This window comes from Paraburkholderia xenovorans LB400 (assembly GCF_000013645.1).
In the GTDB taxonomy this organism is placed as follows: Bacteria; Pseudomonadota; Gammaproteobacteria; order Burkholderiales; family Burkholderiaceae; genus Paraburkholderia; species Paraburkholderia xenovorans.
The window spans coordinates 1,662,288-1,719,958 of sequence record NC_007951.1; the positions used below are offsets into that span (position 1 = coordinate 1,662,288).

Sequence of the window (57,671 nt, forward strand, 5' to 3'; positions counted from 1 at the left end):
CGGGCTTGAGGAACAGCTCGATCGCCATCACGGCGAGTCCCATTGCGGCCGCTGACAGCGTCAACGTGCCGTATTCGTCGTAGCGTGCATCGTAGAGACACGCCACGACGAAAAGTATCGCCAGCAGATTGGTTAGCCAATCGAAATTCAGCGCGTAAATCATCGATCAAATCCGGGCTCATGCGCGACTCGGACTGTCGAATCGCGCGATCAGGTGAGCGCGATTCTATCGAGTTGAGCTTACGGATTCGCAACGGCTGCGCTTACATGGATTACGCCCTTCCGGTGCCCCCGGGCGCCCGGAAGAGGCTCTCTCGGGGCCGCCCCGAAGCGCGGCCCTTCGTTCACGCTTCGGATGACGCCCCCTTCGGCGACATCATCTCGTGCTCGATCCAGTCGATCACCGAGGTACGCTTCGGTTGCCAGCCGAGCAGCTTGCGGGCGCGCTCGCCGCGCACGCGGCTGTTCGAGCCGAGGCCATACGAAGCCATTTCGTAGCCCCATTCCTTTTGCGCTTCTTCGAGCGGCCAGTCTTGCGGTTCGCCGAGCTTCATCGCGCGCGCAATCGCGGCGCTCATGTCGCGGAACGACGCCTCGCCGCTTTCGACGAAATAGAACGTGCCCGCCGGCGTTTTCTCGAGTGCGAGGCGATAGAGCTCGGCCACGTCGTCGATATGCACGTTCGACCAGATGTTGCCGCCGCTGCCCACGTGACGCACCACGCCGCTCTTCTGCGCCTGACGCACGAGGCGCGGCAATTGCACGCTCGCGCTGCCGGACACCGCGCCGTGGCCGTAAATCAGCGTGTTGCACAGTACGGCCGAGCGGATGTTCTGCTGCGCGGCGTCGAGCACGAGTTGATCGATCGCCACGCGCGCGGCTTTGTCGGCGGTCGGCGTGGGCAACGCGTCTTCGTGATAGATGCGCGCCTGACCCGCTTCGCCGCCCGATGCATCGCCGACGATGCTCGAACCGCTCGTGTGCAGGAACGTCTTGCCGGACCCGGCGAGTCCTTCGATCAGCGCTTTCACCGCGCCTTCATGGTCGCTGCTCGCGGCATTGATGACGGCATCGGCGGCTTTCGCTTCGGCGATCAGCAACGCGCGGTCGTCGAGCGTGCCGATCACGGGTTCGATACCGAGCCGCTTCAGTTCGGCGCCATGTTCGGGGTTGCGGATCAGACCGCGAACGGTGTGGCCGGCGCGCGCGAGATGCGCTGCAATGGATCCCCCGATGAAACCGCTTGCGCCCGTGATGAAAATCTTCAATTCGTTCTCCTTGGTGAGAAACACGATGACATGCACACAGTATCCGCCTTCCTGATTCTCGCAAAAAGCGTGTTAGTCTCAAATCAAACTTGATTTGAAATCAACAATGAAAACTTCGACCGACGAGTTGCTGGTGTTCGTCACGGTGATCGACAGCGGCTCGATCACCGCGGCCGCCGAGAAATTGGGCCAAACCGTTTCCGGGGTGAGCCGCGCGCTCGCGCGCCTCGAAAAGAAACTCGATACCGCGCTGGTGCGGCGCACGACACGCCGTCTGCAACTCACCGAAGAAGGCGAGACCTTCCTGCAACACGCCCGCGCGATTCTGCACGCAATGGAAGAGGCCGAAGAGTCCGTCACGCGAGGACGCGAGCGGCCTTCGGGACGCTTGCGTGTCGATGCCGCGTCGCCCTTCATGCTGCATTGCGTGGCGCCGCATATGACGGCGTTTTCGGCGCTGTATCCGGAGATCCGGCTGGAGTTGACGAGCAACGAACGGATCGTCGATCTGCTGGAGCAGAAGGTGGACATCGCGATTCGCATCGGCGAGTTGCAGGATTCGACCTTGCATGCGCGTGCGTTGGGCACCAGCAAGCTGCGCGTGCTCGCGAGCCCGGCGTATCTGGCTGAATATGGCGAACCCAGATCGGTGGAGGCGTTGCGCGAGCATCGGCTGATCGGCTTCACGGCGCCCGAGCACCTGAACCGCTGGCCGTTGCGGGAAGGGCGCAAGGGCGGGGCCGAAGCGCTGAAGATCGAACCGGCGATCACCGCATCGAGCGGCGAGACATTGCGGCAACTGGCGTTGTCGGGCTGGGGCATCGCGTGTCTGGCCGACTTCATGAGCGCCGCCGACGTGCGCGAAAAGCGCCTCGTGCCGATTCTCGGCAACGTGCTGGTGGATGAACGGCAGCGGGTGAGCGCGGTGTATTACCAGAGCGCGTCGCTGGCGGGGCGCGTGCAGTGTTTTCTGGATTTCATCGCGGCGCGCGTGAAGCTCTAGCGACGTTGTGCGATTCATTCGCCTGAAACGAAGCCCGCGGCTTGCCTGAGTTCGCGGGCTTTTTTGCGCCGTCGGCAGCCTCGCCTATAACGCTCTCATGGGCATGGAGCGGCGGCCCGGCCGGAGGCGGAATCTTTTTGTCCGCGTGGCGCCTGCCATTTTTAAGGTGTATATACAAGTTAAGTCCGCCAGACGGGAAATGCGGTACGCAGCGGGCGGCCGCTGAAGCTGTCGCCATTGGCAAGATCCACGCCAAGCATGCATTACGCCCTAATGGAAACTCCCAGGCCGAATCCTTGAAAAACAAGTTGTATATACAAGAAGGCGCCGCTAAACTTCTCTCGAATTGTATAGACAGGACGACAACCATGATGAATCTGAAGCCCGGCCACCTGACTCTCCCGCAACTGCGCCAGATCGCGCGCGAACATGTCGCATTGCAACTCGATCCCGCCAGCCATGCCGCGATCGACGCCTGCGCGCAAGCCGTCGCCGATATCGCCGCGAAGGGCGAGCCGGCCTACGGCATCAACACGGGCTTTGGGCGCCTCGCCAGCACGCATATTCCGCACGACCAACTCGAACTGTTGCAGCGCAATCTGGTGCTCTCTCACGCGGTCGGCGTGGGTGAGCCGATGTCGCGTCCGGTCGTGCGTCTGCTGATCGCGCTGAAACTCTCGAGCCTCGGCCGCGGCCATTCGGGCATTCGCCGTGAAGTGATGGACGCGCTGATCACGCTGTACAACGCCGACGTGCTGCCGGTGATTCCGGTCAAGGGTTCGGTCGGTGCATCGGGCGACCTCGCGCCGCTCGCGCATATGTCGGCGGCGCTGCTCGGCGTCGGCGAAGTGTTCGCGAAGGGCGAGCGCATGCCGGCCACCGAGGGTCTCGCGCTCGTCGGCCTCAAGCCGCTCACGCTGCAAGCCAAAGAGGGGCTGGCGCTCCTGAACGGCACGCAGGCTTCGACGGCGCTCGCGCTGTACAACATGTTCGCCATCGAAGACCTGTACCGCACCGCGCTGGTGTCGGGCGCATTGTCGGTAGATGCCGCAATGGGCTCGGTCAAGCCGTTCGACGCGCGCATTCACGAGTTGCGCGGCCATCAAGGTCAGATCGACGCGGCGGCGGCATACCGCTCGCTGCTGGAAGGTTCGGCAATCAACGTTTCGCACGCCGATTGCGACAAGGTGCAGGACCCGTACAGCCTGCGCTGCCAGCCGCAAGTCATGGGCGCGTGTCTGGATCAGATGCGCCACGCGGCCAACGTGCTGCTGCTCGAAGCGAACGCGGTCTCCGACAATCCGCTGATTTTCCCCGACACCGGCGAAGTGCTGTCGGGCGGTAACTTCCACGCAGAGCCGGTCGCCTTCGCGGCCGATAACCTCGCGCTCGCCGCCGCCGAAATCGGCGCGCTGGCCGAACGCCGCATCGCGCTGCTGATCGACGCGACGCTGTCGGGCCTGCCGCCGTTCCTCGTGCGCGATGGCGGCGTGAATTCGGGCTTCATGATCGCGCACGTCACGGCTGCGGCGCTCGCCTCGGAAAACAAGACGCTCGCGCATCCGGCTTCGGTCGATTCGCTGCCCACTTCGGCAAACCAGGAAGACCACGTGTCGATGGCGACGTTCGCCGCGCGCAAGCTCGGCGACATTGCTGAAAACACCGCGAACATTCTGTCGATCGAACTGCTCGCCGCCGCGCAAGGCGTCGATCTGCGCGCGCCGCACAAGACCAGCCCGAGCCTGCAGAAAGCGATGGACACAGTGCGCAAGGACGTCGCGCATTACGAGCTCGACCATTATTTCGCACCGGATATCGCGGCTGTCACGCGCCTCGTGCAGAACGGCACGATCGCGAAGCTGAGCCCGTTCTCCTTCGCGTCCGAACAGTAAGTTTCAAGCACGCATATCAAGCCAATGAACGCACCGGCCTATCAGGGCATCAAGGACTTCATCCTCGCGCGCATCCATGCGGGCGAATGGGGTGAAGGCGACCAGGTGCCCTCCGAAAACGAGCTCGCGCGCGAATTCAACGTGGCGCGCATGACGGTCAACCGCGCGTTGCGCGAGCTGACCTCGGAGCAGGTGCTCACGCGTGTGCAAGGTTCGGGCACGTTCGTGGCCCGTCCCAAGTACGAATCGACGCTGGTGGCGATCCGCAGCATCTCCGACGAAATCGTCGCGCGCGGTCATCGTTATCAGGCGAAGGTGCTGCATATCGGCGCGAGCATCGCCGACGAAGCGCTCGCCGGGGAAATGCAGGTGAGCGCGGGCAGCCCGGTGTTTCATTCGCGCGTGCTGCATTTCGAAAACGACGAGCCGGTGCAGCTCGAAGAGCGTTGGGTCAATCCGGCGGTCGCGCCCGAGTACGCGCGGCAGGACTTCACCAACACCACGCCGAACCAGTATCTCGTGCGCGTCGCGCCGTTGCAGCGGGTCGAGTACCGCATCGAGGCGCTGGCCGCCGACGCCGATACGCGCGAACTGTTGACGATGGACGAACTGGAGCCCTGCCTCGTGCTGCATCGGCGCACGTGGTCGCAAAGCCAGGTCGCATCGATCGCCAATCTCTGGCATCCCGGCAGCCGCTATCGCTTCACCGGACATTTCTGACTACGCCGTCTTTTCCGAACCCGAATCTTTTTCGACCATCTTCAAGCATTCCGAGGGCCATCATGAACAACCCGAAACACATCGACCCGCGTCTCGATCCGACCCGCACGATCCGCGCACCGCGCGGCGCGGAAAAGACCTGCAAGACCTGGATCGCGGAAGCCGCGTACCGGATGATCCAGAACAATCTGGACCCGGAAGTCGCCGAGCATCCGCATGCGCTGGTCGTGTACGGTGGCATTGGCCGTGCGGCGCGCAACTGGGACTGCTTCGATCAGATTCTCAAGTCGCTGAAGGATCTCGAGGAAAACGAAACGCTGTTGATTCAATCCGGCAAGCCGGTCGGCGTGTTCCACACGCATGCCGACGCGCCGCGCGTGCTGCTGGCGAATTCGAATCTGGTGCCGCATTGGGCGACGTGGGAACACTTCCACGAACTCGACCGCAAGGGCCTGATGATGTACGGCCAGATGACGGCGGGCAGCTGGATTTACATCGGCAGCCAGGGCATCGTGCAGGGCACCTACGAGACGTTCTTCTCGGTGGCGAACCAGCATTTCAACGGCGAGCCGAAGGGCCGCTGGATCCTGACCGGCGGCCTCGGCGGCATGGGCGGCGCGCAGCCGCTCGCGGCCACGATGGCCGGTTTCTCGATGATCGCGGTGGAATGCGACGAGACGCGCATCGACTTCCGCCTGAAGACGCGCTACGTCGACAGGAAAGCGCAGACGCTCGATGAGGCGCTCGCCATGCTCGACGAAGCGAAGCTGGCCGGCAAGCCGGTTTCGATCGGCCTGCTGGGCAATGCCGCCGACGTGTTCGCCGAGTGCGTGACGCGTGGCATCACGCCGGATTGCGTGACCGATCAGACCAGCGCGCACGATCCGATTCACGGCTACCTCCCGCAAGGCTGGAATGTCGAAGACTGGCGTGAGCGTATGAAGACCGCGCCGGATTCGATCATCACGCCGGCCAAACAGTCGATGGCCAACCAGGTGCAAGCCATGCTGACGCTGCAGGAACGCGGCGCGGCCACGCTCGACTACGGCAACAACATCCGTCAGATGGCGCTGGAAATGGGCGTGAAAAACGCGTTCGATTTCCCGGGTTTCGTGCCGGCGTATATCCGCCCGCTGTTCTGCGAAGGCAAGGGCCCGTTCCGCTGGGTCGCGCTGTCGGGCGATCCTGAGGATATCTACAAGACCGATGCGAAGGTCAAGGAACTGATCCCCGACGATCCGCATCTGCACAACTGGCTCGACATGGCGCGCGAACGCATCGCGTTCCAGGGCTTGCCCGCGCGGATCTGCTGGGTCGGCGTGAAGGACCGCTATCGTCTGGGCCAGGCGTTCAACGAAATGGTCAGGAACGGCGAACTGAAGGCGCCGATCGTGATCGGCCGCGATCACCTCGACACCGGTTCGGTGGCGAGCCCGAATCGCGAAACCGAATCGATGAAGGACGGCTCGGACGCGGTCAGCGACTGGCCGCTGCTCAACGCGCTGCTGAATACGGCGGGCGGCGCCTCGTGGGTGTCGCTGCATCACGGCGGCGGAGTCGGCATGGGCTTTAGCCAGCACGCGGGCGTCGTGATCGTCGCCGATGGCACGGATGCCGCAAAAGAGCGCCTCGGCCGCGTACTGTTCAACGATCCGGCTACCGGCGTGATGCGTCACGCGGATGCGGGCTATGAACTCGCGCAGCAAACCGCGCGCGAGGCTGGTCTCAATCTGCCGATGCTGGGCCGCTGATCGTGGCGCTTCACGGCACGCTCGTGGTCAGCGGGGCAACCGTCACGCTGATTCGCGGCGCCGAACTCGTGGCGGCGCCCTGGAAGAACGGCGGCGGCGTCACGCGCGAGGTGGCGGCGTTCCCCGAAGGCGCGGGGCTCGATGCTTTCGTGTGGCGGGTGAGCGTGGCCGATGTCGCGCAAGCCGGGCCGTTCTCGCGCTTTGCCGGCATTGATCGCACGCTCGTGTTGTTGTCCGGCGCGGGCATGTTGCTCGACGAAGCCGGCGACGGGCGCGGTGCGCACGGCGTGAAGACATACGCGTTGACGCAAGCGCTCGACATGGCGCATTTCACCGGCGAGGCGCGCATCGACGCGCGCCTCGTCGATGGCGCCACGCGCGACTTCAACCTGATGGTGCGTCGCGACGCGGCGCAGGGCGAAGTGGAAGTGTGGCGGGGCGCCACGCAGCGCACGCTGTCCACGGACGCGGTGCTCCTGTACTGCGCGCAGGGCTTGGTGTCGGTCACGCCCGGCGACGCGCAGCCGCTGCCGCTCGAAACCGGCGACACGCTGCGCATCGATACGCCGCACGCGCTGTCATGCGCGGTGAAAGGCGAGGGCGCCTTGCTCGCGATCAACATCCGCTACGCAAAAAGATGACGACGAGTCGCGTGCACGCTCGCCAATGTCAGGGAGCGCGCACGCGAACCACCACGGACACGCAACAAGCTGCAAAGAGCACGCGATGAAGCAAACCGTCTGGCATCACCTGAAACTTTGCCCGCAGGGCGATCCCCAACATACGCTGGCCGATGCCGCGATCGCCGTTGAAAACGGCACGATCGTGTGGCTCGGCGCGGCCTGCGCATTGCCGGTCGAATACGCCGCATGGCCGCGCGAAGATCTGCACGGCGCGTGGGTCACGCCGGGTCTCGTCGATTGCCATACGCATCTGGTGTACGGCGGGCAGCGCGCGGACGAATTCGCGCAGCGCCTCGCGGGCGTCAGTTATGAAGAAATCGCACGGCAGGGCGGCGGTATCGTGTCCACGGTGCGCGCCACGCGTGCCGCCGACGAAGCCTCGCTACTGCGTCAGTCCGCTGCGCGGCTCGAACCCTTGCTCGCCGAAGGCGTGACGACCGTCGAGATCAAATCCGGCTACGGCCTCGATCTCGCCAGTGAGCGCAAGATGCTGCGCGTAGCGCGCCAATTGGGCGAGCGTTATCCCGTGACCGTCTACACGACGTTTCTCGGCGCGCATGCGTTGCCGCCCGAATTTACCGGGCGTGCCGACGCGTATATCGACGAAGTCTGCAACACCATGCTGCCCGCGCTCGCGGACGAAGGTCTCGTCGACGCGGTCGATGTGTTCTGCGAGCGTATCGGCTTTTCGCTGGAACAGAGCGAGCGCGTCTTCAAGGCGGCGGAGCGTTACCAACTGCCGGTGAAAATGCATGCCGAGCAGTTGTCGAACGGCGGCGGCACGGCGCTCGCGGCGCGTCATCATGCGCTGTCCGCCGACCACCTCGAATTTCTCGACGAAGCCGGCGTCGCCGCAATGAAGGAAGCCGGCACGGTGGCCGTGTTGCTGCCGGGCGCGTATTACTTCATCCGCGAGACGCAGTTGCCGCCGCTGGAATTGCTGCGGCGCTATCAGGTGCCGATTGCAATTTCGACCGACAGCAACCCCGGCACGTCGCCCGCCACTTCGCTGCTGCTGATGATGAATATGGCGACCACGCTGTTTCGCATGACCGTGCCCGAAGTGCTGCAAGGGGTGACGTCGCACGCCGCGCGCGCGCTCGGCAAGGCGGATCGGCACGGCTCGCTGGAAGCAGGGCGCGCGGCCGATTTCGCGGTGTGGTCGGTCGACTCGCTGGCCGAGCTGGCTTACTGGATTGGACGCCCGTTATGCGCGCGAGTGGTGCGCGCGGGCGAGACCGTTTATACGCGGCGTGAATTGAGCCAGGGCCTGAGATGACGCAACCGCAGACGCAACCCCAACCCATGAGTCAATCGACACAATCGCTATTCGCCGCGCACGCGTACCTGCCGGACGGCTGGCACCGCAACGTGCTGCTCGAGTGGGACGCAAACGGCACGCTGACGGCCGTCACGCCTGATACGTCCACGGTGGCCGACGGCGTGCAAAAAGCCGCAGGTCCGCTATTGCCTGGCATGCCGAACCTTCATTCGCATGCGTTTCAGCGCGCAATGGCCGGCCTCACCGAATATCGCGCCGCGTCTGGCGCGGGCGCCACGGACAACTTCTGGAGCTGGCGTGAACTGATGTATCGCTTCGCCGCGCGCATCACGCCGGAAGGTCTGGCGAGCGTCGCACAGTGGCTGTACATCGAGATGCTGAAGGCGGGCTATACGTCGGTGTGCGAGTTTCACTACGTGCATCACATGCCGGGGGGCGAGCGCTATGCGAATCAGGCGGAACTCGCGCAGCGTGTCGTGGACGCGGCATCGGCGAGCGGGATCGGCATGACGATGCTGCCGGTGCTGTATCAGTACAGCGGGTTTGGCTCGCGCGCGCCGCGTGACGACCAGCGGCGTTTCATCAACACACCGGAGAGTCTGCTCGATCTGCTCGGCACGTTGCGCGCGGCGCGCCCTGAAAGTTCTGCGTTGCGTTATGGCGTGGCGCCGCATTCGCTGCGCGCGGTTTCCGCGGATTCATTGCGTGCGCTGCTCGGCGGTATCGACGGCACCGCGCCCGTGCATATTCACATCGCCGAACAGACCGCCGAAGTCGACGCCTGCCTCGAAACCGAAGGCGCGCGTCCGGTGCAATGGCTGCTCGATCGTTTCGATGTCGATAGCCGCTGGTGCCTCGTGCACGCCACCCATGTCGATACGAACGAGACGCTGGCGCTCGCGCGAAGCGGCGCGGTCGCCGGTTTGTGCCTGACGACCGAAGCGAATCTCGGCGACGGCATTTTCCCGGCGCAAGACTATCTCGACGCGCAAGGGCGCATCGGCGTGGGCTCGGATAGCCATATCGGCGTCGATTGGCGCGCGGAGTTGCGCTTGCTCGAATACGGCCAGCGTCTTACGCACCGGCAGCGCAACGTGCTGGCGTCGGCACAGGCCACGCGTGTCGCCGACCGTCTGTACGACGCCGCGCTCGCGGGCGGCGCGCATGCGACGGGCCGCGCGGTCGGCGCCTTGCAGCCGGGCCGCCGGGCCGACTGGCTCGTGCTCGACGCGGATCATTCGAGCATCGCCGAGCATGCGCCGGACACCTGGCTCTCGGGCGTTGTATTCTGCGAGCATGGCGAGACGCCGATTCGCGATGTCTACACCGGTGGCGAGAAGGTCGTCGACAACCGCCGGCATCGCGATGAGGAGGGCGCGTACGCGCGCTATCGCGTGGCGCTGGCGGAGCTGCTCAAATAGACAGCGCGAGCGGGCTTTTGCACGATCTGCTGAACCGATTCTTCGATCCTACTGATTCCGGACTGACATGACTGCTTCGAATACACCGCCGGTTTTCTCGCTGCATCAGGGACGCCTGCCGCTCCTTGTTTCGATTCCGCATCTCGGCACGCAAATTCCCGCCGACATCGCCGCGACCATGACGCCGGCCGCGCAACGCACCGACGATTGCGACTGGCATCTCGATCGTCTCTATGCGTTCGCAAAACGCATGGGCGCGTCGGTTCTTTCACCGACCTACGCGCGTTACGTGATCGACCTGAACCGTCCGCCCGACGGCGCGAACCTATACCCTGGCCAGGACACGACGGGTCTGTTGCCGGTCGATACGTTCGACAGGGAACCGTTGTATCTCGACGGCCATCTGCCCACCGAGGCCGAAGTGGCGCGTCGTCGCGATGCTTACTGGAAGCCGTATCACGAGGCGCTGCAAGGCGAGCTCGCGGCATTGAAAGCGAAACACGGCAGAGTGCTGCTGTGGGAAGCGCATTCGATCCGCTCGCACGTGCCGCGTTTCTTCGACGGACGTCTGCCCGATTTCAACTTCGGCACGGCCAGCGGTGCGAGCGCGGTGGCGGGATTGGCCGAAGAAATGGCCGCTATCGTCGAGCGGCATGAGGGCGGCTATTCGGCGATCGCCAACGGCCGCTTCAAGGGCGGCTATATCACGCGCGCGTATGGGCAGCCGTCGCAAGGCGTGCATGCGCTGCAACTCGAACTGTCGCAGATCACGTATATGGAAGAGCACATGCCGTATGCGTATGACGAAACGCTGGCTGCGAAGGTCGAGCCGTTGCTGGAAGCGCTCGTCGTCAACGCATTGGAGCGCGTCGAGGCGGCGTGACGCCGGCCTTTGCGTCATAGCCTGCACTGTGCAGGTTCTCTCTCTTCTCTTCCACGCGGTTCACGACGCTGCGCGAGTTGCGCAACGCCGTGAACCGCGTCGGCTTATGCCGCAAAGGTGTAACAGCATGTGTCCGTGATTGCATGCTGCCGTGTTCGCGCAGAACGTATAGAACGCGCGTGACGCGTTGCTCCCTGCCCAGCCTGCCGGCGAAAAAAAGCCCCGCCTGTAGCGGGGCTCGACGGTGTGCCGTGCCGGTCAGGGCGTGGCGTCACCTTTAATGGCAGCGGTTTTCCCAGTGATGATGAACGCGCACCTTGTGGCACTCGCGATGATGATGATGCTCATACGCTTGTGCGGGAGCGATGGCGCTCAATGCGGCGACGGCTGCCGCGATGGTGAGGACAATCTTCTTCATTACAGAATCCTTAACTCAATGTTGGGGTGCTAACGCTGTAGCACGGGGCGTACCGCAGCGGTTTTCAAGCATGCCACATTGCGCGCGCAGTGCGGAGGAACGCTGACCAGACACGACTGTCAATTCACGACGGCGAGCGCCGCGAGCCGCCTCTGGCGGTGAAAGGCGGGTAACGGTGCGAACTGGCGCAGTGGCGTGTAATTACGACAGATCGACGCTCACGCGCTGGAATGCCGGGATTGCGCGCAACGCCGTGAAGCGGCTACCCTTTCAAAACGATGACGTGCGCGAGCGCGTGATCACTACATCGGGCAAAAAGATGGAAGACCCAGCGATGGAAGATTCCGACGAATTGCTGCTCCCGGTCTGGCGAGCGAACCTGGTGCTGCTGACCCGCGAGGTCGGTGCGGCGACGCGTCTCGCGCGCATGATGACCTTCTCCGCGAGCTACCTGAAACTGATGTTGTCCGGTCAACGCGAATTCAGCGAGGAATTCGTGCGCGGGATCGAAGCGGTCACCGGATTGCCGGGCGGCTGGATGAATGTGCCGCACACGGGACAGGACATACCGCCCAACGCACGCGAAGCGATCGACAACGAACAGCCGCTCGCGCGCTTTCGCGGCACGGCGCATCCCGTGCGAAAGAAGACGGTGCTGCGGCCGCCCGAGCCGATCTTCGGCCAGCCGGGACCGGCCAGACGTGTCGAGGAAGAAAACCTCGACGCCGAAGCGCACCGGCGCCAGGCGCATTTTCGCAAGGTCCGCGACGTGGCGGTTCAGGAGGTGCGGCGTTTCGAGCGGCATCTGAGTCATGCGCCGGTGGAACTGGCGTCGATGCGCGCGAAGGTGGAAGACGTGATCGCCGCCGCCGATCTCGATGACCCGATTCAGGCCGATCTCGCGGGACGGCTGGAGCAGATCGAAAAACATCGTCATCTGCTGCTCAGGCACGTGGAGCGATTGCAGGCTTTGCTCGGGCAACTCGGCGAAACGGAGTGATGGCGCGCCGATGTCCGCGCCGCTGTCCCTACATCATGTGTGCCTGTTCGATTCCAGGTAGCTGGATCTGGACGGGTGAAACGCCTGGAAACAACCAAAACGCGCGCCGGCCGCCAATGTGCTAAAACCACGCTACGAACTGAGCCGGGGTGCATCTTGGGGAAAATAGCCGTTACGCTGCAACGGGCGCTCGCCGGCGTCATGGCCTTGCCGTGCGTCGCGCGAACGGTGCGGCGCGTGCTTCGCGTTGCATTCGCTTCGAATCCCCGAGCCTTGCGCGCCAGGGGCAGGGCGCAGTGCACATGAGGCGGTGCCTGGCGGTTGTTCTCAGGCTGGCCATCTGGCTGACGCTGACGCCCGGCGCGCTGTCGTCGGCTATCGCATGGGCCGACGGCAGCGCGTCCACCGCATCCGGCGACGATCGCGCGCCTTCGACGATCGAGCGCGACGTCCATCTCTTCACGATCCAGAAAGACGGCTCCATCGAGGAACACGACGACACGGTCCTGCGCGCCAACACCACGAGTGGCGTCGACGATATCGCGCAACGCTATGTGTGGTTCAACAAGGACATCGAGCAGGTGCAGTTGCTGGCCGCGGAAACGATCGATTCGGGTGGCGTCGCGCATCCGGTCGGTCCGGAGGCGATCCGCGACGTGCAGGAGCCGCGCTCCGCAGGCGCACCGAGCTTCGAGGACGGCGTGTTGCGCACGGTGATCTTCCCCGGCGTGGAGCCGGGCTCACGCGTGCACCTGGCGTTTCGCAAGACCCGCACGAAGCCGTTGCAGGCGGGCACCTTCGCGTATCTCGTCGAACCGACGCGCGAGCCCGTCGAACTGCAGCGCCTGATTTTCGATCTGCCCGCCGACGTGCCGCTTTATGCCGACGCGCGCGGCTACGTCGCCGTGCCGCCGGTCACGGCCAACGGCCGTACCCGCTATGAGTTCGACTATCGGCACGGGCCGTATGCGCCGCTCGAAGCGGGGTCGGTCGGCTATGCGAACTGGGGCGACCGCCTGATGGTATCGACGGTGCCGGACTTCGCGAATTTTGCCGCGCGGTATCGCGGGCCCGCGCTCGACGCGACGATCGGCGATCCGGCGATCGTCCGCCTCGCGCAGGCGCTGACCGCCGGCGCCGCCGACCCGCGCGCGAAGGCGCAGTTGCTATACGACTGGATGCGTTTGAATATCCGCTACGTGGCCTTGTTTCTCGGCGAAACGGCGGCGATTCCGCACAAGGCGGCCGACATCCTGCGCAACCGTTATGGCGACTGCAAGGATCATGTCGCGCTTTATGGCGCATTGCTGGCCGCGGTGGGCATCCGCAGCGAGGCGGTGTTGCTCAATCTCGGGCCGTACTACAGTTTGCCCGACGTGCCCGGCTACGGCGCAAGCGCGATCAATCACGCGATTATCTGGATTCCTGAGTTGTCGTTGTACGCGGATACGACGGCCGGCGGCACGGCGTTCGGTTATCTGCCGCCGAGCGTGATGGACAGGCCGGTGCTGCTGGTGGACGAGGGTGTCCTCTCGCGAACGCCGGCCACGCAGTTGCGCGAACGCAGTGCGCGCGTGCAGATCGACATCGATGAAAGCGGCGCGGCGAATTACGCCTACCGCGCGGAAGACACCGGTTTTACCGCCGAAATCGAGCGCAACACGTTTCGGCGGGCGACGCGGCAACGCACGCAGCAGATCGCCGCGAGCCGTTTATTACAGACGGGTCTGCACGGCACCGCGCAATTGCGCACGGCGGATCTCACCGCCACGAATGGACCGTTTGCCACGTCGATGCAGGGAAAAGTGGAGCACTTCGTCTGGACCGACGGCACCACGGCAATACCGGCATTGACGAGTTTCTCCGGCGGTATGGGCTCGCAGGTGCAGGCATGGCTTGCGGAGCCTCTGAGGACTCAGCCGTGGACTTGCCTGGGCGGAGAGTTCGACGAGACGCTGGAAATGACGCTGCCGCGCTTCGTGCGGGTGATGGATCTGCCAGCGGATACAGCGGTGCAGAACCGCTTCATGACGTTTTCATCCAGCTATGTGTTCGATCCCGCCGCGCGGCTCCTGCAGGTCAGACGCCACCTGCGCGCCGCCTTTGGCCATCAGATGTGTTCTGCTAATGAATTCACGGGAATGCACGACGATCTCGTGCGGATCGAGCGGGATCTCGATGCCGGCCTGGTCGTCAAGGTTGCGGATGCGAAGAACCGGTAGCGATGTCGCCGGCACGGGCGCAAACAACGAAACCCGTGCCGGAAAGTATCCTAGCCGCCGGTCTTCGTCACGATGGGCACCCACGCGCCGCTCTTGACCTGATAAAGCGTCGATGCGCCGCTCTTCAGCGCGCCGGTGCTGTCGAACGAAATCTTGCCGGTCACGCCGTCGAAATCGATGGCCTTGAGCACGGGCCGGTAGACGTTCGGCGAGGCGGATTTGGCCTGCTGCATGGCCTTGATCGCGGCCCACGCGCCGTCGTAGCCGAACGGCGCATACGACAGGATATCCACGCCGAAACGCTTCTTGAACTTCGCGGAGAAATCCTTGCCGCCGGGCAGCTGGGCGAGCGGCCGTCCATATTCCCAGGCCATCACGCCTTCGGACGAATCGCCGGCGAGCTTGATGAAATCCTGATCCATCACGCCGCCGCCGCCCACCAGTTGCGCGTTCATGCCGAGTTGCTTCATGCGCTTCGCAAAGCCGGCGGCCTGCGTGTCCAGCCCGCCGAAGAAAATCAGATCGGCATTGGCCGATTTGAGCTTGGTGATCTGCGTGCTGAAATCGACCGCTTTATTGTCGGTGTACTCACGCGCGATGATGCTGCCGCCGTGTGCTTTCACCGCCTTCTCGAATTCGTCGGCCTCGCCCTGGCCGAACGCGGTGCGGTCGTCGATGATCGCGATGCGTTTGGCCTTGGTCACCTGCACGGCATACACGCCCGCATTGCCGGCGTTTTGCCCGTCGGTGGAAATCACCATGAAGGTGTTCGCGAAGCCGCGTCCCGTGATGACCGGGTTCGTGGCCGCCGGGTCGATCACCGGAATGCCGGCCTGCTCGTAGATCTGCGAGGCGGGAATCGTCGTGCCCGAGTTGAAGTGACCCACCACGGCCGACACGCCCGAGTCGACCAGCTTCTGCGCGGCCTGCACGCCGATGCGCGGGTCGGCCTGGTCGTCTTCGGAAACGATCTGGAATTGCGCGACCTTGTCGCCGATCTTGATCTTCTGCGCGTTGGCTTCCTCGATCGCGAGCCGGACACCGTTCTCCAGATCCTTGCCATAGCCGGCGTTGGCGCCCGTCAGCGGCGCGGCAAAACCGATCTTCACCGGCAGGTCGTCGGCGAACGTGGCCGGCGGCGCGACGGCGAAAATAGCGCCAACGAACAGGGCAAGCGGTTTCAGCGTATTGCGAAGACTCATGGTCTCTCCTTCCATCGACAGTTCAGGGTGTGAAAGCGGCAAGACGGTCACGCTGGAGCGACGCGCGGGCGTGCATATCGCATGGCGCGCATCGGGAGACTACGGATGATCGGTCGCCATAAACAATAGTGGAATACGCCCGAGGGAAGCCCCCTGGAGACGCGCCGGCGTGTTCATCCGTCCGTCAATCTGGCCCGAATATAGAAAGCCAATTTGCCGTCGTCTTGGCAGTTCAAGGCGTTTTGAATGAGCATTTCGGCATAGCCGGCGCGGCGCATTCGCTGACAGCGTGCAGGTACGGATGGCGGCGCGAGGGTGCCGATTGCGGCACATGCTTGAGAGACCGGCGCGAATGCGCCGGCCGGGTCTCCGCGGCGCGGTTGCGGGAACGATCCCGCAGGCCTGCGCCGGGGTAAAGGTAACGTGAAGCGGTAACGTGAAGTGCGAACGGGAGCCGGGCGCCCGCTCAATGCTCGCCTTGCTGGCGCAGCAACTCTTCACGCAGACGCAGAAGCGGCGCCTTGGTGTCGTCGTCGGCCCATGTGTCGAGATCGTCGATGGCGCGCTGGCAGCCGTCGAGTACGAGGTCGAGGTCCACCGGCACACCGTTGTTCAGCGCGAATTCGATGGTCTCGGCGAACTGCTGGCATTCGTCCTCGCCGTACGAGATGTCGAGGTTGTCGGCGATCACTTCCGCGATATTGCTGCGCGCCTTGTCGTCCGGCGTCACCATGTCGACGATGCCGCGCGCCACGGCGGGCGAATAGTAGAGCGCAATGTCGAGCCACTGCGCGGGATCGAAGTCGGCCTGGTCGAACTGGCTCTCGAAGAACTCGATTGCTTCCTGTTCGTGCGTCTCGTCGGCGTCGACGCTGATGCACAACTGCTCAAAATATTCTTCCCGCTCGCTGCGGATATATCCGTCCATCGATGCCTCGTCTGCTGAATGCCGGGTGCCTGAAAGTGCGGCGCGAAAGGGCAAGGGCCTCGTCCACGCGGCACGCATTATAGGACGGCCCGCTGACAGGCGCGGGCGGGTAGCGTGAGTTGCCTCGCTCGTAGCGGCGGCCATTGCGGATCGCTCGTGCCGGTGTATGACAGCATTTCCGCTCCCGGAGTGCCGGCGACCTGACGCAGGCGTGCCTGCGCGCCACCTACGCCGTATCGCCCACCCATGCATCGAACCACTCGCGCGGCTGCGCGATTTCACTCTGCGCGGCGACCAGTTCGAGCTCGTAGCGTCCCGCCTGCCAGGTTGCCTTCACCACCGCATTGACCGCGGCAAGCGTGTGCTCGAAGGCCGCGCGGATCGAATCGCCGAGCAACGTACGCGCGACGAACACCGCGCTCGTCAGATCGCCCACGCCCACCGGTTGCCGTGCGAACGGGTAGAGCGGGCGCTGTCCCATCCACGCTTCGCGTTCGGTGACGACCAGCATGTTGAAGCGGTCGGCGGGGCTGTTGCGATCGAGCAGGTGTTTGACCAGCACCAGCTTCGGCCCGCGGGCGATGAGCTCGCGGCACGCGGTGACGGCTTCCTCCAGCGTTTCGATCTCGCGGCCCACCAGACGCTGCAATTCGGTGTGATTCGGCGCCATCGCGTCGGCCACCCCGGGCATGGTGCGCACGAGAAATTCCTGAATGCCCGGCTCGACCTTGCAGCCGCTCACGGCGCCCATCACCGGATCGCAGAAGTACCATGCACGCGGATTGGCGGCCTTCACGGCCTTGACGATCTCCAGTACCGACTGCGCCTGTTCGGGCGTGCCCAGATAGCCGGAAAGCACGGCGTCGCAACGCGGCAGCATGCCGATCGCGCCGATGCCGTCGACCAGCTCCACCATTTGCGTGGCGTCGATCGCGCCGCCGGTCCAATGACCGTATTGCGTGTGGTTCGAGAACTGCACGGTGTTGAGCGGCCACACGTTGACGCCGAGCCGACGCATCGGAAACACGGCCGCGCTGTTGCCGGCGTGACCGAAGACGACATGTGACTGGATGCTCAGAACGTTTTTCGTCATGGTATGGCCCGCGCAAACGGGTAGGCGCGATCAATGAAAACAGGAAGGATGCGCCGCGGCGGCGATCCGGCGGATGCGGAAAGCCTGATGCGGCAGGGCTGCTTCAGATGGTGCAGGAAATCGGCACACTCTGCATGGTCAGGAAACAATACATGAGTTTGCCGCGCGCGAGTTGATCCGTCCCCGTGTTGTTGCGTCGAACCATCAAACGCGCGGGGCGCTGGGTGGCGCGAAAGCGCCGGTCGCCCGGAAAAGACGGGTCAAGCCGGCTTTAGCGGCTCGACGCTCCAGGCAGTCGAGGCCACATCGGCACCCTCGGGCGGCCCTCAGGCGAGCTCGCGATACAGCGCCAGATAGCGCTCCGCCGAAGCGCCCCAGCCGAAGTCCTGGCGCATCGCGCGCCGCTGGGTCGCTTTCCATTCGGTGCGGCGTTCTCGGAGCGCGAAGGCGCGGCGGATCGCGGCGCCGATACCCTTCAGCTCGAAGCGTTCGAACATGAAACCGGTGGCGAGGTCGTCGGCGAGATTTTCGAGCGACGCGTCCACCACCGTGTCCGCGAGACCGCCCACGCAATGCACGAGCGGCAGCGAGCCATAAGCGAGCGCATACAGCTGGGTCAAGCCGCAGGGCTCGAAACGCGACGGCACCGCGATCACGTCGCTGCCCGCGACGATCGTATGCGCGAGCTTTTCGTCGAAGCCGAGTTCCACCGCGACGGCTTCCGGGTGCGCATGCGCGACGCGTTTCAAACCGTTTTCCAGCGCCGGGTCGCCGGTGCCGAATACCACCAGTTGGCCGCCATGTTTGATGATTTCGGGCACCGCCTCGAGCAGCAGGTCGAGGCCTTTCTGTTCGGTCAGGCGGCTCACCACGCCGAACAGCAGCGCGTCGCTTTTCTGCGCGAGGCCGAAGCGTTTTTGCAGTGCTTCCTTGCACGCCAGTTTGCCGGCGAGGCGCGTGGCGCTGTAGTGGTCTTCGAGAAGCGCGTCGCTGGCCGGATTCCAGACCGTGTAGTCGACGCCGTTCAGAATGCCGCTCAGGTCGTGCGAACGATGGCGCAGCAGCCCGTCGAGTCCGCCGCCCTGGGCGAGCGTCTGGATTTCGCGCGCGTAGGTCGGGCTCACGGTGGTGATGCGGTCGCTGAAGTAAAGGCCGGCCTTGAGAAACGACAGTTGCCCGTAGAACTCCACGCCGTGCATGCTGAAGTAATCGGCCGGCAGCCCCAGTTGGCCGAACTGGGGCGCGGGAAACACGCCTTGATACGCGAGGTTGTGCACCGTGAAGACGCTGCGCGCGAAAGACCGGCCATGCTGGCGTTCGGCCGCTTTCAGATAGGCCGGCGCGAGCCCCGCATGCCAGTCGTGCGCGTGGACGATCTGCGGCGACCAGGCCGGATCCAGATGCTGCGCGAGTTGCGCGGCGACCCAGCCGAGCAGCGCGAAACGCTGCGCGTTGTCGCCGTACGGCACGTGTTCGTCGTTCAGATAGGGATTGCCTGGCCGGTCATACAGCGTGCTCGCGCGGATCACATAGACGATCAGGCCGCTCGACGCCAGCGTGCCGCGTTCGAGCGTGACGCCCGGGGCATCGAATTGGCGCCCCAGTTGCGCAACCGGCGCGAGCTCGGTCAAACCGGCCACCACCGCCGGGAAGCCGGGCAACAGCACCCGCACATCGGCGCCGCGCTCGATCAGCGCGGGCGGCAACGCGCCCGCGACGTCGGCGAGGCCGCCCGTTTTGAGGAGGGGATACAGCTCGCTTGCGACGTGCAGGGCGCGAATCGTCATAGGCTCCGTCTCTTGCTGGGTTGATGCGGCTCGGGTGCGGCGGCCGGCCTTACTTCGGCATCTGCCGCAAGGCTTCCGGCGTAACCAGCACCACGCCGTCGTCGGTACGGTAAAAGCGCTCGGCATCGCTCACCGGATCTTCGCCGATTACCGTGCCGTCCGGTATCGCGCAGCCGCGGTCTATCACCACTTTCTGCAGCCGGCAGCTCGCGCCGACGGTGACCTGCGGCAACAAGACTGCCTCATTGATGTTACAGAACGAACTCACTTTGACATTCGACGAGAGCACCGAGCGCGAGATCTGCGAGCCCGAGATCACGCAGCCCCCGCACACGATCAGATTGTTGCCCGAGCCCTGCAGCCCCTTCATGTCGCGCACGAATTTGGCCGGCGGCAACTGTTCCTGATATGTCCAGATCGGCCAGCTGCGATCGTAGAGATCGAGCGTCGGAATGGTCGAGGCGAGGTCGAGATTGGCGGCCCAGTATGCGTCGATCGTGCCGACGTCGCGCCAGTACGGCTCCACGTTCGGGTCCGACGACACGCACGACATGCTGAACGGATGCGCGATCGCCGTGCCTTGCGTGACGACGCGCGGCAGGATGTCCTTGCCGAAGTCGTGATCGGTGTCGACGGACGAGATGTTCTCTTCGAGCAGCGAGTACAGGTAGTCGGCGCTGAACACGTAGATGCCCATGCTGGCGAGCGCCGTATCCGGGCGGCCGGGTATGGCGGGCGGGTCGGCGGGTTTTTCCACGAAGCCGGTCACGCGGCGGTTTTCATCCACGTGCATCACGCCGAAGGCCACCGCGTCCATGCGCGGCACCTCGATACAGCCGACCGTGCAATCCGCGCCGCTCTCCGCGTGGTCGGCGATCATGCGCGTGTAGTCCATCTTGTAGATGTGGTCGCCTGCCAGCACCACCACGTATTTCGGCCGGATGGAACGGATGATGTCGAGATTCTGGAACACTGCGTCCGCGGTGCCGCGATACCAGTGCGCGCCTTCCACGCGTTGTTGTGCGGGCCACAGGTCGATGAACTCGCCGAACTCGCCGCGCAGGAAGCTCCAGCCGCGCTGCAGGTGACGCAGCAGCGAGTGCGCCTTGTACTGCGTGACGACCGCGATGCGGCGGATGCCGGAGTTCAGGCAGTTGGACAGCGCGAAGTCGATGATCCGGTATTTGCCGCCGAAGTGCACGGCCGGCTTGACGCGTTTGTTGGTAAGCGGGCCGAGCCGCGTGCCCCGTCCGCCCGCGAGGACGATGGCGAGGGTGGTGCGCTGCAGATCGTTCAGCCGTGCCGGAGTGTCCATGTCTGTCTCCTTTATCGACCGGAGTTGGCGCAAAGCGCTGACTCGGGTCCCATGCAAGATGGTTGCTGGTTAGTATGCCCCGGATGGTTGGGTCGTTTGCTCTCCCCTGATGATTCGTGCTGCCAGGCGGGTCCGTCTTCGCGGGCCCGTCTGGCAGTTCTATCACTGATTGGCCGCGGGCGAGTAGTCTGAATTGTGCCGACGCGGTTCGCGTGCGCACCTTGCGCAAGATCAACCCTTGCATCGCATCGCTCCGTGCGCCACGACACATAGAGGGCGAGGTCGGGCGCCGCAATATGCATGCCACGCCGACCGGCGGCTCGATGAGCCTGGGCCGGCGGCAGCAGAGTCGGGCGGCGCGTCGTAGAATCGTCGGCTCCCGGCCGGAGGTTCGGGCGCCGGCCTGGCCGTGCGTTTGGCCTCGCATGGCTCCCCCGTGTTCTGCCTTGATAAAAAACCTCGATGAGTTTTCGCCGACTTTCTTTGCTCGCCATGTCGGGCGCTTGCGTGGTGGCCGCCGCCTGTGCGCCGGCTGTGTTTGCTGCTTCGGCTGCCGCGCCGGCGAACGCCGCCACGGCCAGCGAGGCCGGTGTGACCGGCCTGGCCTCTTTGCCCGCCTCGGCTGCGACCCGTGCCGTTGGCGAGGCCGGTCCGGCCTACGGTCCCGAGTTGCAGGGCTTCGACTATCCGGCGCCGCTCGGGCAGTACGATTTCACCTCTCAAGGGGTGGCGCTGCATATGGCGTACATGGACATCAAGCCGGCGCATGCGAATGGCCGCACAGCGGTGTTGCTGCACGGCAAGAACTTCTGCGCGGCAACGTGGGAGACCACCATTCATCAGCTGAGCGAGGCGGGCTATCGCGTGATCGCGCCCGACCAGATCGGCTTTTGCAAATCGAGCAAGCCCGAGCACTATCAGTACAGCTTTCAACAGCTGGCGCGCAATACGCACGCGCTGCTGCAATCGCTCGGCGTGACCGACGCGACCGTGATCGGCCACTCCACGGGCGGCATGCTGGCGATCCGTTACGCGCTGATGTATCCGCACGAGACGCAGCAACTGGTGCTGGTCAACCCGATCGGTCTGGAGGACTGGAAGGCGAAGGGCGTGCCCTCGCTTTCCGTGGACCAGTGGTATGAGCGCGAACTGAAGACGACCGCCGACGGTATTCGTCGCTACGAGCAGTCCACCTATTACGCGGGGCAGTGGCGTGCGGATTACGAACCGTGGGTGCAGATGCTGGCGGGCATGTACCGCGGTCCGGGCAAACAGATCGTCGCGTGGAATTCGGCGCTGCTGTACGACATGATCTACACGCAGCCGGTTGTTTATGAACTCGGTCAACTGAGCATGCCGACGCTGCTGCTGATCGGCCAGAAGGACACCACCGCGATCGGCAAGGATGCGGCGCCGCCGGAGGTGCGCGCCAAGATCGGGCATTATCCGGAGTTGGGTCGCGCGGCCGCGAAGGCGATTCCGCATGCGACGCTGGTCGAGTTTGCCGACCTGGGACATGCGCCGCAGATGCAGGATCCGCAGGCGTTTCATAAGGCGCTGCTGGAAGGACTGGCGATGATACCGGCGAATCGGTGATGCGATAAACGGCTGAGCTCTCCGAACGACAAAAGGGGCGGCTCAGCGGCCGTCCCTTTCCACATTCGTCAACGCGCTTAACAACCCGCCGCCAACTCCTCACGCACTTGCGCACCGATCTCAAACGACCGCAGCCGCGCCTTGTGATCGTAGATCTGCGCGGTGAGCATCAATTCGTCCGCGCCGGTTTGATCGATGATCGACTTCAATGCCTCGCGCACCGCGTGACGGTCGCCCAGCGCCGTGCAGGCGAGCGAGTGCGCCACGTTGTTCAATTCCATTTCCGACGCCTCGAGCCGCTCAACCGGCGGCTGCAGCTGACCCGGCGTGCCGCGCCGCAGATTGATGAACTGCTGTTGCAGCGAGGTGAATAGACGTTGCGCTTCTTCGTTGGTATCCGCGGCGAACAGGTTGACGCCGACCATCGCATACGGTTTGTCGAGCGCGGCCGACGGACGGAATTGCGCGCGATACATTTGCAGCGCGGTGAGCATGTAATCCGGCGCGAAATGCGACGCGAACGCGAACGGCAGGCCGAGCGCCGCGGCGAGCTGCGCGCTGAAGAGCGACGAGCCGAGCAGCCACAGCGGCACGTTCAGACCCGCGCCCGGCACCGCGCGAATCCGCTGGCCCGGCACCGGTTCGGCGAAATAACGCTGCAATTCGACCACGTCGTCGGGAAACGAGTCCGCGCTGTTTTGCAGATCGCGGCGCAACGCGCGGGCGGTGCTCTGATCCGTGCCGGGCGCGCGGCCGAGGCCCAGGTCGATCCGGTCGGGGTAAAGCGAGGCGAGCGTGCCGAACTGTTCCGCGATCACGAGCGGCGCGTGGTTCGGCAGCATGATGCCGCCCGAGCCGACGCGGATTTTTTTCGTGCCGCCCGCGACGTAGCCGATCACCACCGAGGTCGCCGCGCTGGCAATGCCCGTCATGTTGTGATGTTCCGCCAGCCAGAAGCGCCGGTAATTCCAGTTTTCCGCGTGCTGGGCGAGGTCGAGCGTATTCCTGAACGCGTCTGCCGGCGTGGCGCCCGCGGTGACCGGCGAGAGGTCGAGGACTGAAAAGGGGATCATTGTCTGTTCACTTGTTGTTTCGGGCGCTTGCGCGCGATGGGGCATTCTCGCAAAGGTTCTGCTTTTCTGCTGACGGCGCCGCGATGTCCACGTCAACGAGAGGGAGTTTGTGCGCGCGCATGAGGACGCGGGCTTCGACCGGAGCCTGTCGCAGGGCATGCATTCCGTTGAGCGATGCCCGGTTCCACGCCGTCTGGCGTCTGAGCGGCCTGCCGCGTGGCGCGAAAATTGCTCGACACTACCGTATCGGCGGAGACGGCGTAGCGCGGAAAACGGCGCGGCAAAACGGCTCGACGCCGGCGCGGCGGATGCGCTGCCTGCGGGCATCGGCGATATTCATCGCGTGAGTAACGCTTTTGGTGACCGTACGTCGATCGGCATTCACGTATACGGTGCAAATATCGGTGCGGCGAATTGGTCCGTTCATGCGGGCGGCGCCGCGCGGAAACTTTTATCTCCGGCCGCGCGAACGACGTGTTGCCGAATATCTGGAATGTTGTGAAGGAGTCCCCGATCTCATGAGTTTCGTTCAGGCATTTCGTACCCGATCATTCGAAGATGTGCGCTACGCGCTGCTCGAGCACGAGGAAATCGCGCTCGTCGACGTGCGCGAGGAAGATCTCCACGCCCGCAGTCATCCGCTTTTTGCCGTCAATCTGCCGCTCTCGCGGCTCGAACTCGACGTGCCCGTGCGTTTGCCGCGCCAGGCCGTGCCGATCGTGGTGTTCGACGCCGGGGAAGGGTTCGCCGAGCGCGCCGCGCGCCGTTTGAGCGAACTGGGCTATACCGACGTCGCCCTGCTCGAAGGTGGTTTGCAAGGCTGGCGCGAAGCCGGCGGCGAGTTGTTCCAGGACGTCAACGTGCCGGGCAAGGCGTTCGGCGAGCTGGTGGAAAGCGAGCGCCACACGCCGTCGCTCGCCGCATCGCAAGTGCAGGCGCTGCTCGATCATGAAGCCGACGTGGTGGTGCTCGACGCCCGCCGCTTCGACGAATATCAGACCATGAATATTCCCGGCAGCGTCAGCGTGCCCGGCGCCGAGCTGGTTCTGCGCGCGCGCCAGCTCGCGCCGGACCCGGCGACGCGGATCATCGTCAATTGCGCGGGACGCACGCGCAGCATCATCGGCGCGCAGTCGCTGATCAACGCGGGCGTGCCGAATCCGGTGGCGGCGCTGCGTAACGGCACGATCGGCTGGACGCTGGCCGGTCAGGCGCTCGCGCACGGCAGTTCGCGCCGCTTCGACGCGGTGGTCGACGATCAGCTCCGTCTGGCCGCTGCCGATTCCGCGCGCGCGGTGGCCGATCGCGCCAGGGTGGGCCGCACCTCGCGCGACGAAGCGCGCCGCTGGGCTGGCGAAGCGGTCCGCACCGTGTATCGCTTCGACGTGCGCACGCCCGAAGAATACGAAGCGGGTCACGTGCCGGGTTTTCGCAGCGCACCGGGCGGCCAGCTCGTGCAGGAAACCGATATGTTCGCGCCGGTACACGGCGCGCGCGTGATCCTCGCGGACAACGACGGCGTGCGCGCCAACATGACCGCGTCGTGGCTCGCGCAGATGAATATCGACGTCTATGTCGTGGATGGTTTGACGGCTGCGGACTTCGGCGAAAAAGGCGCGGCGCCCGCTGCCCGTCATGCGCCCACGCCACCGGACGTCGATGAGATTTCTCCGGCCGGGCTGCTCACGCTGCTGCAGTCGCCGGGCACTGCCGTGCTCGATTTCACCGACAGCGCGAACTACGTGAAGCGCCATATTCCCGGCGCGTGGTTCGTGATTCGCGGCGAACTCGAAAAGGCGTTGCTCAAGCTGCCGGATGCGCAGCGTTACGTGCTTACCGGCGGCAGCAATCCGCTCGCGCGCTTCGCCGCACCCGAGGTCGCGGCGTTGACCGGCAAGCCGGTGCAGGTGCTGGGCGGCGGCACGGCGGCCTGGATCGAAGCCGGCCTGCCGGTCGAGAGCGGCGAGACGCGCCTCGCGTCGCCGCGCATCGACCGTTACCGGCGTCCTTACGAGGGCACGGATAACGCGCGTGATGCGATGACTGCCTATCTGGAGTGGGAGCACGGTCTCGTCGCACAGCTTGGGCGCGACGGTACGCACGGGTTTCGCGTGATCTGAACTGCTCGTGCGAGACGGTTGCGACTTCGGCGGCCGCGTGAAGCCGCAGCCGCCATGACGAATCATCTGCCGATTCGGTGTAAACGCGCTCTCGTCTAAATCCGCCAATCCGTTTAGATTAGCTGCACTTGGAAGGCTTATCGAGGGACCAGGGCGGCCAATCAAGCAGCGGTTTGCCATTCCGGCGACAGCGCGAGGTGAACAGCCAAGGTTGCTCACCGCTTCGTCCGGGACCAGACCGCTGCGCGTCGTCCGCGTGCTTTGTTTTCAGGCGGCCGCAGGGCCGCTCTCACTTTCCCGGTTGACCGTATCGACCGACCTGGCGACGCTTTGCACAGCGTCGCCTTTTTGCTTGCAGCGACGGTTTTTCATCTGGTTCGCCACCTGGCCTCGCGCCGTCACCGCATCTACCTCTGCGTTCGTTACCTCCGCATCCGCATCCGCCGCGCCGTACGCCGGCGCACACCGCCGCGCCGCGCCCGCTCGCGGTTTTGCCCGTGCGCGGTTATCCTGTAGTAGACACTACACAACAGGATGCGGGCCTTCGCGGCCTGCATCCGTACAGGAAATCTGCTGTGAGCCTGAAATTGCTGACTGTCGCCATGCTGGCCGGATGCGTTGCATTGACCGCTTGCGACGACCAACAGAGCGACCGCGCCGTGCAAAAACTCAAGGAATTGTTCAACGCCGTCAAACCGGATGCTTTATTGCTCAAGGACATGACGCCGGGCGTCACGACCGAAGCGCAGATCCGCGGCCAGATGGGCAAGCCGGAAACCGAGCGCACCTTCACCGACGGCTCGAAACGCTTCGAATATCCGCGTGGCCCGCAAGGCCTGAATACGTACATGGTCGATATCGACCGCGACGGTAAATTGCAGGCCATCACCCAGGTGCTGACGGCGGCCAACTTCGCGAAGATCCGCATCGGCATGAGCGAGGACGAAGTGCGCCGCCTGCTCGGCAAGCCCGGCCAGGTCGCGGTGTTTCCGCTCAAGCCGGAGACCGTGTGGAGCTGGAAGTGGCGCGAAGGCGGCGTGACCGAAGAAGGGATCTTCAACGTGCATTTCGACCAGTTTCAGAAGGTGTACACGACATCGCGCTCCGACGTGAATCGTGGGCGATAGAAGATAGAAAGCGGGGAAGAAGATGATACGTCGACGTCGATACAGCCGGATCGGGCTGGTGTTGGGGGGCGGCGCCGCGCGCGGCTGGGCGCATATCGGCGCGATTCGCGCGCTGCACGATGCGGGCATCCGGCCCGACGTGGTCTGCGGCACGTCGATCGGCGCACTGGTGGGCGCGGTTTACGCGAACGGCGACCTGGACTGGCTCGAAGAGTGGGTCTCGCGGCTCACGTGGCAGACGGTCGTGCGCCTGCTCGATCTGCGCCTCTCGGGCGGCCTGCTCGGCGGGCGCAAGGTGATCCAGCTGTTCGCCGACAAGTTCAACGGCCGTTCGATCGCCCAGTTGAACATGCCGTTCGCGGCGGTCGCCACCGAACTCGATTCGGGCCGTGAAAGCTGGTTGCAGGACGGCAGCGTGGTCGAGGCGGTGCGCGCTTCGATCGCGATTCCCGGCATTTTCACGCCGGTGTGGCACAACGGCGTCTGGCTCGTGGACGGCGGCCTGAGCAACCCGGTGCCGGTTTCGGTGGCTCGCGGCATGCGCGCGGACTGCGTGATCGCCGTGGATCTGAACAACGACATTCTGAATGGCCGCGATTTCGGCGGCGCGGTGGTCGATACGCCGGCCATCGATCCGGCCGTGCCGCAGGCAATCGCGCTGCGCCGCAACGGCAAGCCCTGGCCGCGCTGGCTCGCGCCCGCCGAAGGGCGCGCCACCGACGACGTGCGCGTGCCGCCCGCGCCGAGCGCACGCGTGCCGTCCATGCTCAGTTCGATCGCGCAGAGTATCGACATCATGCAGGTGCGGATCACGCGCAGCCGTCTGGCGGGCGAACCGGCGGACATCCTGATCCAGCCGCGCCTGGGCGGCATGGGAATTTTCGACTTTCACCGCGCGGCGCCAGCCATCGAGGAAGGGCGCGCGGCGGTGGAGCAGATGCTGCCGGCCATTCGGGCACGCCTGGGCATCGATTAGGGCGTTCCAGGCGCCCGCCGTCTATCGAAAAAGCGACCCGAAACTTGCTAAATCGCGGCGGCGCTCGCCATGCGCCTGCCGCCTTGCAAGTCCGATTCCCCCGCAAAACCAAGTCCTGCAAGCCACGCACAGGGCCAAAGCATGCTCTGCTGCATCGCAGCAAAGCTCCCGCGCGCCTTTGAGAATTTAATTTTCGCCTGCGAGACTCCGCGCCATGCCGGACGGGTGGGGCGGACACACACACAAGCCGACGCCGTCCGGCACATCGTCAAACAACCTGGATGGAGACACGCGTGTTCCTATATGGCTTTGGTCCGGTGCTGCTGGCCGGCACGATCCAGACGATCGAGCTGTCCGTCCTGTCGCTCGTGGCCGCCGTGCTGCTCGGCCTCGCGGGCGCGGCGGCGAAACTCTCGTTCAGTCGCCCGCTGCGCGCAATCGCCACCGGCTACACGACGCTGATCCGCTCGGTGCCCGACCTCGTGCTAATGCTGCTGCTGTTCTACAGCATCCAGATCGCGGTGAACGATCTCACCGACGCGCTGAATCTGCCGCAGTTCGATATCGATCCGTTCGTGGCCGGCGTGCTGACGCTCGGCTTCATTTACGGCGCGTACTTCACCGAGACGTTCCGCGGCGCGTTTCTGGCCGTGCCGCGTGGCCAGCTCGAAGCGGGCAGCGCGTACGGCATGAGCGGCGCGCGCGTGTTCACGCGCATCCTGTTTCCGCAGATGATGCGCTTCGCGCTGCCGGGCATCGGCAACAACTGGCAGGTGCTGGTGAAGGCCACCGCGCTGGTGTCGATCATCGGTCTCGCCGACGTGGTCAAAGCCGCGCAGGACGCCGGCAAAAGCACCTTCAACATGTTCTTCTTCATCCTGATCGCCGCGCTGATCTATCTGGCTATCACCACCGTGTCGAATCTCGTGCTGATCTGGCTGGAAAAGCGCTATTCGACCGGCGTGCGGCACGCGGAGCTCTGAGACCATGATCGATATTCTCAATCAGTTCTGGCGCGCGTTCCTCTACTGGGACGGCCAGCGCATGTCGGGTCTCGCGGTCACGCTGTGGCTGCTGGTGGCATCGGTCGGGATCGGCTTCTGCGCGGCGATTCCGCTGGCGGTGGCGCGGGTGTCGAAGAAGCGCTGGCTCTCCACGCCCGTGCGTCTTTACACTTACGTGTTTCGCGGCACGCCGCTGTACGTGCAACTGCTGCTGATCTATACCGGCATGTACAGCCTCGAATTCGTGCGCTCGCATCAATTGCTGGACGCGTTTTTCCGCAGCGGTTTTCACTGCGCGATTCTCGCTTTCGCACTGAACACCTGCGCGTACACCACGGAGATTTTCGCCGGCGCGATCCGTTCGACCTCGCACGGCGAAGTGGAGGCGGCGCGCGCCTACGGCATGAGCGGGTTCACGATGTACCGCCGCATTGTGATACCGTCCGCGCTGCGCCGGGCCTTGCCGTTGTACAGTAACGAAGTGATCCTGATGCTGCACGCCACCACGGTCGCCTTCACGGCCACGGTGCCGGACATCCTGAAAGTGGCGCGCGACGCGAATTCGGCCACTTACCAGTCGTTCGACGCGTTCGGCCTCGCGGCGCTGATTTACCTGGTGGTGTCGTTCGCGCTGGTGGCGCTGTTTCGCCGCGCGGAGCGTCATTGGCTGGGATATCTCGCGGTGCGCACGCATTGAAACGCGCCGTGCTGGCAGTGGGCGGCGGTTTGCGTGGGCGCCGTCATGAAGATTGATCCGTATTTTCAAAGGGAGAGCATCTTGCTCCACACGACTCAAACCGAAGCTTGCAAGCTCGCCGTACAGGACATCCACAAGCGCTACGGCGACAACGAAGTGCTCAAGGGCGTGTCGCTCAACGCGAACAAGGGCGACGTGATCAGCATCATCGGTGCGAGCGGGTCGGGCAAGAGCACCTTCCTGCGCTGCATCAATTTTCTCGAACGGCCCAATGCCGGGCAGATCGTCGTGGACGGCGAAGCGGTGAAGACGAAAACCGATCGCGCCGGCAATCTCGAAGTCGCGGATCACAAGCAGTTGCAGCGCATCCGCACGAAGCTCGCAATGGTGTTCCAGCACTTCAACCTGTGGGCGCACATGAACGTGATCGAGAACATCGTCGAAGCGCCGATTCATGTGCTCGGCCTGCCGCGTCGCGAAGCGGAAGAGCGCGCGCGTGAGTACCTGGAGAAGGTTGGCCTCGCGCCGCGCCTCGAAAAACAGTATCCGTCGCATCTGTCGGGCGGTCAGCAGCAGCGCGTGGCGATTGCCCGCGCGCTCGCCATGAACCCCGACGTGATGCTGTTCGACGAGCCGACTTCGGCACTCGACCCCGAACTGGTCGGTGAAGTGCTGAAGGTCATGCAGAAGCTCGCCGAAGAAGGCCGCACCATGATCGTCGTCACGCACGAAATGGGTTTCGCGCGCAACGTGTCGAACCATGTGATGTTCCTGCATCAAGGCCGCACCGAAGAAGAGGGCTTGCCCGCGGAGGTCCTGAGCGCGCCGCGCAGCGAACGGCTCAAGCAGTTCCTGTCCGGCAGCCTGAAGTAACGCGCGGCTCGCGCCGCAGCGTTTGATCCCGTCAGCGATGGCCCGCACGTCCAGCCCGGCTCGCACCACGCAAGTCGCCATTGTCGCCTTGCCGCCCGTGTCGATGTCGGGCGTCGGGCCGATTGTCGACGCGCTCAATCTCGCCAACGAAATTGACGGCCGCGCGCTGTACCGGGTGCAGGTATGCTCGTGGGACGGTCGCGCGGTGCCGCTTGCGGGCGGCGCGCACTGGTCCGCCGACGCCGCCTTCGGCGACGCGATCGCGTGCGACTGGCTGATCATCGTCAGCGAGCGGTTCCAGCAGTTCGCCGACTATCGCCTCTTTCTCGCCAGCCTGTCGCGCGTCGGGCAGCGCACGCCGCTCGTCACCGGGATTCATCACGGTGTCTGGTGGCTCGCTATGGCCGGGCAGTTGTCCGGCTATCGCGTGAGCGTCAACTGGGAAACCTATCAGCAGTTCTCCGAGCAGTTCGAACGCTCCATCGTCACGCAACAGATCTTCGAAATCGACCGCGATCGCGCGACCTGCGCGGGCGGCCAGGCAACCGTCGACTTCATGCTGGCGATGATCGGCCGCGAGCATGGTCCCGAACTCGCGGATCGCATTGCCGATACGCTCGGCGTGGGTGTGTTGCGCGCGGGCGAAGAGCGTCAGCGTATTCCGTTCGTGACCGCGCCGGGCGAACGCCACCCGCGTCTGAACGACGCGTTGCTGCTGATGGAAGCCAATATCGAGGATCCGCTCACCACCGATGAGATCGCGGGTCTGGTCGGCGTGTCGCGGCGGCAGTTGGAACGCCTGTTTCGCCAGTATCTCGGCTCGATGCCGTCCAAATACTACCTGGGGCTGCGGCTTTCCAAAGCGCGCACGCAATTGCAGCGCACCAGCAAATCGGTGGTGCAGATCAGTCTGGCTTGCGGGTTTTCGTCGGCGGCGCACTTTTCGAATGCGTACCGCGAACGCTTTGGTGTCACACCGCGCGAGGATCGTCGTAACTGGATCGACAGGCAGACCGGCGCGGGCGGCGCCGCGGCCAGCGAGCCGCGGCCGGCCGCGTTGATCGAGCGGCCGGATCAGGCGGACTGAAGCGTTGCCGTTCGCGTGGAACCTCATAGAAAGCGTCGCGTATGCGCAAGACGTATTGCGCGCCGTTACCTACACTAGCTGTATCACCTCTCACCTGTAACGAGGATTTGCCATGAACGACCTGACAGTGACACGCCAGACCTTCGACGAAGTCATGGTGCCGGTGTTTTCTCCCGCCGCCTTCGTGCCGGACCGCGGTCTCGGCTCACGCGTCTGGGATACGCAGGGCCGCGACTATATCGACTTCGCCGGCGGCATCGCTGTCACCGCGCTCGGTCATGGGCATCCCGAACTGCTGAAAGTACTGCACGAGCAGGGCGCCAAGCTGTGGCACATCGGCAATGGCTACACCAATGAACCGGTGCTGCGTCTGGCCAAACGCCTCGAAGAGCTGACTTTCGCCGACCGCGCGTTCTTCGCCAACTCGGGCGCGGAAGCGAATGAAGCTGCGTTGAAGCTGGCTCGCCGCGTCGCGTTCGAGCGTCACGGCGCGGATAAATTCGAAATCGTTTCGTTTACGCAGTCGTTCCACGGCCGCACGTTCTTCACGGTGAGCGTCGGCGGGCAGCCGAAGTATTCGGAAGGCTTCGGCCCGGTGCCGGCCGGCATCACCCACTTGCCGTATAACGACATCGAGGCCGCGAAGAAAGCCATCGGCGCGCAAACCTGCGCGGTGATCGTCGAGCCGGTTCAGGGCGAAGGCGGCGTGATCCCGGCGGATCCGGCGTTCCTCGCGGCATTGCGCGAAGCCTGCGATCAGCACGGCGCACTGCTGATTTTTGACGAGGTACAAACGGGTGTGGGCCGCAGCGGCTATTTCTACGCGTACCAGGAAACCGGCGTGACGCCGGACATCCTGACCACGGCCAAGGCGCTCGGCAATGGCTTCCCGATCGGCGCGATGCTGACCACCAACGAACTGGCCGCGTATTTCAAGGTCGGCGTGCATGGCACCACGTACGGCGGCAATCCGCTGGGCGCGGCGATTGCCGAAAAGGTGGTCGAACTGATCAGTGATCCGAAGCTGCTCGAAGGCGTGCGTTCGCTCAGTGAAGCGCTGAAAGGCCATCTCGCGAAGCTGAACGATCGCTTCGGCCTGTTCACGGAAGTGCGCGGCCGGGGGCTGCTGATCGGTGCGGAACTGACCGATGCATTCAAGGGCCGCGCGAAAGATTTCGTCACCGCCGCCGGCCAGCATGGCGTGATCATGCTGATGGCCGGTCCTGACGTGCTGCGGTTCGTGCCGTCGCTGATCATGCCGCTCGACGACATGAACGAAGGCTTCGCGCGTCTGGCCAGCGCGATCGAGGGCATTGTCGGCGCAAAGGCCGAAGCAGCGTCGCACTGAGCCACAGCATTGACCACGCGTCACATTCAACAGGAACGATGATGCTCTTCGTACGCCCAGGCCGCCTCGCCGATCTCGACGCGCTCGAGCATATGGCACGCACCGCGCAACCGGTGCTGCATTCCCTGCCGCACGACCGGCGCGCGCTCGAAGCGCGCGTCGCGTTGTCGGAAGACTCGTTTCGCGCGGAGGTCGATTTTCCGGGCGAGGAGTTCTATCTGTTCGTGCTCGAAGATGCGTCAAGCGGCAAGCTGATGGGCACGGCGAGCATCGTCGCCGCGGCAGGTTATTCGGACCCGTTCTACGCGTTTCGCAACGACGCGCTGATTCACGCGTCGCGCGAATTGCACGTGAACCGCAAGATTCACGCGCTGACCATGTCGCATGAGCTCACCGGCAAGAGCCGTCTGGCCGGCTATTACATCGATCCGTCGCTGCGGGGCGACGCCGCTGCGCATCTGATGTCGCGCGCGCGAATGATGTATATCGCCGCCAATCGCAAGCGCTTCACGTCCGAGGTGTTTTCGCTGCTGCTCGGCGTCACCGACGGGAACGGCGTGTCGCCATTCTGGGAAGCGGTGGGGCGCAAGTTCTTCGGCCGCGACTTCGCGGACATCGAGATCGAATCGGGTGGCCGCAGCCGCACGTTTATCGCCGAAGTGATGCCCACCTATCCCATCTATGTGCCGTTGCTGCCCGAGGCGGCGCAGCGTGTGCTCGGCGAGCCGGATTCGAAGGCCTTGCTCGCGTACGACATTCATCTCGAAGAAGGCTTCGAGACAGACCGCTACGTCGACATTTTCGACGCGGGTCCGGTATTGACCGCACAAGTGGACCGCAGCGCCTGTGTCACGCGCAACGAAACGCGCGTGGTGCATGAGAGCGATGCGGCCGCCAACGGCTCGACGTATCTGATCGCGCATAACGCCGCCGACGGCGAGTTCCGCTGCGTGCTCGGCGAACTGGCGGCGGGCAAACCGGCCGGCGCGCCGTTGCCGCACGCGGCGCGCGTCGTGCTCGGCGTAGAGGAGGGCGACACGGTGCGCTGCGTGCCGCTGCACGCGTCGCAGCAGGATGAACAATCGGGAGACGCACGATGATCGTCGTTCGCGTTGTGCAACGAGGCGATGTGGACGCGCTGATGCGGCTCGCGCAGGAAACCGGCCCGGGTCTGACCACTTTCAAGCCCGACCGCGAGGCACTCGCGGCACGCGTGGAGCGTGCGCGCCGCACGATGGAAGACAAGGCCGAGCCGTATGAAGCCGGCTACTTCTTCGTGATGGAAGACACAGATACCGGCGACGTGGCCGGCGTGTGCGGAATCGAAACAGCGGTGGGCCTGCAACAGCCGTTCTACAACTATCGCGTGAGCACGGTGGTGCATGCGAGCCAGGACCTCGGGATCTGGACGCGCATGCGCGCGCTGAATATCTCGCACGACCTGACGGGTTACGCGGAAGTGTGCTCGCTGTTCCTCAGCCCGCGTTATCGCACGAGCGGCGTGGGCGGCTTGCTGTCGCGGTCGCGCTTCATGTTTCTCGCGCAGTTTCGCGAGCGCTTTCCGCAGCGTCTGTGCGCGGAATTGCGCGGCCATTTCGATGCGGAAGGCAGCTCGCCGTTCTGGCGCGCGGTCGGCTCGCATTTCTACCAGATCGATTTCAACGCGGCGGACTACCTGAGTTCGCACGGCCGCAAGGCGTTTCTCGCCGAGCTGATGCCGCGCTACCCGGTGTATGTCGAGTTGTTGCCGCAAGAGGCGCAGGACTGCGTCGGCCTCACACATAGCGACACGATTCCGGCGCGCCGTATGCTCGAAGCGGAAGGGCTGCGCTACGAGAATCACGTCGATATTTTCGATGCGGGTCCGGTGCTCGAATGCCATATCGCCGATTTGCGCACCGTGCGCGAGAGCGTGGTGGTGCCGGTCGAAATCGGCGAGTCGGGCGCGCCGCAAGATGGGCGGAAGTCGATGGTATCGAATACCTCGTTGGGCGATTTTCGCGTCGGCGTGGTGGAGGGCGTGCCGCAGGACGGTGTGTTCCGCCTCAGCGCGGCCGAGGCCTCGGCACTCGACGTCGAGGCGGGCGACCTCGTGCGCGTGCTGCCGCAGAAACACAAACAGGGATGATCATGAGCGAGCTTTTCATCGGCGGCGAATGGGCCGCCGGCACAGGACCCGCATTCGCGTCGCGCAACCCGGGCACGGGCGCGGCGGTGTGGGAAGGCAACAGCGCGTCGGCTGACGACGTGGACCGCGCGGTGCGCAGCGCGCGCCGTGCGTTCGCCGCCTGGTCGGCGTCGAGTGTCGACGAACGTTGCGCCGTGGTGCGTCGCTTCGCCGCGCTCGTGACCGAACGCAAGGAAGCGCTGGCCGAAGCGATCGGCCGCGAAACCGGCAAGCCGTTGTGGGAAGCGCGCACGGAAGCCGCTTCGATGGCGGCCAAGGTCGAGATTTCGATTCAGGCCTATAACGAACGTACTGGCGAGAAGCGCTCGGCAATGGCGGACGGCACGGCCGTGTTGAGGCATCGGCCGCATGGCGTGGTGGCCGTGTTCGGGCCGTATAACTTTCCTGGGCATCTGCCGAACGGCCATATCGTGCCGGCGCTGATCGCGGGCAATGCGGTCGTGTTCAAGCCGTCGGAACTCGCGCCCGGCGTGGCCGCGCTCACCGTGCAGATCTGGCGCGACGCCGGTTTGCCGGCAGGCGTGCTGAACCTCGTGCAGGGCGAGAAAGACACGGGCATTGCGCTGGCGAATCACCGGCAGATCGACGGCCTCTTCTTCACAGGTAGTTCGGATACCGGAACATTGCTGCACAAGCAGTTCGGCGGCCGCCCCGAGATCGTGCTGGCGCTGGAAATGGGCGGCAACAATCCGCTCGTGATCGGGCCGGTGGCCGATGTCGATGCCGCCGTGCATCACACGATCCAGTCAGCGTTTCTGTCGGCGGGGCAGCGTTGCACGTGTGCGCGCCGCATCTTCGTGCCGAACGACGCAGCGGGCGATCGCTTCCTGGAGCGCTTCACCGAGGTCACCTCGCGCATCACTGTCGGCGAATACAACGCCGATCCGCAACCGTTCATGGGCGCGGTGATTTCGGTGCGCGCGGCGTCGCGTCTCGTCGCCGCGCAGGAACGCTTGCTGGCTGACGGCGCCAAAGCATTGCTGAAGATGGAGCAACGCGATCCGAAGCTCGGCTTCGTCACGCCCGCGATTCTCGACGTCACGAACGTGGCGAATCGGCCGGACGAAGAACACTTCGGTCCTTTGGCGCAGATCATCCGCTACGGCAGCTTTAACGAAGCGCTGGAACAGGCCAACGACACCGAGTTCGGCCTCTCGGCGGGCCTCCTCGCCGACGACGAAGCGCTCTGGGCGCACTTCCAGCGCACCATCCGCGCGGGCATCGTCAACTGGAACCGGCCGACCAACGGCGCCTCGTCGGGCGCGCCGTTCGGCGGTCCGGGCCGCTCGGGCAATCACCGGCCGAGCGCGTACTACGCCGCCGACTACTGCGCGTTCCCGATGGCTTCCGTCGAAAGCGCGCAACTGCAAATGCCCGCGAGCGTCTCGCCGGGCCTTCAATTCTAAGGATCGACGATGCAAGCCACTGAAGCCAATTTCGACGGCCTGGTCGGCCCGACCCACAACTACGCGGGGCTCTCGTTCGGCAACGTCGCGTCGCAGAACAACGAGAAGTCGGTTGCGAATCCGAAGGCGGCGGCCAAACAGGGCCTGCGCAAGATGAAGCAGCTTGCCGATCTCGGCTTTCATCAGGGCGTGTTGCCGCCGCAGGAGCGTCCGTCGATGCGTCTGTTGCGCGAGCTCGGTTTTTCCGGCGACGACGCAACGGTGATCGCGCGCGTGGCGCGAGACGCGCCCGAGTTGCTGGCCGCGGCGAGTTCGGCTTCGGCGATGTGGACCGCGAACGCGGCGACCGTGAGTCCGTCCGCCGATACGAACGACGGCCGCGTGCATTTCACGCCGGCCAATCTGTGCAGCAAGCTGCACCGCGCGATCGAACACGAATCGACGCGCCGCACGTTGCGCACCATGTTCAACGACACCGACCGTTTCGTGGTGCACGAGGCGTTGCCCGGCACGCCCGCGCTCGGCGACGAAGGCGCGGCGAATCACACGCGCTTTTGCGAGGAATATGGCGCGCGTGGCGTCGAATTCTTCGTGTATGGCCGTAGCGAGTATCGTCGCGGACCGGAGCCGAAGCGCTTCCCGGCGCGTCAGAGCTTCGAAGCGAGCCGCGCGGTGGCGCACCGTCATGGCCTCGCCGACGAGGCCACGGTCTACGCGCAGCAGAACCCCGACGTGATCGACGCCGGCGTATTCCACAACGACGTGATCGCGGTCGGCAATCGCAACACGCTGTTCTGTCATCAGTTTGCGTTCGTCGAACCGAACGCGGTGTACGACGAATTGCGCGCGAAACTCTCCGGCCTGAAAGCCGCCTTCAACGTGATCGAAGTGCCGGACGCGCAGGTGAGCGTTGCCGATGCGGTCAGTTCGTATCTGTTCAACAGCCAGTTGCTGACGCGGCCGGACGGCAAGCAGGTGCTGGTGGTGCCGCAGGAATGCCGCGAAAACCCGCGCGTGGCCGCTTACCTCGACGACCTGACCTCGCGCACAGGCCCGATCGACGACGTACTGGTGTTCGATCTGCGCGAAAGCATGAAAAACGGCGGCGGCCCGGCGTGCCTGCGCCTGCGTGTCGTGCTCGACGACGCGGAACGCGCAGCGGTGACACCAGGCGTGTGGATCGACGACACGTTGTTCGGCCGTCTGGATGCGTGGATCGAGAAACACTATCGCGACCGCCTCGCGCCGGCCGATCTGACCGACCCGCATCTGCTCGCCGAGTCGCGCACCGCGCTCGACGAACTGACGCAGATTCTCGGCCTGGGCTCGCTGTATGACTTCCAGCGCTGAGGGCAGCATGCCGGTTTCGCTGCTCGACGATTTCCTCGCTTATACGCTGGCCGGTACGCGGCCGGCCGCGAGCGAAGCACAGGGCACGTGTGCCGGCGGCGTGCGCTGGTCGTGGCTGGACGACGGCGTATTGCTGATGGAACCGGCTGTGCAGGAAGAGGGCATGCGCAGTGTGCTCGTCTCCGCCGGCGTGCATGGCGACGAAACCGCGCCGATCGAACTGCTCGCGTTTCTCGTGCGCGACATCGCGCATGGCACCGCGGCGTTGACCGGCCGCCTGCTGGTGATTCTCGGCAACGTCGACGCAATGCGCGACGCGTGCCGTTATCGCGACGACGATCTGAACCGGCTTTTCAGCGGCCGTCATCTGCAACTGCCGCAGAGCCACGAGGCGCCGCGTGCGGCGGCGCTGGAACGGGCCGCCACGCGGTTTTTCGCGGCGGCGCCAGACAATCCCGGCGCGCGCTGGCATATCGACATGCACACGGCCATCCGCGCGTCCGCCTTCGAGCAGTTCGCGTTACTGCCGCACACCGGCAAGCCGTTTTCGCGTGCGATGTTCGAGTGGCTCGGCGAGGCGCGCATCAGTGCGGTGCTGTTGCACACCACCAGGGGCAACACGTATTCGCATTTCACCGCGCAGGCATGTGGCGCGCTGGCTTGCACGCTGGAACTCGGCAAGGTGCGTCCGTTCGGGCAGAACGATCTGACGCGTTTCGCCGGCGCCGATCATGCGGTGCGGCACCTGCTGGCCGGCATGCGCGGCGAGGTGCGCGCGCCTATGCCGAGGGCGTTTACGGTAATCGACCAGATCACCAGGCAGAGCGAAGCATTCGAATTGCTGGTCGCGCCCGATGTCGCGAATTTCACGCCGTTCGCAAAAGACACGGTGCTCGCACGCGATGGCGACTATCGCTATGTCGTGCGTCACGACGAGGAGCGTCTCGTGTTTCCGAACGCGACGGTCAAGCCCGGTTTGCGCGCCGGCCTGATGGTCATCGAAACGACGCAGGACACGCTCTCGAAGCTCGTGTAGTCCACGCAGGAACCCGCGACCGTGCGCGCGGGTTTGCCTGAACGCGACATTTATTTACACCTTCCCACCTACGGCTCACGGCGCTCGCTCCACGACGCGCCGGGCGGCGCGCCCGCAGGGGCGGCAAACGCGGCCTGTACAATCGCGGCCTCGCGGCTGTTGCGCTGCATCACACCGGCCGCACGAGTTTGAATCGCAATTTTGGCGCGGCAATCATGCTTGCGCGGATTCGGCTCCGTCTCACTCAATACCGTAGAGGAACACCCGTAATGAAGATGAATTGGCGAAACATGGCCGCGCTCGCGCTGTTCGCGGCGGCCACGGCTACGGCCGGCACCGCATCGGCTGCGGATATCAAGGAAGTGCATTTCGGCGTCGAGGCGTCGTATGCGCCGTTCGAATCGAAGTCGCCGTCGGGCGAACTGCAAGGTTTCGACATCGACGTCGGCAATGCCGTGTGCGCGAAGCTGAAGGCCAGATGCGTGTGGGTCGAGAACTCGTTCGACGGTCTGATCCCGGCCTTGCAGGCGCGCAAGTTCAATGCCATCAACTCGGATATGACGATCACGGACCAACGCCGCCAGGCGATCGATTTCACCGATCCGATCTACACGATCCCGAATCAGATGATCGCGAAGAAGGGCAGCGGTCTGCTGCCGACGCCGGCTTCGCTCAAGGGCAAGCATGTGGGCGTGCTGCAGGGCACGATTCAGGAAACCTACGCGAAGGCGCGCTGGGCGCCGGCCGGCGTCGATGTCGTGCCGTATCAGACGCAGGATCAGATTTACGCCGACCTCGCTTCGGGCCGTCTCGATGCGGCGTTCCAGGACGCGGAGGCCGCGTCGAAAGGCTTCCTGAAGAAGCCGCAAGGCGCCGGTTTCGACTTTGCCGGTCCGGCTGTCACCGACGAAAAGCTGCTGGGCGCGGGCGTTGGCTTCGGCGTTCGCAAGGGCGACAAGGCATTGAAAGACGCGCTGAACCAGGCGCTCAGGGAACTGAAGGCGGACGGCACGATCGACCGCTTTGCGGCCAGATACTTCGACGTGAAAGTGGTATTGAAGTGACGCGCGCCTCGCGCGTTTTCGCTGTCTGTATCTGATGGTGCGAATGCAAACGGCCGCGGCCGTTTGCATTCGAGGTGTGACGCATTGGCACCCGCGTTGGCGCCAGGCCATGCCGCGGCGTGACCGCCGCTCGATCAACGCGCGTTCGCTTGCGGTTGACCGAGATAGTCGAACACCACCTCGCCGAGACCGAGCGTCAGGTCGGCGATCAGATGGCGCGCCTCCACGACTTCCAGTACCGGCAATGCCGCGACCGGCGCGAGCGCGTGCGGCGCCAGTTCGAGCGCGGCCGGCCCGGTCCATGCGCCTTTCAGATCGATGTCCTGCAGGTAGTAGCGCACCAGTTCGCAGATGCGCGGCGTGCCGTCCACATGCGGAATCACCTTGAGCAGGAAGTTCGGCGTTTCGAGGCGTTTTTTCTGCTGCGCGAGATCGAGCTGCCGGTGCTTGTAGCCCATCGTGCCGGTGGCGATGCGCACCGGGCCGTAGTCGAGCGTGCCGACCAGCGTGTCGGTATGGACGGCGAGCACCGGGTTCGCGAGCTTCTTCGGAAATCCCCACAACTCGCGGCCGCCGGCGATCGGCGGGTGATCGTCCAGATACATGGCCAGCGTATAGCCGCCCGCCACACCCTTGTACGAAACCGGAATTACCTGGCCGCTTTCCGTGTAGTCGCCGAAGCCGGTCGAGTCCGGCATGCGAATGAATTCGTAGTGGACCAGCGGCTCGCCGATTTCGAGCGGCTCAGGCACCACGGCGCGCAGTTTGTCCGGATCGGTGCGGTAGGTGATGATCAGAAATTCGCGGTTGATGAACCGGTACGGGCCCATAGGAAATGCCGGGCTGGTGATCGGCATCGCGAAGGCATTTGACAGCACGCTTTTGACGTCCATGTTTTCCTCGATGATTAAACGCGGTTGGAACGCTTTTGCACTGCACAAGAGTATCGGCGATTTCGGGGCGGATTTCTTTCGGACGCGTCTCCAATTATTTCGAGATATTGCTTCATGGGCGTGTCGGCGCATGGCGGCGTGAGATAAAATCGCCGGACGCATCGCGGGCGCCAAGGGCCTCACATCTCGGGCCGCGCGCCGACGGGGCAGCGAAAACCAGAATACTGTAGCAAGCGTCGCAGCGGCGCTCAGCGGGGGAGCACTATGACCAGCATCGCAATCGAAAAACCGGGCCAGCGTGGCGCCACGGAGGATGCGCAATTGAACGCCAGCTTCGCGCGACAGCCGATTCTGAATCGGGACGGCATGCTGTGCGGCTACGACATCAAGGTGCGCGCACCTGAATGGACCGCGGAGATGGCAGAAGCCGCGCAGGCCGCCGCGCACGCGGACATCGAGGCGGATGCGGAGGCCCCGGCGGGCCGCGCGCCCGATCCCGCGCAACTCGTGGCGCGAGCGGTCATTCACGGTCTGCTCCAGGGCGCGGTGCGCAGCGCGTTGACCGGGCATCCGGCCTACGTCGACGTGAGCCGCGAGATGCTGTTCGACGACGCGATCCTGCGGTTGCCCGCCGAGCGCTTCATGCTCGAACTGGCGCCCACCATCACGGTCGACGAGGCGCTGGTGGCGCGCATCGTCCAGTTGCACGGGCGCCGCTATCGCTTCGTGCTCGACGAGGTGACGCAGCCCACCGAAGCCTTCGCCAAACTGCTGCCTTACGCCGAAGTCGTCAAGATCGACTTCACGCGCGCGTCGCCCGCGCTGCTGCCGAAACTGGCGAGCGTGCTCAAGTCGGCGGGCAAACTGCTGGTCGCCTCGGGCATCGACGCACAAGCCGATTTCGAAACGGCGCACGGACTCGGCTTCGATCGCTTCCAGGGTTACTTCTTCGCGCGCGCCCAGACCTCCACCGCGCGCCGCGTCAGCGCGCCGCGCCACGCGCTGCTGAATCTGCTGCAACTCCTCTCGGGCGATCCGACCGTCGCGCAGCTCGAAGCCGAACTCAAGCTGAACCCGGTGCTGGTGATGCATCTGATGAAGCTCGCCAATTCGAGCGGCCTCGCCGTCGGCCACAAGGTGACGACGTTGCGCGAAGCGATCAACGCCACCGGCACCAACCGCATCGCCCGTTGGACGCAACTGCTGCTCTACGCCGACGGCCGCAAGGTCGCGCTTGAGGACGATCCGTTGCTGCAACTCGCCGCGACCCGCGCGCGCTTCATGGAACTGGCAATCGAGCGCCTGCCCGAAGCCGGCCGCGATGAAGCGGACGCGGCATTCCTGACCGGCGTGTTCTCATTCGTCGACGCGGTGTTTGGCGGCTCGCTCGAAAGCACCCTGAACGTGCTGACGTTGTCGCGTCCGATCCAGGCCGCGATCCTGCACCGCGAGGGTGTGTTGGGGCTGTTGCTGAGCACGGTCGCGGCACTGGAGCGCGGCGACTGGAATGAGATCGGCACGCTGTGCGCGCGCCTTGCGCCGCTCACCGTCGAGGAGGTGGCGGCAATGGGTCTGGCGGCAGGCGCGTGGGCCGGCGTCGCGGACCGCAGCGCGGAAGGGCTCGAAAGAATCGAGGATTGAAGCCGGTGATCCGGGCCGCGCCATGCGGCGCATGCCGGCCCCCGGCAAGCCTGACCCGACTTCAACGTGGCGTCGGGCAAATACAGAACTGGTGAGCGTGAAGCGCCGTGATCAACGATCACGCCAGGTCTTCACATCGTCTCCATTTCCTGCATCTGCCCCAGGCCGAAAAAACGCCCTAACTCCCTCGCCAGTTCATTCAACACGCTCATTTCTTTCTGTGAGATGCGGCGTGGCTCCTGACTATGCGACCAGTCGCCGTATAAAAGCGCCACGGTCGTGTCGGTTTCGTCGACCACCGGCAGCAGCACGAAGGCGCGGGCGTCGTCGAAAGAGCGGCGGAACCAGTCGGGTAGCCGCGCGACCATCTTCGGATCGCGCGCGTTCTCGATGAAGATGCCCACCGAGTTCGCAATCGCCAGATGAAACACGTCGGGCTCGAAGGCGGTGTTGAAGGTCAGCCTGGGCAAGGCCGCGTCGATCTTCGGTCCGAGTCCGAGGCGCGCCTTGAAGGTGCCGTTGCTGTGCTTGACGAACACCACCGTGCGCGCAAAGCCGAGACCGGCCAGCAGGGTTTCGGCGGCCATTGCCAGCGCCGGCGCGAGCGGGCTGCCCTCGGGCAGGCCGCGCAGATCCTTGACCCCCACCGCGATGCGCGCCTCGGGGTTGAGCGCTTCGCGCGCGATCGCGTCCGCGTTGGCGCGCAACTCGACGATTTCGCGCATCACGCCGTCGCCGCCTTCCTCGCGGGCGAGCGCGACACTCATATCGAGCAGCACGTCCGCGTCGGTGTTCAGCGCGCCGCTATATTCCTGCGCCAGCCCGGCGATGCGTTCCTCGCGCTCCCAGTCCGGCATGTTCTGCTGGGTGAGCACGTCGGCCACGGCTGTCGAGTAGTTGGTGATGGCGCGCAGCCACTGCACCTGGCGCGGCTGCGTGACGTCCTGCGGGTCGAATTCGCCCATGCCGGAGCGGATCATGTCGGGCAGGCGCCAGCGCACGGCGGCTTCGGCGCCGATTTCGTCGAACGTCACGCCGAGCACCAGCACGCAGGCATCGGCTTCGAGCGTGCCGCTCTCGATGTGACGGCGAATCTGATCCCATTCGGCGTCGAGATAGAACACCACCAGCAGCTTGCCGATCTGCCGCATCAGTGTGCAGACCACGGCTTCCTCGCCGGCGCGCAGATCGCCGCGCTCGGTCAGCTTGCGGGCGACGCAGCCCGACAGCAGCGTGCGGTTCAGTTCGAGTTTCGCGTCGATGCGGCGCGGCGCGCTGGCGTGAAAGTGATCGACGATCTTCAGGCCGACCACGAGATGGCCGACCGCGTCCATGCCGAGCACCATCAACGCGCGCGAGACGGTCGTGATGTTGCCGCCGAACGCCATGTACATGGCCGAATTGGCGAGACGCAGCACCTTTTGCGTGAGGGCGAAGTCGGACAACACCACTTGCACGAGGCCGGTGAAGTCGAGGTCGTCATTGTTCATCGCCGCCATCGTGGAGCGCAGCGACTGCGACAGCATGGGGAAATCGCCGCGCTCGCTCATTCGCGTCCAGAGCCGGTCGAGCACTGCCGCCTTTACCATGTGAGTCCCGCAAAAGCCATACGTGTTCCAATGAATGCCGCGCCGGCCTTGAGCCGGCATGTTCCGGTACGTGAGCGCTTTGCCTGCATCGCTATGCGGTGTGCAGATGAAGCGTGCGCGCTTTGAACCGCTCGGCGAGTTCGTCGGAGGGCAGCGCCTTGCAGACGAGCCACCCCTGGATGTGGTCGCATCCCATCTCGGTGAGGAGGGTTCGCTGAGCTTCCGTTTCGACGCCCTCGGCCACCAGTTCGAGATCGAGTGTCTGGGCGAGACCCACGACCGCGCTAACGATTGCCTGATCGTTTCGCGAGGTTAGCAGATTCTCGACAAAACTCCTGTCGATCTTCAGCTTGGCGAGCGGAAAGCGTTGCAGGTAAGCCAGGCTCGAATAGCCGGTGCCGAAGTCGTCGACGGCGAAGCGGATGCCCATCGCCGTCAGGTCTTCGAGCAGCACCTTGGCATGCGCCGGGTCGTGCATCAGCAGGCTTTCGGTGATCTCGAACACGAGGCGGCGCGGATCGATGCCGGTCAGCTCGATCGCTTCGCGCACGGCGTCCTTGAAGCGCGGATCGCGGAACTGCTGCGGCGACACGTTCACGGCCACGTACTGCAGGCAGATGCCTTTGGCGTCCCACTGGATCAACTGCATGCAGGCCACCTTCAAGACCCAGTTGCCGAGGAAGTTGATCAGGCCGATCGATTCCGCGAGCGGGATGAACATGGACGGCGGCACCAGCCCGTGCACCGGGTGCAACCAGCGGATCAACGCTTCCACGCCGACCACGCCGTGCGTGCGGCTGCTCGTGATCGGCTGGAAGTGCAGCGAGAACTCGCCGTTGCGCACGCCGTCGTAGAGGTCGGCCTCCAGCTTCAGGCGCTCGGCGTCGGCGGGGTTGTCGTCGGGGACGTAGAAGGCGAGCGTGTTGCCGCCGGCCGCCTTGGCTTGCAGCAGCGCGTGGTCCGCCCAGCGCAGCAGGTGGGTGTCGTGAGCGGCGGTGTCGTTGGCGTGGCGCACGTCCGGGTAGAGCGCAATGCCGATGCTCGCCGACAGGTGCACCTGCTGGCCGTTGAATACATACGGCTGCTGGATCGCGGTGAGCAGGCGCCGCGCCAGGGTCTCGGCGGCGGCCGCCGCGTCGGTGCGGCTCGCGGCGGGCTTCACCAGGATCGCGAACTCGTCGCTCGCCACGCGCGCCACGGTCTCGCCCGGGCTCGTCATATTCAGTATGCGGCGCGAGGTGTCGCGCAGCATTTCGTCGCCGGCGTCGTAGCCGAGCGCGCGGTTCACGCGCTGATAGTCGTCGAGGTCGAGCAGCAGCAGCGCGGCCGGCGTGCCGTGCGCGTCGGCCTGCTGCTGGGCGTCGAGCAGCGCCGGAATCAGCGCCGACTGATTGGCCAGATTGGTCAGGCGGTCCAGATGCAGCGCCTGGGTCAGGCGTTCCTCGGTGGCGCGCCAGGCCGACACGTCGAAGCCGGCGATCGCATAGCCGTCGGCGCCGTCGTGGCTGCTGCGCACCACGCGCAGTTCGACGGTGATCGGGTAAGTGAGCGACTTGATGAGACCGAGCGTGGCCTTCTCGACATTGCCGGAGGCGGCGGCACGGGTGAGCAGCGCGTCGAGGCGCGGCACATCGGCCGGCGCCACGAGGTCGTGCAGCGTGATGGTTTCGAGATACTCGCGGTGATAACCAATGAAGCGCAGGCTGGCATCGGACACATAGAGGAAGTGCAGTTCGTCGTCGACGTGCGCCAGCAGGTCGACGGCGCCGACCACCTGTTCCAGTTGCGCAGCGCGGCCGGCAGCCGTCTGCGGTTTGCCGTGCTCGCGCCGGCCGAGCGCACGAAGCCGATCGATGACCGTGCGCAAGGAGCCCCGGCGGGGCGCGGTGATCCTGTTCGCTTCCATGTTTATCGCTGGGAACCTGTATTCGTCTGCAGGCGAGGCGGCTGTTTTCCGCCGTGTCGGGCGGTCGAGAGGGTATCAGGCCGCCCTATCAGAACGAGATAACGGCCGGTGCCGGGAAATCTTTAGCGCGTGCCGCAAAAAACACCCGGTAAGGAAAAGCTTGCGTGGCATTGCGCTCGCCGGAGGCCGATTCGGCTAAAGTGCGGCTATCCGACGTCCGTTAATACGGGAAACCTGTTGTGCAGCGCCGGCCATGACGCCGCCGCTGCGTAGCTTTCCGAACACTTGCACCGATGCTCATGTCTGAACGCCATCAAGCCAGGGCCACTGCCCGGCACAGCGAGGTGCTCGACTCGACTGCCGAAGCCGCCGCGCCGCTGCCTTCCGCGCAGTTCGTCTATCTGGGCCGCCAGCCGATCCTCGATCGCGACGGTGCGCTCAATGCTTACGAATTGTTGTTCCGAGCCGGCGCGCATAACTACGCCGAAGTCACCGACGACGCCCAGGCCACGGCGCAGGTGGTGGCGCGCGCCATCGGCGGGATCGGTGTGCCGACGGTGCTGGGGCGGCATCGCGGTTTCGTCAATATCGACCGGGCGCTGCTCTTTAACGACATCGTCCATCTGATGCCGCCCGGGCGCTTCGTGCTCGAAATTCTCGAGACCGTGGAATTCGACGCGCCACTGTGCCGCCGTCTGGGCGAACTGCGCCGCGCCGGCTTTCAGGTGGCGCTCGACGACATCAGCGAACTGTCCGACGAGTTGGGCGCCGCGCTGCCGTACGCCGACATCGTCAAGATCGATTTCTTGCAGACCGACCGCGCCGTGCTCCCGAAGCTGGCGTCTGTCGTGCGCGGGCAGGGCAAGACGCTGATTGCCGAGAAGGTCGAGACACGCGAAGACTTCGCGCTCGCACGCGAGCTCGGCTTCGATCTGTTTCAGGGCTATTTTTTCGCGCGGCCCCAGGTGCTGGCCGCGCCGCGCAACCGCTCGCCGCGGCCGGGCCTGCTGCGTCTGCTCGCCTTGCTGTCGCGCGATGCCGGCATCGCCGAACTCGAAGCCGAACTCAAGCTGAACCCGAGCGTGGTGGTGCAACTGCTGCGCCTCGTCAATTCGAGCGCGTTCGGCCTGGGGCGCAATATTGCGTCGCTGCGCGAGGCGATCATCGCCACCGGCACGCGGCAGATCGCGCGCTGGGCGCAACTGCTGCTTTACGCCGACAGCGGCGATCTGCCGCTGCGCGCCGATCCGCTGGTGCAGCTGGCGGGAACGCGCTCGCGCTTCATGGAACTGGCCGCCGCCTGGCTGCGACCCGCCGATGACGAATTCGCCGACGCCGCGTTCATGACCGGGATTTTTTCGCTGATCCACGTGGTGCTGGGCAGCTCGCCTGGCGCGGTGCTGGAGAAACTCGGCCTCGCGCTGCGGATTCGCGAAGCGATCGTCTCGCGGCGCGGCGAGCTGGGCACCTTGCTGCGCCTCGCCGAGGTGGCCGGCGAAGGGGGCGACGCGGCGTCGATCGCGCTCGGCCCCGATGCGCCGCCCGGCTTCGTGGCCTTCACGCCGGAAGTGCTGGCCCAGTTGAACCTGTCGGCCGCGGCCTGGTTCGGTGCGCATATCGGCGAAGTGGTTGTCTGACGAACGGCCGGTCCTGCGGTATTTCTGCGGGTTGCCGTGAGTTGGCGGCGTGGGGCGGCGCAGGTTGGCCGAACCGTGTCCGCGGTGTCCGCGGCAGCGGCTTGCGCATCTTTCGGGCGGGTTCTTACGTACCTCGTGAGTACGTGGTCCAATAGCGAAGTTGGCCCGCGTTCCCGTGAACGCAGCGGCCCTGGGTTCGTAGGACGAACCGCATGCATGAACGCCTGGAGGAACAGACAGATGAAGAAGAAATTCATATCGGCGGTACTGGCCGGCGCCGTCTCGGTGGGATTCGCCATGCATTCGCTGACGGCCTCGGCGACCCTCAAGCCGGGCGACGCGGCGCCGGCGTTCACCGCGCAGGCTTCGCTGGGCGGCAAGACCTACACCTATTCACTCGCCGACGAGCTGAAGAAAGGACCGGTGGTGCTGTACTTCTATCCGGCCGCCTTCACCAAGGGCTGCACGATCGAAGCCCACGAGTTCGCCGAAGCCGTGGACGAGTACAAGAAATATGGCGCGACGGTGATCGGCGTGTCGCACGACAACATCGACACGCTGACGAAGTTTTCGGTGAGCGAATGCCGTAGCAAGTTCCCGGTCGCGGCCGACGCCGACTCGAAGGTGATCGGCGAATATGACGCGGGCATGCCGATGCATGCGTCGATGGCCAATCGCGTGTCGTATGTGATCGCGCCGGACGGCAAGATCATCTATGAATACACGAGCCTGTCGCCGGAGAAGCATGTCGAGAACACGCTGAAGGCGGTGAAAGAATGGGCTGCGACGCACAAGCAGCCGTGAGAACGGCAACCGGCGTCCGCGCATTTCACGCAATGGTTTCTTGCGGGCAGGGCGAACATTGCTCGTGCTAGGCTGGGATTTTTGACCGTGAGTTTGCGATGCCGATTCTCGTTGCGTTGATTGCGCTGGCCGCGCTGGTGTATGGCGCGGTGCGGGCGTTCCATGCGTTGCAGGCCGCGTTCGGACTGGGCGTTGCGGTTGGCGCTGCCGTGCTGGTCCTGGCATTGCTGATGGCCGCGCTGGCGTATTGGTGGCGCCGCCGCAAGGAGGTGGCGCCGAATATCCGCGACGGCGACTGGACTCACGAACTCCAGGGCAGTTGGGGATGGGTCCGGCTCGCTGCGGCCAGGCGCCTGTGCGAAATCCAGGTTGGCGTGGAGCAGGGCGCTTATATCTTTGCCGATCTGCTTGACGCCGAGGCGCAAGGCCGCGAGGCACAGGCGCAGGTCGCGCTGAAGGTCAAGGACGCGACGCGTGAGGTGTGGGTGCTGCCCATGTCGAGCGAGCGGCAGGCCAGGCAATGGCAGCGGATTTTTCAGCTTGCCATGCAGCAGAAGCTTTGAAGAACGGCAATGTGGCTATCCGTTAGGCAAAGGCCGCGGTTTGCCCGACTGCGCACACGCGTCATTTACGGATAACGCGGTGCGCAGCATCAGGAAGGAGCAATCCCCGTGCGCCGTGTCCTGCGCGATTCCCACCTCACGCGGATCCGGTCCATGTAGAGATATACCACCGGCGTCGTATAGAGCGTGAGCATCTGGCTGACGATCAGGCCGCCGACAATCGCGATCCCGAGCGGCGCGCGAAGCTCGGCGCCTTCGCCGCGCCCGAACGCGAGCGGCAACGCGCCGAGCAGCGCGGCACAGGTGGTCATCATGATCGGCCGGAAACGCAGCAGACACGCCTGAAAAATCGCGTCGCGCGAAGACAGTCCGTGCCGCGAGGCTTCGATCGCGAAGTCCACCATCATGATCGCGTTCTTCTTCACGATGCCGATCAGCAGAATCACGCCGATCAGCGCGATGATGCTGAACTCAGTCTTGAAGAGCAGCAGCGCCAGCAGCGCTCCCACGCCCGCTGAAGGCAGCGTGGACAGAATCGTCAGCGGATGGATGTAGCTCTCGTACAGCATGCCGAGCACGATATACACGGCGGCCAGCGCGGCCAGAATCAGGATCGGCTGATCGGACATGGACTGCTGGAACGCCTGCGCCGTGCCCTGGAAGCTGCCGTGGATGGTGCCCGGCATGCCGATCTGCGCCATCGTGTCGTAGATTGCCTGGGTTGCGGTGGAAAGCGACACGCCCGGCGGCAGGTTGAACGAAATCGTCGAGGCCACGAACTGGCTCTGGTGGTTCACGGAGAGCGGCGTGCTGCCCGGCCCGAAGCTCGCGATCGCCGACAGCGGCACCATCGTTTCCTTCGCGGTCGACACCGCCGCGCCCGACGAAGCGCTTGACTTGCCGCTCGCCGCGATCGAGTTGATCGCCTGGTTGCGCGCGGAGTCGGCGGCGATGCTCGCCGCACTCGATGCGGTCGTGCCCGCCGTGCCGCCCGTCGTCGCGCTGGTCGAGGTGGTGTTCGCCGCCGCCGTCACCGTGCCCGCCGGTGCATTGGTGGTCTGCGCGCCGCTCGCGCTGCCGCCCGAGGTGCTGATATAGATCTGCTTGAGCATATCCGGGCTCTGCCAGTACTTCGGCGCGACTTCCATCACGACGTGATACTGGTTCAGCGGGTTGTAGATCGTCGATACCTGGCGCTGGCCGAACGCGTCGTACAAGGTGTTGTCGATCTGCGCCGGCTTGATGCCGAGGCGCGCGGCGGTGGCGCGGTCGATCGTCACCATCGCTTCGAGGCCGCCTTGCTGCTGGTCGGAGTTCACGTCGGCGAGTTCGGGGCGCGCCTGCAGCGCCTCGGTGAGCTTCGGCCCCCACAGGTACAGGTCGGGCGTGGAATCGGCGAGCAGCGTGAACTGGTACTGCGCGTTCGATTGCCGTCCGCCGACCCGAATATCCTGCACCGCCTGCAGGAAGGTCCGCGCGCCGGCCACGTCGCCGAGCGGCGCGCGCAGTTGCTGGATCACCTGATCGGCGGAAAGCTTGCGCTCGGATTTCGGTTTCAGCGTCACGAACATGAAGCCGGAGTTGGTCTGCCGCCCGCCCGTGAAGCCGGCCACGCTATCCACCGCCGGATTCTTGCCGACAATCTCCATCATCTGCGCGAACTTGCCTTTCATGGCCTGGAACGAGGTGCTCTGATCGGCCTGAATGCCGCCGATCAGCCGCCCGGTGTCCTGCTGCGGAAAGAAACCCTTCGGCACGATGATGTACAGCCAGACGTTCAGGCCGATGGTCAGCAGCAGGATCGTCACGATCAGGCGCGGATGCAGCAGCGCCCAGCCGAGCGTGCGTTCATAGCCGCGCTGCATCGACGCGAAGCCGCGTTCCAGCCAGCGGCCGAACCGGCCTTCTTCCTTCTGCTCGTGCGGCTCGCGCAGGAGGCGCGAGCACATCATCGGCGTGAGCGTGAGGGAGACGATCAGCGACACGCCGATCGCGAGCGAAAGCGTCAGCGCGAATTCGCGGAACAGGCGCCCGACAATGCCGCCCATCAGCAGGATCGGCAGGAACACGGCGACCAGCGAAATACTGATCGACAGCACCGTAAAGCCGACTTCGCGCGCGCCGAGAAAGGCCGCCTTCATGCGCGGCACGCCGTTCTCGATATGCCGTGAGATGTTCTCCAGCACCACGATCGCGTCGTCCACCACGAAGCCGGTCGCGATGGTCAAGGCCATCAGCGAGAGGTTGTCGATCGAGAAGCCGAGCATGTACATCGCGCCGAACGTGCCGATGATCGAGATCGGCACGGCCACGCTCGGAATCAGCGTGGCGCGCCAGTTGCGCAGGAACAGGAACACCACCATCACCACCAGCGCCACCGCGATCACGAGGGTGCGCTCGGTGTCTTTCAGCGACGCGCGGATCGTGGTGGAGCGGTCGGCGGCCGGCGCGATCTCGACGTCCGCGGGCAGCGACGCGTGCAGTTGCGGCAGCATTGCCGTCACCCGGTCGATGGTGTCGATGATGTTCGCGCCCGGCTGGCGATACAGGATCACCAGCACCGAACGCTTGCCGTTGAAGAGCCCGAGGTTGCGCAGATCTTCGACCGAATCGACCACCTCCGCCACGTCCGAGAGCTTCACCGCCGCGCCGTTGCGATAGGCGATGACCAGGTCCTTGTATTGCGACGCCTTGCTGGCCTGGTCGTTGGTGTAGATCTGCACGCGGTTCGGGCCGAATTCGATCGAGCCTTTCGGGCTGTTCGCGTTGGCGGCGGCGAGCGCCGCGCGCACGTCTTCGAGGCCAATACCGTAGTGCGAGAGCGCGTTCGGTTCCAGTTCGACGCGCACGGCGGGATTGGCCGAGCCGCTCACGTCCACTTCGCCGACGCCGTCCACCTGCGAGAGCGACTGTTGCAGCACGGTGGCCGCGGAGTCGTACAACTGGCCGGCGGTGAGCGTTTTCGACGTGAGCGCGAGGATCAGGATCGGCGCGTCGGCCGGATTGACCTTGTGGTACGTCGGGTTGCTGCGCAGGCTCGCCGGCAGATCGGCGCGCGCCGCGTTGATGGCGGCCTGCACGTCGCGCGCGGCGCCGTCGATGTCGCGGTTCAGGCCGAACTGCATGGTGATGCGCGTCGAGCCGACCGAGCTCATCGAGGTCATTTCGGTGACGTCGGCGATCGAGCCGAGATGCCGTTCGAGCGGACTGGCGACGCTGGTCGCCACGGTGTCCGGACTCGCGCCCGGCAACGTGGCCTGCACTGAAATGGTCGGGAAATCGACCTGCGGCAGCGGCGCCACCGGCAGCTTCGTGAACGCGAAAATGCCGGCCAGCGCAATGCCGACCGCGAGCAGCGTGGTGGCGACCGGACGGGAGATAAACGGACGCGACAGGTTCATCGCTCAGTTCCCCGCGTCGGTGACGGGCGGCGTGGGCTTGCCCCGATTGAAGCGCTCACGCACGCGGCGCCCGAGCGAGTCGAACGCGAGGTAGATCACCGGCGTGGTGAAGAGCGTCAGCAACTGGCTGACGATCAACCCGCCCGCAATCGCGATACCGAGCGGACGGCGCAGCTCCGAGCCGGCACCCGTGCCGAGCATCAGCGGCAGCGCGCCGAGCAGGGCGGCGAGCGTGGTCATCAGGATCGGCCGGAAACGCAGCAGACACGCCTGATAGATCGCCTCGCGCGGCGGCTTGCCTTCTTCGCGCTCGGCGTAGAGCGCGAAGTCGATCATCATGATCGCGTTCTTCTTCACGATACCGATCAGCAGCACGATGCCAATGATGCCGATGATGTCCAGATCGTGCCCGGTAACGAGCAGCGCGAGCAGCGCGCCGACACCGGCCGAGGGCAGCGTGGAGAGAATCGTGATTGGATGGATGAAGCTCTCGTACAGCACGCCCAGCACGATATACATCGTGACGATCGCCGCGAGGATCAGGAACAGCTCGTTCGACAGCGACGCCTGGAATGCCAGCGCCGCGCCCTGGTAGCGCGTCTGGAACGACGCGGGCAAGCCGATGTCTTTCTGCGCCTGGTCGATCGCCTTCACCGCCGCACCGAGCGACGAGCCCGGCGCAAGGTTGAACGACACGGTGGTGGCCGGGAACTGGCTCAGGTGCGTGACCAGCAGCGGCGCGGGCTTCTCGATGAAGCGCGCGATCGAGGAGAGCGGCACCTGTCCGCCCGTGGACGTGGAAGAGGGCAGATAGATCGACTTCAGCGATTCGGTGTAGTGCTGCATTTCCGGCTGCGCTTCCAGAATCACGCGGTACTGGTTCGACTGCGTGAAGATGGTCGAGATGATGCGCTGGCCGAACGCGTCGTACAGCGCGCTATCCACGGTGGCCGGCGTGATGCCATAACGCGACGCGGTGGCGCGGTCGATTTCGATGTAGACCGACTGGCCGTTGTCCTGCAGATCCGTCGCCACGTCCGCCAGTTCGGGCGACTGCCGCAGGCGCTCGACAAGCTTGGGCACCCACGTGGTGAATTCGCCGATGTTCGGATCGGTCAGCATGAACTGGTACTGCGTGGGGCTCACCGTCGAGTCGATGGTCAGGTCCTGCACCGGTTGCATGTACAGCGACGCGCCCGGAATATGCGCCACATCCCGCTGCAACTGGCGGATCACTTCGCTCGCGGTGTTGCTGCGGTCGTCGCGCGGCTTCAGGTTGATCAGCATGCGGCCGCTGTTCAGCGTGATATTGCTGCCGTCCACGCCGATGAACGAAGTCAGGCTTTCCACGTCCGGATTCTTCAGGATCTGCGCGGCGAGTTCCTGCTGGCGCTCGGCCATCGACGCATACGATACCGACTGCGGCGCCTGCGTGATCGCCTGGATCACGCCGGTGTCCTGCACCGGGAAGAAGCCCTTCGGAATGTACACGTACAGCAGGCCGGTCAGCACCAGCGTGAGGAGTGCGACGACCAGCGTGGAGCGTTGCCGGTTCAGCACCCACGTGAGCGCGACCGCATAGCGTGCGATCACCCAGTCGATCGCGCGGTGCGCTTTGGCCTCGAAACGGTGGTTCTCGTGCGGCGGCGTGTGGCGCAGCAGTTTCGCGCACATCATCGGCACCAGCGTGAGCGACACGACTGCCGAGATCACGATCGTCACGGCGAGCGTAATGGCGAATTCGTGGAACAGGCGGCCGACCACGTCGCCCATGAAAAGCAGCGGAATCAGCACGGCGATCAGCGAAACCGTCAGCGAAATGATGGTGAAGCCGATCTGTTTCGAACCCTTCAGCGCGGCTTCGAGCGGCGACTCGCCGTCTTCGACATAACGCGCGATGTTCTCGATCATCACGATCGCGTCGTCCACCACGAAACCGGTCGCGATGGTCAGCGCCATCAGGGACAGGTTGTCCAGCGAGAAGCCGCACAGGTACATCACGGCGAGCGTGCCGATCAGCGACAGCGGCACCGAGAGACTCGGAATGATGGTCGCGTAGATGTTGGCGAGGAACAGGTACATCACCATCACCACCAGCACGACCGACATCGCGAGTTCGAACTGCACGTCGCGCACGGAAGCGCGGATCGTGGTGGTACGGTCGGTGACGATTTCCACGTCCAGCGCGGCGGGCAGCGCCTGCTGCAATTGCGGCAGCAGCTTCTTGATGCTGTCCACCACCTGGATCACGTTCGCGCCCGGCTGGCGCTGCACGTTCAGAATGATCGCGGGCGTGCCGTCCACCCATGCGCCGAGCTTGGTGTTCTCGGCGCCCTGTACGATGGTGGCCACGTCGGTCAGCATCACCGCGCGGCCGTTCTTGTACGCGACCACCGCGCTCTTGTAGGCGTCGGCGTCGGTCAACTGGTCGTTCGCGTTGATCGTGTAGTTGCGCGTGGGGCCGTCGAAATTGCCCTTCGGCGTGTTGACGTTCAGGTTCGAGATGGTGGTGCGCAGGTCGTCGAGATTCAGGCCGTACGCGGCGAGCGCGCGCGGGTTCGCCTGAATGCGCACGGCCGGGCGCTGGCCGCCCGACAAGCTCACCAGGCCCACGCCCGCCACCTGCGAGATTTTCTGCGCGAGACGCGTGTCGGCCAGATCCTGCACCTGCGTGAGCGGCAGCGTCTTCGAGGTGATCGCGAGCGTGATGATCGGCGCGTCGGCCGGATTGACCTTGGCGTAGATCGGCGGCGCGGGCAGGTCCGAGGGCAGCAGGTTGCCGGCCGCGTTGATGGCGGCCTGCACTTCCTGTTCGGCGATGTCGAGCGGCAGATCGAGGCTGAATTGCAGCGTGATGATCGACGAGCCGGCCGAGCTTTGCGAGGACATCTGATTGAGCGACGGCATCTGCCCGAACTGGCGTTCGAGCGGCGCGGTGACCGACGACGTCATCACGTCCGGGCTCGCGCCCGGATAGAAGGTCTGCACCTGGATGGTCGGATAGTCGACCTCGGGCAGCGCGGAGAGCGGCAGGAAGCGCAGCGCGACGAGACCGACCAGCATGATCGCCGCCATCAGCAGCGCGGTGCCGACGGGACGCAGAATAAAAGCGCGGGATGGATTCATGCGATAGGTGCCGTGCCTTTATTGCGAGGCTTGCGCCGCGTGTTTGCGATGATGCCCGCGCGTGCCGGAGGCGCCCGACGCCGCGGCTGCGCCGCGCGCACCGGAAGCACCACGGGGCTTGTCGGCCGGAATCGTGATCTTCGCGCCTTCCTTGAGGCGGTCCGAACCGTCGATCACGACGCGCTCGCCGACTGCCAGGCCGGATTTGATGCTGGTGCGCTCGCCGTCCACGGGGCCGACCTTGACCGGCCGCACCGTCACGGTGTTGTCCGGCTTCACAACGTACACGAACTGGCCCATCGAGCCGTTGAGCACGGCCGGCGTTGGCACGATCACCGCGTCCTTGATCGTATCGACCAGCAGCCGGGTATTCACGAACTGGTTCGGGAACAGCAGGTTCTTGCTGTTCTGGAAGATCGCGCGCAGCTTGATCGTGCCGGTGGTGGTGTCGATCTGGTTGTCCAGCGTTTCGAGCGTGCCGCCTTCGAGCGAGGTGGTGTTGCTGCGGTCGTACGCGGTGACCGAGAGTTTCTCGCCCGCCTGGGTCTGCTGGATGATCTGCTGCAGATTGTCTTCGGAGGTGGTGAAGATCACGCTGATCGGCTGCAACTGAGTGATCACGACAATGCCGTTGGTCAGGCTCGGCGTCACGTAGTTGCCCGGGTCGACCTGGCGCAGACCGACGCGCCCGGACACGGGCGCGGTGATGCGCGCGTAGACGAGATCGAGCTTGTAGGTGTCGATATTGGCCTTGTCGGACTTCACCGTGCCTTCGTATTGCCGCACCAGCGAAGCCTGCGTATCCACCTGCTGGCTGGCGATGGAGTCTTGCGACAGCAGCGTCTGATAGCGCTTCAGGTCGAGGCGGGCGGTTTGCAGCAGCGCTTCGTCGCGGGCGAGCGTGCCTTGCGCGTTATCGAGCGAGATCTGATAGGGGCGCGGGTCGATCTGGGCCAGCACGTCGCCCTTCTTCACCATCTGGCCTTCCTTGAAGTACACCTCTTGCAGCGTGCCGCTCAACTGCGGCAACACCGTGACATTGGCAAGCGGCGTGACCGTACCGAGCGCGGTCAGCACCACCGGCATTTCGCCCTGCACCGCGGCCGCCACGTGAACGGGTTGCGCCATGTTGGCCATGCCGCCCGCACCGCCACGGCCGGCGCGGCCCGCCCGGCCGCTGCTCGCCCCGCCGGCGTCGGCCGCGCCGCTCGCGCCGCCGCCGGGACCACCCCACGGATGCCAGCGCCACAGCGCGAACCCGAGGATGACCAGCGCCGCGATGATCAATGCGATGTTGCGGCCGCGGTGCCGCTTCACCATGCCCGGCGGATGGTTCGGTGTGCCGGCCGGCCCGCCGCCGGAGGACGGTTGGGGAGCCGCAGGGGTGGGGCGAGAGGTTTCCGAATGCTTTTGTTGTTCGTCCATCGGTTCGGTCAGGTGACTGGCTTGGATGTGAGCCGCTCGCGCGTTCGCGCCGTTTCAGCAGTTCGGCGGACCGGCGCGAGTGACGCGGCAGGTGGTTTCGACAACGGGTGCGCCGCGCCCGTTCAGCGCGATGCTACCGGAGGCGCGGGACAGGGATGTTAGCGCAATGCGGCATCCTGACAGGCAGCCGGAGCGTGATCGACGAGGAAAACGGCAAGCCGGGCGTGCGTCCCGCGACGGGAAGGCATGATCCTACGTCGCGGGCTCTGTAACAGTCCACCGAAGTATTTTTCTTTTGATTACGAAGGTTACAGAACGGCTGCAATGTTCGTGGCGGCGGGCCGGCGCGCCACTCGGCGCTTCAGGTATCCAGACGGCGGCCGGGCGTCCCGCCGATCTCCAGCACGATGTTGGCCACGCATTCGAGCAGCGCGGGCGCGGCGCGCGTGATCAGCCAGTCGCGCGGGCACTGGTCGGCGGAACCGCCGCAATTGACCGCATAGCGTTCGCCCGAGGGACCGGTGAAGCCCAATGCGATTGCGTTCAGGCCGTCGTACCATTCGCCGGTCGCAATGGCGAAGCCGCGCTCGATGGTCTCCTGCAACGCGCTGTCGAGCCGGTTGCCGACATGACCCCAGTCGTCGCCTTCGGCCGCCTGCAGGCCGATCAGCAATTTTTCCCGTTCCGGCGCTTCGAGCGCGGCCAGATAGGCGCGGCCAATGGCGGTGCGGCTCAGATTCATGCGCGAACCGATCTCGAGACGCGACACCAGCACCGCCGAACGCGGCCGGATCGCGTCGATCACCACCATATCGAGGCGGTCGCGCACAGCCAGATGCACGGACAACGCGGTGCGTTCCGCGAGTTCGATCA

General features: G+C 64.9%; 45 protein-coding genes (2 of these 45 cut by a window edge). 29 read left to right on the forward strand and 16 right to left on the reverse strand.

Annotated elements, in window-relative coordinates; all coding sequences use genetic code 11:
• A protein-coding gene (locus BXE_RS07375; RefSeq protein WP_011487739.1) for a hypothetical protein crosses the window boundary here: on the reverse strand, positions 1–163 show its 5' portion. It extends 20 nt beyond the left edge of the window; only the first 163 of its 183 coding nucleotides appear in the window; it begins with the start codon at positions 161–163; its stop codon lies off the left edge, out of view.
• Between the two features lie 181 nt (positions 164–344).
• The gene (locus BXE_RS07380) at positions 345–1,268 is read right to left on the reverse strand and encodes an NAD-dependent epimerase/dehydratase family protein (RefSeq protein WP_038458109.1); all 924 of its coding nucleotides are present in this window, start codon (positions 1,266–1,268) and stop codon (positions 345–347) included.
• A gap of 106 nt (positions 1,269–1,374) precedes the next feature.
• Here BXE_RS07380 and BXE_RS07385 point away from each other — a divergent pair, with 106 nt between their 5' ends.
• From BXE_RS07385 to hutG, 8 genes are all read left to right on the forward strand, one after another.
• The gene (locus BXE_RS07385; RefSeq protein WP_011487741.1) at positions 1,375–2,271 is read left to right on the forward strand and encodes a LysR family transcriptional regulator; all 897 of its coding nucleotides are present in this window, start codon (positions 1,375–1,377) and stop codon (positions 2,269–2,271) included.
• A gap of 368 nt (positions 2,272–2,639) precedes the next feature.
• Positions 2,640–4,163: a histidine ammonia-lyase gene (gene hutH / locus BXE_RS07390; protein WP_011487742.1), complete on the forward strand. Its 1,524-nt coding sequence runs from the start codon at positions 2,640–2,642 to the stop codon at positions 4,161–4,163.
• Positions 4,164–4,187: 24 nt separating this feature from the next.
• Positions 4,188–4,883 carry a histidine utilization repressor gene (hutC, locus tag BXE_RS07395; protein WP_011487743.1) on the forward strand — a complete coding sequence of 232 codons (696 nt, stop codon included), beginning with the start codon at positions 4,188–4,190 and terminating at the stop codon, positions 4,881–4,883.
• Positions 4,884–4,945: 62 nt separating this feature from the next.
• Entirely contained in the window at positions 4,946–6,634 is a 1,689-nt protein-coding gene (hutU, locus tag BXE_RS07400) for a urocanate hydratase (RefSeq protein WP_011487744.1), read from the forward strand.
• Between the two features lie 2 nt (positions 6,635–6,636).
• Positions 6,637–7,275 (forward strand): HutD/Ves family protein, encoded by a 639-nt coding sequence (locus BXE_RS07405; protein ID WP_011487745.1) that lies wholly within the window; start codon positions 6,637–6,639, stop codon positions 7,273–7,275.
• An 85-nt stretch (positions 7,276–7,360) separates the two neighbouring features.
• Complete coding sequence (gene hutI, locus BXE_RS07410) at positions 7,361–8,596, forward strand: imidazolonepropionase (RefSeq protein ID WP_038456506.1); 1,236 nt, start codon at positions 7,361–7,363, stop codon at positions 8,594–8,596.
• A gap of 26 nt (positions 8,597–8,622) precedes the next feature.
• On the forward strand, positions 8,623–10,020 hold the full coding sequence (locus BXE_RS07415; protein WP_038458104.1) for a formimidoylglutamate deiminase: 1,398 nt from the start codon (positions 8,623–8,625) through the stop codon (positions 10,018–10,020).
• A gap of 67 nt (positions 10,021–10,087) precedes the next feature.
• Positions 10,088–10,903, forward strand: a complete 816-nt coding sequence (gene hutG / locus BXE_RS07420) for an N-formylglutamate deformylase (protein WP_011487748.1) — start codon at positions 10,088–10,090, stop codon at positions 10,901–10,903.
• 277 nt (positions 10,904–11,180) lie between these two features.
• Here the strand turns inward: hutG and BXE_RS46435 are convergent, their stop codons facing one another.
• Positions 11,181–11,321: a hypothetical protein gene (locus BXE_RS46435; RefSeq protein ID WP_167540870.1), complete on the reverse strand. Its 141-nt coding sequence runs from the start codon at positions 11,319–11,321 to the stop codon at positions 11,181–11,183.
• Positions 11,322–11,655: 334 nt separating this feature from the next.
• On the opposite strand from BXE_RS46435, the gene BXE_RS07425 reads away from it, so the two are divergent.
• A complete protein-coding gene (locus tag BXE_RS07425; RefSeq protein ID WP_038458101.1) occupies positions 11,656–12,321 on the forward strand; it encodes a hypothetical protein in 666 nt (221 codons plus the stop codon).
• Positions 12,322–12,623: 302 nt separating this feature from the next.
• On the forward strand, positions 12,624–14,543 hold the full coding sequence (locus BXE_RS07430; RefSeq protein ID WP_011487750.1) for a DUF3857 domain-containing transglutaminase family protein: 1,920 nt from the start codon (positions 12,624–12,626) through the stop codon (positions 14,541–14,543).
• Between the two features lie 50 nt (positions 14,544–14,593).
• Here the strand turns inward: BXE_RS07430 and BXE_RS07435 are convergent, their stop codons facing one another.
• The 5 genes from BXE_RS07435 to glgC all read right to left on the reverse strand — a co-directional run bounded on the left by BXE_RS07435 (position 14,594) and on the right by glgC (position 20,868).
• The gene (locus tag BXE_RS07435) at positions 14,594–15,745 is read right to left on the reverse strand and encodes a branched-chain amino acid ABC transporter substrate-binding protein (protein WP_011487751.1); all 1,152 of its coding nucleotides are present in this window, start codon (positions 15,743–15,745) and stop codon (positions 14,594–14,596) included.
• A gap of 466 nt (positions 15,746–16,211) precedes the next feature.
• A complete protein-coding gene (locus tag BXE_RS07440; protein WP_007182409.1) occupies positions 16,212–16,673 on the reverse strand; it encodes a hypothetical protein in 462 nt (153 codons plus the stop codon).
• 226 nt (positions 16,674–16,899) lie between these two features.
• Entirely contained in the window at positions 16,900–17,766 is an 867-nt protein-coding gene (gene pdxY / locus BXE_RS07445; protein ID WP_011487752.1) for a pyridoxal kinase PdxY, read from the reverse strand.
• Positions 17,767–18,092: 326 nt separating this feature from the next.
• Positions 18,093–19,553: a glycogen synthase GlgA gene (gene glgA, locus BXE_RS07450; RefSeq protein ID WP_011487753.1), complete on the reverse strand. Its 1,461-nt coding sequence runs from the start codon at positions 19,551–19,553 to the stop codon at positions 18,093–18,095.
• A 49-nt stretch (positions 19,554–19,602) separates the two neighbouring features.
• On the reverse strand, positions 19,603–20,868 hold the full coding sequence (gene glgC, locus BXE_RS07455; RefSeq protein ID WP_011487754.1) for a glucose-1-phosphate adenylyltransferase: 1,266 nt from the start codon (positions 20,866–20,868) through the stop codon (positions 19,603–19,605).
• 462 nt (positions 20,869–21,330) lie between these two features.
• Between glgC and BXE_RS07460 the strand changes: the two genes are divergently transcribed.
• Positions 21,331–22,464: an alpha/beta fold hydrolase gene (locus BXE_RS07460; protein ID WP_011487755.1), complete on the forward strand. Its 1,134-nt coding sequence runs from the start codon at positions 21,331–21,333 to the stop codon at positions 22,462–22,464.
• A gap of 77 nt (positions 22,465–22,541) precedes the next feature.
• Here the strand turns inward: BXE_RS07460 and BXE_RS07465 are convergent, their stop codons facing one another.
• The gene (locus BXE_RS07465) at positions 22,542–23,537 is read right to left on the reverse strand and encodes an LLM class flavin-dependent oxidoreductase (RefSeq protein ID WP_011487756.1); all 996 of its coding nucleotides are present in this window, start codon (positions 23,535–23,537) and stop codon (positions 22,542–22,544) included.
• A 518-nt stretch (positions 23,538–24,055) separates the two neighbouring features.
• On the opposite strand from BXE_RS07465, the gene BXE_RS07475 reads away from it, so the two are divergent.
• The 14 genes from BXE_RS07475 (at position 24,056) to BXE_RS07540 (ending at position 39,813) form a co-directional block, all read left to right on the forward strand.
• On the forward strand, positions 24,056–25,657 hold the full coding sequence (locus BXE_RS07475) for a rhodanese-related sulfurtransferase (RefSeq protein WP_011487757.1): 1,602 nt from the start codon (positions 24,056–24,058) through the stop codon (positions 25,655–25,657).
• Positions 25,658–26,232: 575 nt separating this feature from the next.
• Complete coding sequence (locus tag BXE_RS07480) at positions 26,233–26,784, forward strand: hypothetical protein (protein WP_011487758.1); 552 nt, start codon at positions 26,233–26,235, stop codon at positions 26,782–26,784.
• A gap of 22 nt (positions 26,785–26,806) precedes the next feature.
• Positions 26,807–27,760: a patatin-like phospholipase family protein gene (locus BXE_RS07485; RefSeq protein WP_011487759.1), complete on the forward strand. Its 954-nt coding sequence runs from the start codon at positions 26,807–26,809 to the stop codon at positions 27,758–27,760.
• A 293-nt stretch (positions 27,761–28,053) separates the two neighbouring features.
• On the forward strand, positions 28,054–28,743 hold the full coding sequence (locus tag BXE_RS07490; RefSeq protein ID WP_038456497.1) for an ABC transporter permease: 690 nt from the start codon (positions 28,054–28,056) through the stop codon (positions 28,741–28,743).
• A gap of 4 nt (positions 28,744–28,747) precedes the next feature.
• Entirely contained in the window at positions 28,748–29,461 is a 714-nt protein-coding gene (locus BXE_RS07495; RefSeq protein WP_011487761.1) for an ABC transporter permease, read from the forward strand.
• A gap of 45 nt (positions 29,462–29,506) precedes the next feature.
• Positions 29,507–30,334 (forward strand): ABC transporter ATP-binding protein, encoded by an 828-nt coding sequence (locus BXE_RS07500; RefSeq protein ID WP_007182393.1) that lies wholly within the window; start codon positions 29,507–29,509, stop codon positions 30,332–30,334.
• A 37-nt stretch (positions 30,335–30,371) separates the two neighbouring features.
• A complete protein-coding gene (locus BXE_RS07505) occupies positions 30,372–31,421 on the forward strand; it encodes a GlxA family transcriptional regulator (RefSeq protein ID WP_011487762.1) in 1,050 nt (349 codons plus the stop codon).
• Between the two features lie 112 nt (positions 31,422–31,533).
• Positions 31,534–32,769 (forward strand): aspartate aminotransferase family protein, encoded by a 1,236-nt coding sequence (locus BXE_RS07510; protein ID WP_011487763.1) that lies wholly within the window; start codon positions 31,534–31,536, stop codon positions 32,767–32,769.
• A gap of 41 nt (positions 32,770–32,810) precedes the next feature.
• Positions 32,811–33,869, forward strand: coding sequence for an arginine/ornithine succinyltransferase subunit alpha (aruF, locus tag BXE_RS07515; protein WP_011487764.1), 1,059 nt, complete (start codon positions 32,811–32,813; stop codon positions 33,867–33,869).
• Positions 33,866–34,897 carry an arginine N-succinyltransferase gene (gene astA / locus BXE_RS07520; RefSeq protein WP_011487765.1) on the forward strand — a complete coding sequence of 344 codons (1,032 nt, stop codon included), beginning with the start codon at positions 33,866–33,868 and terminating at the stop codon, positions 34,895–34,897. The genes aruF and astA overlap by 4 nt, the downstream gene beginning before the upstream one ends.
• A gap of 2 nt (positions 34,898–34,899) precedes the next feature.
• Positions 34,900–36,363: a succinylglutamate-semialdehyde dehydrogenase gene (gene astD / locus BXE_RS07525; RefSeq protein WP_038456493.1), complete on the forward strand. Its 1,464-nt coding sequence runs from the start codon at positions 34,900–34,902 to the stop codon at positions 36,361–36,363.
• Positions 36,364–36,372: 9 nt separating this feature from the next.
• Positions 36,373–37,713: an N-succinylarginine dihydrolase gene (astB, locus tag BXE_RS07530; RefSeq protein ID WP_011487767.1), complete on the forward strand. Its 1,341-nt coding sequence runs from the start codon at positions 36,373–36,375 to the stop codon at positions 37,711–37,713.
• Entirely contained in the window at positions 37,697–38,749 is a 1,053-nt protein-coding gene (astE, locus tag BXE_RS07535; protein ID WP_233518803.1) for a succinylglutamate desuccinylase, read from the forward strand. Before astB ends, astE begins: the two co-directional genes overlap by 17 nt.
• Positions 38,750–39,018: 269 nt before the next feature.
• On the forward strand, positions 39,019–39,813 hold the full coding sequence (locus BXE_RS07540; protein ID WP_011487769.1) for an ABC transporter substrate-binding protein: 795 nt from the start codon (positions 39,019–39,021) through the stop codon (positions 39,811–39,813).
• 134 nt (positions 39,814–39,947) lie between these two features.
• Here BXE_RS07540 and BXE_RS07545 read toward each other — a convergent pair whose 3' ends face one another.
• Positions 39,948–40,706 carry an acetoacetate decarboxylase gene (locus BXE_RS07545; protein ID WP_011487770.1) on the reverse strand — a complete coding sequence of 253 codons (759 nt, stop codon included), beginning with the start codon at positions 40,704–40,706 and terminating at the stop codon, positions 39,948–39,950.
• A gap of 264 nt (positions 40,707–40,970) precedes the next feature.
• On the opposite strand from BXE_RS07545, the gene BXE_RS07550 reads away from it, so the two are divergent.
• The gene (locus BXE_RS07550) at positions 40,971–42,347 is read left to right on the forward strand and encodes an EAL and HDOD domain-containing protein (protein ID WP_011487771.1); all 1,377 of its coding nucleotides are present in this window, start codon (positions 40,971–40,973) and stop codon (positions 42,345–42,347) included.
• A 131-nt stretch (positions 42,348–42,478) separates the two neighbouring features.
• Here BXE_RS07550 and BXE_RS07555 read toward each other — a convergent pair whose 3' ends face one another.
• Positions 42,479–43,936, reverse strand: coding sequence for an HDOD domain-containing protein (locus BXE_RS07555; protein WP_011487772.1), 1,458 nt, complete (start codon positions 43,934–43,936; stop codon positions 42,479–42,481).
• A gap of 91 nt (positions 43,937–44,027) precedes the next feature.
• Entirely contained in the window at positions 44,028–45,842 is a 1,815-nt protein-coding gene (locus tag BXE_RS07560; RefSeq protein WP_011487773.1) for a putative bifunctional diguanylate cyclase/phosphodiesterase, read from the reverse strand.
• 299 nt (positions 45,843–46,141) lie between these two features.
• Between BXE_RS07560 and BXE_RS07565 the strand changes: the two genes are divergently transcribed.
• From BXE_RS07565 to BXE_RS07575, 3 genes are all read left to right on the forward strand, one after another.
• Complete coding sequence (locus BXE_RS07565; protein WP_038458098.1) at positions 46,142–47,479, forward strand: EAL and HDOD domain-containing protein; 1,338 nt, start codon at positions 46,142–46,144, stop codon at positions 47,477–47,479.
• 240 nt (positions 47,480–47,719) lie between these two features.
• Positions 47,720–48,283 (forward strand): peroxiredoxin, encoded by a 564-nt coding sequence (locus BXE_RS07570; protein WP_038456490.1) that lies wholly within the window; start codon positions 47,720–47,722, stop codon positions 48,281–48,283.
• Between the two features lie 98 nt (positions 48,284–48,381).
• Entirely contained in the window at positions 48,382–48,846 is a 465-nt protein-coding gene (locus BXE_RS07575) for a hypothetical protein (RefSeq protein ID WP_011487776.1), read from the forward strand.
• An 89-nt stretch (positions 48,847–48,935) separates the two neighbouring features.
• Here BXE_RS07575 and BXE_RS07580 read toward each other — a convergent pair whose 3' ends face one another.
• From BXE_RS07580 to BXE_RS07595, 4 genes are all read right to left on the reverse strand, one after another.
• Positions 48,936–52,247, reverse strand: a complete 3,312-nt coding sequence (locus BXE_RS07580) for an efflux RND transporter permease subunit (RefSeq protein ID WP_011487777.1) — start codon at positions 52,245–52,247, stop codon at positions 48,936–48,938.
• Between the two features lie 3 nt (positions 52,248–52,250).
• Positions 52,251–55,373 carry an MdtB/MuxB family multidrug efflux RND transporter permease subunit gene (locus tag BXE_RS07585; protein ID WP_011487778.1) on the reverse strand — a complete coding sequence of 1,041 codons (3,123 nt, stop codon included), beginning with the start codon at positions 55,371–55,373 and terminating at the stop codon, positions 52,251–52,253.
• A gap of 18 nt (positions 55,374–55,391) precedes the next feature.
• Entirely contained in the window at positions 55,392–56,798 is a 1,407-nt protein-coding gene (locus BXE_RS07590) for an MdtA/MuxA family multidrug efflux RND transporter periplasmic adaptor subunit (protein WP_038456486.1), read from the reverse strand.
• Positions 56,799–57,159: 361 nt separating this feature from the next.
• Positions 57,160–57,671 carry the 3' portion of an IclR family transcriptional regulator gene (locus tag BXE_RS07595; RefSeq protein WP_011487780.1) on the reverse strand. The gene runs 325 nt beyond the window's last position, so only the last 512 of its 837 coding nucleotides appear in the window; its start codon lies beyond the right edge, outside the window — the gene reads right to left on this strand; the stop codon is at positions 57,160–57,162.

Excerpts from the sequence above, each read along its gene's own strand:
- BXE_RS07385 (WP_011487741.1), top strand. The coding sequence starts at position 1,375 with ATGAAAACTTCGACCGACGAGTTGCTGGTGTTCGTCACGGTGATCGAC.
- hutH (WP_011487742.1), top strand. The coding sequence starts at position 2,640 with ATGATGAATCTGAAGCCCGGCCACCTGACTCTCCCGCAACTGCGCCAG.
- hutC (WP_011487743.1), top strand. The coding sequence starts at position 4,188 with ATGAACGCACCGGCCTATCAGGGCATCAAGGACTTCATCCTCGCGCGC.
- hutU (WP_011487744.1), top strand. The coding sequence starts at position 4,946 with ATGAACAACCCGAAACACATCGACCCGCGTCTCGATCCGACCCGCACG.
- hutI (WP_038456506.1), top strand. The coding sequence starts at position 7,361 with ATGAAGCAAACCGTCTGGCATCACCTGAAACTTTGCCCGCAGGGCGAT.
- BXE_RS07415 (WP_038458104.1), top strand. The coding sequence starts at position 8,623 with ATGAGTCAATCGACACAATCGCTATTCGCCGCGCACGCGTACCTGCCG.
- hutG (WP_011487748.1), top strand. The coding sequence starts at position 10,088 with ATGACTGCTTCGAATACACCGCCGGTTTTCTCGCTGCATCAGGGACGC.
- BXE_RS46435 (WP_167540870.1), bottom strand. The coding sequence starts at position 11,321 with ATGAAGAAGATTGTCCTCACCATCGCGGCAGCCGTCGCCGCATTGAGC.
- BXE_RS07425 (WP_038458101.1), top strand. The coding sequence starts at position 11,656 with ATGGAAGATTCCGACGAATTGCTGCTCCCGGTCTGGCGAGCGAACCTG.
- BXE_RS07430 (WP_011487750.1), top strand. The coding sequence starts at position 12,624 with ATGAGGCGGTGCCTGGCGGTTGTTCTCAGGCTGGCCATCTGGCTGACG.
- BXE_RS07435 (WP_011487751.1), bottom strand. The coding sequence starts at position 15,745 with ATGAGTCTTCGCAATACGCTGAAACCGCTTGCCCTGTTCGTTGGCGCT.
- BXE_RS07440 (WP_007182409.1), bottom strand. The coding sequence starts at position 16,673 with ATGGACGGATATATCCGCAGCGAGCGGGAAGAATATTTTGAGCAGTTG.
- pdxY (WP_011487752.1), bottom strand. The coding sequence starts at position 17,766 with ATGACGAAAAACGTTCTGAGCATCCAGTCACATGTCGTCTTCGGTCAC.
- glgA (WP_011487753.1), bottom strand. The coding sequence starts at position 19,553 with ATGACGATTCGCGCCCTGCACGTCGCAAGCGAGCTGTATCCCCTCCTC.
- glgC (WP_011487754.1), bottom strand. The coding sequence starts at position 20,868 with ATGGACACTCCGGCACGGCTGAACGATCTGCAGCGCACCACCCTCGCC.
- BXE_RS07460 (WP_011487755.1), top strand. The coding sequence starts at position 21,331 with ATGAGTTTTCGCCGACTTTCTTTGCTCGCCATGTCGGGCGCTTGCGTG.
- BXE_RS07465 (WP_011487756.1), bottom strand. The coding sequence starts at position 23,537 with ATGATCCCCTTTTCAGTCCTCGACCTCTCGCCGGTCACCGCGGGCGCC.
- BXE_RS07475 (WP_011487757.1), top strand. The coding sequence starts at position 24,056 with ATGAGTTTCGTTCAGGCATTTCGTACCCGATCATTCGAAGATGTGCGC.
- BXE_RS07485 (WP_011487759.1), top strand. The coding sequence starts at position 26,807 with ATGATACGTCGACGTCGATACAGCCGGATCGGGCTGGTGTTGGGGGGC.
- BXE_RS07495 (WP_011487761.1), top strand. The coding sequence starts at position 28,748 with ATGATCGATATTCTCAATCAGTTCTGGCGCGCGTTCCTCTACTGGGAC.
- BXE_RS07500 (WP_007182393.1), top strand. The coding sequence starts at position 29,507 with ATGAAGATTGATCCGTATTTTCAAAGGGAGAGCATCTTGCTCCACACG.
- BXE_RS07505 (WP_011487762.1), top strand. The coding sequence starts at position 30,372 with ATGGCCCGCACGTCCAGCCCGGCTCGCACCACGCAAGTCGCCATTGTC.
- BXE_RS07510 (WP_011487763.1), top strand. The coding sequence starts at position 31,534 with ATGAACGACCTGACAGTGACACGCCAGACCTTCGACGAAGTCATGGTG.
- aruF (WP_011487764.1), top strand. The coding sequence starts at position 32,811 with ATGCTCTTCGTACGCCCAGGCCGCCTCGCCGATCTCGACGCGCTCGAG.
- astA (WP_011487765.1), top strand. The coding sequence starts at position 33,866 with ATGATCGTCGTTCGCGTTGTGCAACGAGGCGATGTGGACGCGCTGATG.
- astD (WP_038456493.1), top strand. The coding sequence starts at position 34,900 with ATGAGCGAGCTTTTCATCGGCGGCGAATGGGCCGCCGGCACAGGACCC.
- astB (WP_011487767.1), top strand. The coding sequence starts at position 36,373 with ATGCAAGCCACTGAAGCCAATTTCGACGGCCTGGTCGGCCCGACCCAC.
- astE (WP_233518803.1), top strand. The coding sequence starts at position 37,697 with ATGACTTCCAGCGCTGAGGGCAGCATGCCGGTTTCGCTGCTCGACGAT.
- BXE_RS07540 (WP_011487769.1), top strand. The coding sequence starts at position 39,019 with ATGAAGATGAATTGGCGAAACATGGCCGCGCTCGCGCTGTTCGCGGCG.
- BXE_RS07545 (WP_011487770.1), bottom strand. The coding sequence starts at position 40,706 with ATGGACGTCAAAAGCGTGCTGTCAAATGCCTTCGCGATGCCGATCACC.
- BXE_RS07550 (WP_011487771.1), top strand. The coding sequence starts at position 40,971 with ATGACCAGCATCGCAATCGAAAAACCGGGCCAGCGTGGCGCCACGGAG.
- BXE_RS07555 (WP_011487772.1), bottom strand. The coding sequence starts at position 43,936 with ATGGTAAAGGCGGCAGTGCTCGACCGGCTCTGGACGCGAATGAGCGAG.
- BXE_RS07560 (WP_011487773.1), bottom strand. The coding sequence starts at position 45,842 with ATGGAAGCGAACAGGATCACCGCGCCCCGCCGGGGCTCCTTGCGCACG.
- BXE_RS07565 (WP_038458098.1), top strand. The coding sequence starts at position 46,142 with ATGTCTGAACGCCATCAAGCCAGGGCCACTGCCCGGCACAGCGAGGTG.
- BXE_RS07570 (WP_038456490.1), top strand. The coding sequence starts at position 47,720 with ATGAAGAAGAAATTCATATCGGCGGTACTGGCCGGCGCCGTCTCGGTG.
- BXE_RS07575 (WP_011487776.1), top strand. The coding sequence starts at position 48,382 with ATGCCGATTCTCGTTGCGTTGATTGCGCTGGCCGCGCTGGTGTATGGC.
- BXE_RS07580 (WP_011487777.1), bottom strand. The coding sequence starts at position 52,247 with ATGAACCTGTCGCGTCCGTTTATCTCCCGTCCGGTCGCCACCACGCTG.
- BXE_RS07585 (WP_011487778.1), bottom strand. The coding sequence starts at position 55,373 with ATGAATCCATCCCGCGCTTTTATTCTGCGTCCCGTCGGCACCGCGCTG.
- BXE_RS07590 (WP_038456486.1), bottom strand. The coding sequence starts at position 56,798 with ATGGACGAACAACAAAAGCATTCGGAAACCTCTCGCCCCACCCCTGCG.